Genomic DNA, 56,733 nt, shown 5'->3' with positions numbered 1-56,733 from the left:
CAGGTGATCTCGATCGACGACCGCGGAGTGCTCTCCGGCGGCAGCGATCCACGACAGGAGGGGGTGGCTCTGGGTGTCCTCTGATCCTGCAGCTGCTGTTGCACCGCGTCCGCAGGGTCGGTACGTCCCGGCCGTGCTGGCCGGCGACACCGTCCGCACAGCGGGCATGACACCGCGTCGAGACGGCGAACTGATCTTCACCGGACGGGTCGGTGCGGAGGTCACCGTCGAACAGGCCCGGGCCGCCGCGGTCGTCGCGGTGGGCAACGCGCTGGCGGCGATTCGCGCGACGCTGCCGGAGGGCACGTCGTTCCGGCCGGTCGAGATGGTCGTCTACGTCGCGAGCGCGCCCGGTTTCGTCGATCTGTCGGTGGTCGCGGACGGCGCGTCGGACGTGATCGAACGCGAACTCGGTGTGGACGCACTACCGGCCCGCACCGCCGTCGGCGTCCACACCCTGCCCGGTGGGGCACCGCTCGAGATCGCGCTGACCGCCGTCCGCGGATAGACGGAGGTCCACAACCGAGAAACGAGGCTCACAATCCTGGTGGTCGACCATCAGGGTTGTGAGCCTCATCTGTGGGTTGTGAACCTCGGGGACGAACGCTCAGCTCCTCGCGCCGATGTCCTCGAGTTCGGCTGCAAGATCGACACTCTCGGACGGTCGCTGCCACCGATACACTCCGCCACCCTGGGCGTAGGAGAGATGGCCTCCGAGGGCACCACCGACACCGACGGCGCCGAGACCGATCAAAGTCCATATCGTCCCCGCCCGGTCGTGACGGGCACGTCGCGCGCGATAGGACGTCGCCATGCAGATCACCCCGATCGCATTGGACACGGCGTGCACCGCGCCGACCCTGCGCTGAGGGGCATCCTCCAGGGTGGAGAAGTCGGTGTATCCGGTGACGATCGTCGGGACGGCCGCGCCCAGTCCCAACGCGACGAGTCGCCGGGACGCGGTGCGCTGCCCGGGCAGCGCGTCCAACGCCGCCGCGGACACCCACGACCCGATCGGGACGGTGACGAGGAGCGGATGGACGGGATGTCCGAGCCAGGAACCTCGGAGCAGGTCGTCGACGACGGAGCCGTCGAGGACTCGCCGTATGCGCTGCGCGATGCGCTCGGCGGGCCGATCCACAGCGTCGAAGGATTCGACGGCGCGCAGGAGTTCGTGCAGGTTCATGATGAGGCGATACCCGTCGGCAGCAGATACGAACCGCCGGGTGACCGCGATGCGACGGCACCCTTCGATTGCCGGCCATGACGAGGGCGGCATTCGTATTTCTGTCGTATCCCGAGGGCACCATGTGGCCGTGACCGAAAAGACCGTCGGGCTTCCCGAGGACTATCCGCAGTTCCTGGACGAACTCGAAGCACAGGTTCGTCGAGCGCGTCTACGGGCTACACGCGCCGCGAATACCGAACTGCTGATCCTGTATTGGACGCTCGGGCACTCCCTTCTCGAGCGTCAACGTGTACACGGCTGGGGATCGAAGGTCGTCGACCAACTGGCCAGGGACCTGCGCTCCGAGTTTCCACACATGCGCGGTCTCTCACGCCGCAATCTCTTCTACATGCGGTCCTTCGCGGACGCCTGGCCCCAGGAAATAGTGCAACAGCCTGTTGCACAATTGCCATGGGGACATGTGACGGTACTTCTGGACAAGCTCGACAACCGAGAGCTTCGCGACTGGTACGCCGCGCGCGCAGCAGAACACGGGTGGTCGCGTCACGTTCTGACCCATCAGATCGCCGGGCAGTTACATCGCCGTGTAGGTGCCGCGCCGTCGAATTTTCCGGACCAACTTCCTCCACAGGACTCCGACCTCGCACAGCAACTCGTCCGCGACCCGTACATCTTCGATTTCCTCGATCTCGACGAGCGGGCCGCGGAACGAGAACTCGAAGCGGCACTGATGACACGCCTCGAACAGGTACTCCTCGAACTGGGGCACGGGTTCGCGTTCGTCGGCCGCCAGTACCACTTCACCGTCGACCACGACGACTTCTACATCGACCTGCTCTTCTTCAACTGGATTCAGTCGCGCTTCGTGGTGGTCGAGCTCAAGATCGGCCGGTTCGAGCCCGAATACGCCGGCAAACTCGGTTTCTACGTCTCCTGGGTGGACGCAAACCTGCGAGTCGCGGATCGGCACGCACCGACCATCGGGATCCTGCTGTGCGCGGGGCGCAACGACAACGTCGTGCGCTATTCGCTCGCGGGCACGACCGCTCCCTTGGCGGTTGCGAACTACACCTACGACACCCTGCCCGAACCCATCCGCGAACTCGTGCCTACCGACAGCGAACTCGCCGACGCGGTCGATGCGACCTGGGACGAACTCACGACGGACCGCGCCGACGGAGACACCGCGCAGAGCTGACATCGCTCGTCGGCAACACCAGGGGCCCGGGACTACTTCTCGTCGAGCGGTTTCGCTCCCAGCACGTCCTTGAGCAGCTCGATCGCGACTTCCTCCGGATCGCGGCGCGTCGACGGGTCGCCGGGCGTGGCGGCCTCGGCGAACATCTCCTCGACGTCCGCCTCCGTCATCTGCGACGGGTCGGGCGGCGGCCCGTCGTAGCCGGGGCCCGGATCGTCGGGAAGATCGGGGGCCTCGGGCGGCGGGATGTCGTCGACGCTCTCCGCGGACGGACGCGTGAACGTCGGGGCAGCCGACGGTGCGGCAGCCGGTCGCTGCGGCGGGGCGGGGGTTTCGACGGGTGCGGGCGCAGCGGCGTTCTTCGCCTGGCTCGGCCGGGAGAAACGCGGTTGACCCGCCGGACGCGAATTCTTCTCGGGCGCCGGGGTTCTGGCAGGTGCCTCCGCAGCAGCGGACCCGTGGACGCAGGTGACCTCGAACTCTCCACCGAACACCGCCTTCAGCGCATCGGCGATGACCGTGGCGTTGCGCGCGTCGGCGAGTCGCTTCGCGAGCGGAGCGGAGTCGTGCACGAGCACGACCCGGGTGCCGTCGACCGACCGCACGGTGGCGCCCGAGAGCATCACCTCGACGGTGCGGCTGCGTTCGCGGACCTTCGCGCGCACCTCCGACCACACACCTCGCATCTGCGCTGCGTCGGGACCGCCTGTCGCGCGGGCGGGTTCGGGCTCGGGTTCGGGAGTGGCCGGTTCCTCGGGAGCGGGCGGCGGAACCTCCTGCGCGGCAACCTCGTCGGGCGCGCTCTGCGGCTGCGGCACCTCCGGGACGGCGGGAGGTTGCGTTGCTGCGGGAGGCGGTGTCGGGGCCGGTGCCGGCTGGGCCGGTTCGGGCTGCACCGGCGCCTGCTGGGCAGGGGGTTGCTGGACAGGGGCCTGCTGAGCAGGCACTTCCGGCTGCGGCTGAGCAGTCTCGCGAGGCTGAGCAGTCTCGTTGGACGGTGCGGCAGGCGCCGCCTCCGCTGCGCGGCGCTGGGAGGGACGCTGGAAACGTGCCGCGGGTTCGTCGGGCGAGATGGGCGGCGCGGCGGGTGCCGCTACCGGCTTCGGTGCGGCACCTCCCGCCGGGGCTGCGACGATGCCCTGCTCGAGTCGTTCGAGGCGTTGCAGGACAGCGGTTTCCGCGTCGGATGCCGCGGGGAGCAGCATGCGCGCGCACATCACCTCGAGCAGCAGACGCGGCGACGTCGCCCCGCGCATCTCACCGAGCCCGGCGTGCACGATCTCGGCGTAGCGGGTGAGGGTGGCCGGGCCCAGGCGGGTCGCTTCGTCGCGCATCCGCTCGAGGACGTCGCCGGGTGCGTCGACGAGTCCGCGCTCGGCGGCGTCGGGGACGGACTTCATGAGGATGAGGTCGCGGAGGCGTTCGAGGAGGTCGACGGCGAAGCGACGCGGGTCGTGCCCGGCGTCCATGACCTTCTCGACGGTGCCGAACAGCGCCGCGCCGTCGCCGGCCGCGAGCGAATCGACGGCCTCGTCGATGAGCGCGACATCGGTGACGCCGAGCAGCGACAGGGCGCGCTCGTAGGTGACGCCCTCGGGGCCGGCACCGGCGAGGAGTTGGTCCATCACCGACAGCGAGTCGCGGGGGGATCCACCGCCGGCACGGATGACCAGCGGATAGACCGCGTCCTCGACCGGCACGTTCTCCTGGCCGCAGATCTGCTCGAGCAGACCCCGCATCGCCGTGGGAGCGAGGAGCCGGAAGGGATAGTGGTGCGTGCGCGACCGGATGGTGGGCAGCACCTTCTCGGGCTCGGTGGTCGCGAAGACGAAGATGAGGTGCTCCGGCGGCTCCTCCACGATCTTGAGCAGGGCGTTGAAGCCCTGCGTGGTGACCATGTGCGCCTCGTCGATGATGAAGATGCGGTAGCGCGACTCGGCCGGAGCGTAGAACGCGCGGTCGCGGAGTTCGCGGGTGTCGTCGACACCGCCGTGGCTCGCGGCATCGAGTTCGGTGACGTCGAGGTTGCCTCCACCGCCCGGGCCGAGCGACACGCACGACCGGCACGTTCCGCACGGCGTGGACGTGGGGCCGGTCTCGCAGTTGAGCGAGCGGGCGAGAATTCGGGCCGAGGACGTCTTGCCGCATCCACGAGGACCCGAGAACAGGTAGGCGTGGTTGATGCGGCCCGTGTCGAGCGCCGTGCTGAGGGGCACGGTGACGTGCTCCTGCCCCACCACCTCCGCGAAGGTCGCAGGTCGATACTTCCGGTACAGAGCCACGCGCCGAGCGTACCGGCGGCTCCCGACATGCACGGAGGTCGGTCCGTCGACATTTGTGGCCGAGACCACTCTTGCGCTAACGATATATCGAGATCTATCGTGATCGTATCGACAAAGAAGGAGACGCACAGATGCGAACCCACGAACATCCCCGCGGCCGTCGCCGCGCCATGCACGATCGAAATCTCCCCGGTGGCCCGTTCCGCGCCGACGGACCCCGCCGTCGCGGACACCATCCGCACGACGACGAACCCGGCTTCCGCCCGCACCGCGATGGCGGCGGACGGGGACGCGGAGGCCCGCGGGGAGGACGACGCGGCCGAGCACAACGAGGCGACGTCCGCGCGGCAGTCCTGCGCCTGCTCGGCACCGAGCCGATGCACGGCTACCAGCTCATGGAAGCGATCGCAGAACGGACGGGCGGCGCCTGGCGCCCCAGCCCCGGCGCGATCTATCCGACGATCTCCCAGCTCGAGGACGAAGGACTCGTCACGGTCGAGAAGGAGGGCGGACGCAAGCTCGTCTCACTGACGGATGCGGGCCGCACGTACATCGACGATCCGGGGAACGAACTCATCGACCCCTTCGCCGGTCACGATCCCGATTCCGACGCCCCCGACCTGCGACTCGCACTGCGCGAACTGCAGGTCGCGACTCGGTCGGTCGCCATGAGCGGTTCCGACGCCGAGGTCGCCGCGGCACACGCGGTCCTCATCGAAGCCAAGAAATCCCTCTACCGGATCCTCGCCGGCGACGTCGACACGTCCGATCAGGAGTGAGGGCTCAGCCGCGGGCGAAGAGACGGATGCGCTGCTCGCGGCTGCGCTCGAGATGAGCACGCATGTGCTCGCGGGCCGCGGACTCGTTCCGCGCCCGCAACGCGTCGAGGATCTGCGCGTGCTCCCGGTTGAGCAGATCGGGCTCGCCGTAGTTGGACGGCGGCCCGGAGTCGTAGATCCGCAGCTGAGTGGTCAGCCGCACGAGCAACGCCATGATCGTCGAGTTGTGCGCGGCCTGCCACAACGCCTCGTGGAACCGGAAATTCCCGATGCGCACCGCGGCGTCGTCGGTGGCGGAGCAGCACGAATCGTGCAGCCGCTCGAGCCGGGCCATGTCGAGATCGGTGTGCCGGATCGCCGCGGCGCCGGCCGCCTCGGATTCGAGCGCGACGCGCGCCGCATAGATCTCGATGACGTCCTCGGGGGTGCCCGAACGCACCCGGAAGCCGCGACTCGCCCGCTCGAGCAGACCGTCGTGCGCGAGCCAGTTGAGCGCCTCACGGATCGGGGTGCGTGACGCCCCGTAGGTCTCGCTGAGCTGGGTCTCGTGCAGAGCGGCGCCGCGCGGGAACTTCCCCGCGAGGATGTCCGAGCGCAGGCGCAGGTACTGCTTGGAGGTCTGGTCGTCGCGCCCGGTGGGCGATTCGACGAGAAGAGAGCTCTCCAGCTCGGCCGTCGCGTCCTGCTCGGTCATCTACACCCTCCGTAGGCGTGCCGTTCACGTGCGCCGATTATGCCACCGTCAACGTACGAATACTTGCGTATACGTTATTCGTCGTTTAGCGTCGCTCCTCGAACACGACGAGAGGACCCAACGCGTGACCGAGGCGGCATTCCGGGACGAACAGGTGCTGATCAGCGCCGAAGAGCTCTCGAGCGACCCCGGCGCCCACACGGTCCTGCACGCCACGGTCACCTTTCCGAAGCCCCGTTTCGACGGCGACTACCGACCGGAATCCGGCTACGCGACCTGGCGCGCCGCGCACATCCCGGGATCCGTGCACGCCGACCTACTCGGCGGATTCAGCGCCCCCGACACCGACCTGCACTTCTCCCGCCCCACCCCCGACGCCCTCGCGGCGGCCCTGGCCGAACTCGGCGTGGCCCCCGAGACCGACCTCGTGATCTACGACGACGGCGGCATGACCTGGGCGTCCCGGCTGTGGTGGATGCTGCGCAACATCGGTGTCTCCGCCCGCGTCCTCGACGGCGGCTTCGCCCGCTGGACCGCGCTCGACCTACCCGTGGAGACCGGTGACGCCGCCGAGCGCCGCGCCACCACATCCCGGACCGGGTTGCCCGACCACGGCCTGTGGCGCGATCGCGACGACGTGCTCGCCGTGGTGTCCGGCGATGCACCGGGCACCCTCGTCTGCGCGCTCGACGCCGAGCAGTTCGCAGGCACCGCCACCACTCGTTACGCGCGCCGCGGGCACATCAGCGGGAGCCGGAACCTACCGGCCAAGAGCCTGCTCGCCGACGGCGTCCTGCGGAGCACCGAGCGGATCGCCGAGTCGGCCGACCAAGCCCTCGCCGATACCTCCCGGCCTCTGATCCTCTACTGCGGCGGCGGCGTCTCGGCGTGCCTGGTGGCGCTCGCACTGGTCCGGACGGGCCACGACGACATCGCCGTCTACGACGGATCCCTCGAGGAGTGGACGGCCGACCCCGCACTCCCCATGCGGACACTCGGAGAAGGGAAGGGCGACGCATGATGCGATGTCCGCGATCCTGACCCGTTTCGTCCCCTCCCCTCCTTCCCGACAGGATCTTCCGTGACCACGACCCCCACCGTCGACGATCTCGCCGTCACCCTCGACGCCCTGCGCGCGCAGACGCCGCTGGTGCACTCGCTGACCAACATCGTCTCGGCCAACTTCCTCACCAACGTGCTGCTCGCCGCGGGCGCCAGCAACGCGCACATCGACAACGCCCACGAGGCAGGTGATTTCGCGCGCATCGCCGGTGGAGTGCTCGTCAACCTCGGCACCCCCTTCGACGAGACCTCGGTGGCCTTCACCCGCGCGGCCGAGGCCGCGCACGACGCCGGCACCCCGTGGGTCCTCGACCCCGTGGGAGTGGGCGGACTGGCGTGGCGCACCTCGCTCGCCGCCGACCTGCTGAAGTTCCGTCCCACCGCGATCCGCGGCAACGCCTCCGAGATCATCGCGCTGGCCGGTCTGGGTGGTGACACGCGCGGCGTCGACAGCGCCGACGAGGCCGCAGCCGCCGTGCCCGCGGCGCTCGCGCTGCTCGACCGCGCCGACGCCGTATCGGCCTCCGGTCCCGTCGACTACCTCGTCGGACGCAACCGCGACGGCGGGATCGTCGGACTGCGCATCGCCGGTGGCAGCGCGATGCTGCCGCGCGTGACCTCCACCGGATGCTCCCTCGGCGGACTCGTCGCGGCCTATCTCGCGGTTGCGGAGACCCCTCTCGTCGGCCTCGCGGCGGCCCACGCGCACGTCGCCGTGGCGTCCGAGATCGCCGAGGAGAACTCCACCGGCCCCGGTTCGTTCGCCGTCGCCTATCTCGACGCCCTGTTCGCCGTGGACGCCGACATGCTGCGCGCCCGCGCCCGCGTCGAACCGTTCGAACTCCCCTCGAAGGACACGAAGTAATGCCCATCAAGACCTTCTGGTATCTCACCCAGGCCGACGGCGACTACCCCTGGAGCCCCGGCGGGTTGTACCCGGTGGACGGGCAGCGGCAGATCGAGCTCGCGAAGACCATCGACGACGGCGGCTTCGAAGGTGCGCTCGTCGCGACCTGGCCGAACGACCCCTTCATCTCGGCGACCTGGGCTGCGGCGCACACCAGCCGGATGAAGTTCCTCGTCGCGATCTACGCGAACATGACGCCCGCGCGACTGCTCGCCGAGAAGGCCCTCACCTTCGACGCGTTCAGCGGTGGTCGCCTGATGATCAACTCGGTCAACGGCCGGGAGAACATCCTCACCAAGTACGACATGAACGTCGAGCACGACCGCCGGTACGAGCTCGGCGAGAAGTACTGGGCGGAGTTCCGGCGTATCTATGCCGAGGGCACCGCGTCGAACTTCCCGAACACCCCGCTGCGCATCGATGCTCCTGCGGACCACTCGGTGCCGCTGTGGGGAACGGGCGACTCCCCCGCCGGTCTGCAGAACGCCGGCAAGGTGCTCGACGCCTACCTGATCATGCTGCGCGAGACCTCGTTCGTCGCGGAGAAGTTCACCGCCGCACGCGAATCCGCTGCAGCAGAGGGCCGCGAGTACACCGACTTCGGCGCCCTGTCCGGCGTCATCGTGCGTCCGAACCGGGAGGAGGCACTCGAGCGGTTCCGGTCGCTGTTCGAGAAGGCCGGCATCGAGCAGATCCAGGACGTGCTCGACAACGCGGTGCGGCGCCGCACGCACGGCAAGCAGGATCTGAAGACCTTCACCGCGCGCGACGCGCAGCGGCAGGGCTGGGTCGACACCATCAATGCCGGCAAGCTGCCCGAACCCGAGGACCTGTATCTCGGCGACGGCCTCTACGCGGGCATCACCGCGTGGTCACCGCTGGACATCTTCGCCACGGGATCGTCGGCCGTCTACTATGTCGGCGACCCGGACGAGATCACCGGCCACGTGCGCACCCTGCGCGACGCGACCGGACTGACCTCCCTCATCCTCGCCGGATGGCCGCTCATCGACGAGGCGAAGAACGTTGCCGAACATCTGATTCCGCGTTTCGACAAGCTCTGACGGTAACGCCGGCGGGATCGGTCAGGGGGTGTCGACGAGACGGAACCCCGAGCCGATCCCGTCGCGCGCGTCGATCTCGGCAAGGATCCGGTCGGCCCGCTGGTAGGCGGCGAACCTCGTGTCGGGAACCTGCCGGTCGTCGGAGACCGCGGTCTGCGGGAACCGATAGCCCACCGACAGTCCCATCCATTCGCCCGTCTCGGCACGCACGAGCGGCCCGCCGGAGTCGCCCGGCCGCATGAGCAGCGGCGACGACATCAGGTTCCCCTCCACCCGCACATCGCCGGTCGCGCAGGCCACCGACGTGCTTCGCCCTGCCGCGCACTGTGTTCCGACCGACACCTCGCCCTCGCCGAACGCCGCGACCGATTCGAGCACGACACGCTCTCCCCGATCGTTGGGTACCGACGTGTTCGATCCCCGCACGCGGGTCTCGTCGAGCAGGACCACCGCGTAGTCGGCGATCTCGTCGGTGGGGAATCCCAGCTGATCGACCGAACCCGTACTCGCGACGTCCGTTTCGGTTCCGACCGGCCCTCGGTGCTGCTCGTCGACCTTCCAGACGGGCGACGATCCCGTCCGGTAGCAGTGCCCCGCCGTGATCGCGACGAGACGACCCGCGTCGTCGTGCCCGACCGCCGCCACGGAACACCAACCCGGTGTCGGCTCCGCGGAGAACACGATCCCGTCGCCGGGCCGGAGGACGACCCGGTCGTCTCCCCCGCCGGCCGCGGCCACGCCCCCGGTTCCCGCGGCGAAGGCGACGGCGGCGCCGCACACTGCTACGACGCGTCTCATGACTTCTTCGCTGCCTTCATCGACTTCTTGAACTCGCGCACCTCGCGCAGCGACTGCTCGTCGACGACGTCGGCGATCGACCGGCGCGCATCCTCGTGCCCGTAATCGCCGGCGGCCTCCCGCCAGCCCTCGGGTCGCACCCCCATCTGCTTGCCGAGCAACGCCAGGAAGATACGTGCCTTCTGGTCACCGTAGCCCGGCAGCTTCTTCAGCCGCCGCAGCACTTCCTTGCCGTCCGGGTCGCCGGACGTCCACAGTGCGGAAGCATCGCCGTCGTAGTCCTCGACGATCGCCGCGCACAGCGCCTGGATCCGCTGTCCCATCGACTTGGGGAACCGGTGGACGGCCGGTTGCTGCGCGCACACCGCGACGAACTCGTCGGGGTCGGCCGACGCGATGCGGTACACGTCGAGACCGCCGAGACGGTCGGCAAGTTTCTTCGGTCCCGCGAACGCGACCTCCATCGCCACCTGCTGGTCGAGCAGCATGCCGATGAGAAGCGCCAGCGGGTTCTCGGCCAGCAGTGCGTCGGCGTCGGGATCTCCGACCAGATTCAGCGTCGATGACATGCAGACGATCATGCCCTGCACGTCAGGGGCGGCGCCACACGACCACCGCGATCACGATGCCCAGGGTGAGCGCGATCGACGTGGTCAGAGCATGCAGCCAGTGCGGGAAGAGCGTCGGTTGTGACGTTGCCGGAACGGCGGCCAGGGCGGCGAACAACGCCACGACGGCGATGACCGAGGCCGCCGCGGACCAGCCCTGGGCCAGGCGAGTGTGCCTCGCACCGCGCAACTCCGCACTGCGCAACAGGGCGTGCTCGACGACGTCCACGGCCTCGGACAGTTCCGCGTCGAGTTCGGCCAACTCGTCGGCGACCCGGCCGGCCATGAGTGCTCGCAGCTGTGTGGGTTGCGTCCACGAGTGGAACCGGTCGTCGTGGATCGATTCCTTGCGCAGCAGGGCCCGTTCCATCCGGCGCGCCTGCATGATCGCGATGTCGTCGAGGACCGTGGCCAGCCGATCGCCATCGAGCCCGTCGGGGTGGCGCAGATGCTCCATGGTCGTCCAGTAGTCGGCGGAGGCCCGTGCCCGCACCGCCACCCACGGGATGAGCCCGTAGATCATCTCGCGGGTGCCGTGCCCGACATAGTCGCTGCCGAGGGCGGTGGCCTCGAGGTCGAACAGCACCGCACCGGAGTCCTCCCGCACGGCGATGGCGGCCCCCGGCTGCACGGGCCGGTCCACCAGCGGAACCCGGTCCCACTTCCACAACACACCCCAGGACCGTGCCGCGGCGCGGGCCTCCGGTCCGATGCGCGGGCCGTCGACGAGCGAGCGGACGCGTTCGCCGCCGCTCGAGACCACCTCCACGACCATGCCCTCGGCGACCTCGCGATCGCCGACTCCCCGGTGGCGGTGGACGACGAGTTCGTGCAGGGGTCGATAGGTCGTCGGCGCGCACAACCGCCTGTTCAGTCCGGGGAAGACGTCGTTCAGGCAGGCGTCGGCGGTCAGTTCGAAGGGCGCGAGGAACTCACCGAGCACCGGGCGCAGACCGGCGCCCTCGCGGTCCTGCAGCGGGTCGCTGCGCCAGTCGACGAGCGGGGAACCGTGGTCCGACAGCGATTCCAGCGCCAGGACGAGACCGTGGCCGGGGACGTCCCACAGCGACACGCACGTCGCGGGGTGTCCCACATACGGTCTGGTCGCGTCCGGCGCCTCACGCAGCGACCCCGTCGACGCACCGAACGAGATCTCCGGTCGTGTCGGGTCGACGACGTGCCGGAACGCGAGCAGGCACGGCGGACGCACTCCGTGGTCCGTCTCGGGCTGCTCGGCGATGCGTGCCGGCAGGAAGGGCTCCACCTTCTCGACGGGTGGGACCCGCGGTGGCGTCTCGGGCGCCGCCTCGATGTCGAGCGCCAGGAGGAACACCTTCAGCACACCGAGACACCCCGTGACAGATCCGACGGCCGATGCGCCGACTCCGGAATTCACGAGAGCGCGGTTTTCCATCACACTCACCACTTCCGAACCCGCCGCACGGTATGCGGCGACCCTGACCAGCGAGTATGTCAGGTCGGTCGGGGAAAGCAAGTCGTGGTGACGGCGGACACCGATAATGCCCCGAACAGGGCCGATCCGAGTTGTCCACCGCCCGTCCACGTGTTGTGCACAACTTTATCCACAGGTTGGGAACAAACTCACACTCGGAGTGCACATTCTTGTCGGCGGAGGCACGCAACAAAGAAACGAGGCTCGCAACGCCGGCAGTGACTGCCGATGTTGCGAGCCTCGTCCTCGCGTTGCGTACCTACCTGCGCACTACTTGTTGGCGAGCGCCTTCTCCGCCGCGGCCAGCAGCACGCAGGTCGCGACACCGTCCATGGCCTTCTCGAGCTCGCCGAGCGAAGGGAAGCTCGGCGCGAGTCGGATGTTCTTGTCCTCGGGGTCCTTCTTGTACGGGAACGCCGAACCGGCACCCGTCAGCGCGATACCCGCTTCCTTCGCCAGGGCGATGACGCGGGCCGCCGTGCCCTCGACGACATCGAGGCTGATGAAGTAGCCGCCCTCGGGCTCGGTCCACGACGCGACCTTCGACGTGCCGAGACGCTCCTCGAGGATGCGACGCACGAGCGCGAACTTCGGCGCGAGGATCTCGCGGTGCTTGGCCATATGGGCACGAACACCCTCGGCGTCGCGGAAGAAACGCAGGTGACGCAGCTGGTTGACCTTGTCGGGGCCGATGGTCTTGATGCCCAGGTGCTTCTGGTACCAGGTGAGGTTCTCGGTGGAGCTGCCGAAGAAGCTCACGCCCGAACCGGCGAAGGTGATCTTCGAGGTGGACGCCAGCGCGAACACGCGGTTCGGGTGACCGGCCTGCGCGGCCAGACCGAGGATGTCGATCGCGGGCGCGAGGTGCTCGGTGAGCGGGTGCACCGCGTAGGCGTTGTCCCAGAAGATGCGGAAGTCGGGAGCGGCCGTCGGCATCGACACCAGCTCGCGGGCGACCTCCTCGGAGTACACCGCGCCGGTGGGGTTCGAGTAGGTCGGCACGGCCCACATGCCCTTGATCTGCGGGTCGTTCGCGACGAGATCGGCGATGAACCGCACGTCGGGTCCGTCCTCGCGCAGCGGCACGGGGATCATCTCGATGCCGAGCGACTCGGTGATCGCGAAGTGCCGGTCGTAGCCGGGCGCCGGGCACAGGAACTTGACGACCGACTCCTGCGACCACGGGCGCGGCGAGTCGACGGTGCCGTGCAGCAGCGACCAGACAACGAGATCGTGCATGATCTCGAGGCTCGCATTGTTGCCCGCGATGAGGTTCTCGACCGGGATGTTCAGCAGCTCGGCGAAGATCGCGCGCAGCTCGGGCAGGCCGGTGAGGCCGCCGTAGTTGCGGGTGTCGGTGCCGTTGCCGTCGCGGAAGTCGTCGGCACCCGGCAGCGACAGCAACTCCGCGGAGAGGTCGAGCTGCTCGGGCGAGGGCTTGCCGCGGGTCAGGTCCAGCGTCAGCTTCTCCGACTTCAACCGTTCGTAGTTGGCGGACTGGCGCTCGTGCTCTGCAACGAGTTCCTCATGGCTCATCAACCCGTACTGGGTCTGCGTAGGCATGCGGAGGGACCTTTCACCGTGCACGGCGACACGGGCATCGGCGGAAATTAAGAGGACCCCGCGCACCCGGCAGAGCCCGTTGACCCTTGCTGCCTTCCGGCCCTGGGGGAGTTCACAGGATGCGCGCCGCGCGGGATCCATCGGCAAGTGTAGAGGAACGAGCGCCCCGGCGGCGAACCACCCCCGCAGCACCCCCGGAATCAGGGTGCGACGTGCTCGTTTGGCAAGTTGGGGTCTCCATTCGGTATGCTTCCCCACGGAGGATTCGCCTAGTGGCCTATGGCGCTCGCCTGGAACGCGGGTTGGGTTAACGCCCTCAGGGGTTCAAATCCCCTATCCTCCGCCACGGAACCCCGTGGGGCGCACAGCGTCCCACGGGGTTTCTGCTTTTCCGGTTCCCCTGTTCGCGTACCGGGCCGATCTCGGGCACGATGCGTCTCGTGACCGCGGACGACAATTTCCCGCTCGCCGGCGACGCCGATCACGAGCAGGCTTCGGTCTGGGTGGAGATGCTGGACCGGGAGATCGACGAGGTGTCCGCAGCCATCGAGAAGACCGAACAGAAGGCCCTCGCCGAACACCGGGTGGGGGCCGTGGACCGGGCGCGCCGGTTCGACGCCGAGGTCGAGCGGCTGGGCGCCCAGCTTCGCGAGCTGCACCGCATGCGCCGCAATCTCACCGACCGCTTCAGCTGACCGGAAGATCGCGGCAGTGCGCTACTCGCAGACGCTGCGGTGCGCTACTCGCAGACGCTGCGGTGCGCTACTCGCAGACGCTGCGGCGCGCTACTCGCAGACGCTGCGGCGCGCTACTCGCAGACGCTGCGGCGCGCTACTCGCAGGCGACGCCGTCCCCGTCACCGTCCATCTTCGGCCGGTAGCCGGGCTCTCCCACATACAGCGGTGCAGCTCCCGCGGCCCCGGCCGCCGCGCAGTTCTCGTAATACACGTCCGCCGAAGCAGGGGCCGGTTCCGCGGGGGTGGGCGCAGGTGCCGGAGCCGGCGCGGGTGCGGGTGCGGGTGCGGGCGCAGGTGCGGGCGCCGGTCGCGTCGTCGTGGTGGGTGCGGGAGCGGGTGCAGCTGCGGGAGACCCACCTCCGCATTCGGTGAGGACGCGCGCCATCGCGTCGTGCTCGGCCTGCGTCACCCACAGGCCGTAGATCGCCTTGACCTCGATCTGCCGCGCGACGTACGTGCAGCGGTACGCGCGGTTCGGAGGCAGCCAGGTCGCGGCGTCGCCGTCGCTCTTCTGCTGATTGGTCGGCCCGTCCACGGCCTGGAGGTTGCGCGGGTCGTTCGCGAAATCGGCCCGGGTGCCCGCGTCGAGCTGCTGTGCACCCTTCTGCCACGCGTCCGACAACGCGACGACGTGGTCGATCTGCACCGCGGTCGAGGTGTCCTGTCCGCGGGTGAACGCGATCGTCGTGCCGGTGTACACATCGTTCAACGTTCCCGACGCCACGACACAATCGCGGGTACCGGGCCGGTAGACGATGTCGACCAGGTCGCGTCGCAGGATGTCGTTGCGGGTGTCGCAGCCGTTGCCCCCGAACTCCACCGACACGTCGTCACTCCACGCCTGGCCGAACAGGTCGCGGCTGTACCCGGTCTTGGGCGCGCGCCCCTTGACGGGCAGGGTCGCCAGCCGGGCCAGGGCCTCCGACGAATCCGCCGACGCTGCCGGGTTGGACGCAGCGGGACCCGGCGCGGTCGCCGAAGTGGGACGCGTCGTGGTGGGGGACGGTGTCGTCGTGGGGGTATCGGAGCTCGGTGCCGGGGACCGTTCGGAGGTCGCCGCCGGAGCGACGGAGGTGTCCTCGGTGGTCGAATCGCAACCGGTGAGGGTCAGACCCGCGACCGTCGCGACGACGAGCACGGACAGCCGGGACGACAAGCGGGGCAAGGACATCGAGGGAACTCCTGAGAACGACGGCGCCGGACGGCTCCCCTTGTTCATCGCGCCCACCACGCCCGGTCGTTACACCGCGTAAGTATCCGGGAGCCGACATCGTCGGCGTCCGGCAGGAACGGTTCCTACTATCGTCTGGTGGTCGGTTACGGCAGGCAGTTGCAGGGACTCGCGATCGCGCTGTCCTCTCTCGCGGGGTTCATCGATGCCCTCGGTTTCATCACCCTGGGCGGCGTCTTCGTGTCGTTCATGAGCGGCAACTCCACGCGCTTCGCGGTCGGGACGGCCGACGGTGCGTGGCAGACGGTCGCGCTCATCGGCGGCGTGCTCGCGCTGTTCGTGGTCGGGGTGATCCTCGGCAGTGTGGTGGCGGAACTGACCGACCGAGACCGGCGGACCCGCAAGACCGCGGTCCTCGCGACGGTGACGGTGTTGCTGACGATCGCCGCCGCGGCGGTCCTCGTGGACCGGACACCGGTCGCGGTGATCGCGATGACCTTGGCCATGGGAACGGAGAACTCGGTGTTCCGGCGGCACGGGGAGACGACCGTCGCCCTCACCTACATGACGGGTGCGCTGGTCAAGATCGGGCAGCGGATCGCGGCGGCCTTCTTCGGCGGTCCGCGCTGGAGCTGGCTGCCCTATCTGGGCCTGTGGGGCGGCTTGGTGACGGGTGCCGTTCTCGGCGCGCTCGCCCACCGGGTACTGGGTTTGCACGCCCTGTGGATCGCAGCGGCGTTCGCAGCCGCGCTGACGGTGGCGGTCCGTTTCCTCTCCGATCACGAGCTCACCGGCGGGGTGTGATTCCCACCTCCCCGTACGTTCGTACGGTGGAGAGCTCGGCTACGGTGCTCCCCATGCGCACGCGCCCCTACGTCACCACCAGCCCCACCAGGCTCGCTGCGGCCCTGCTCGACGTGGCCGCACGCAACGGTCTCGACGCGGCGAGCGTGCGGGAGGTGGCCAACGAGGCAGGGGTCTCGATCGGGGCGGTGCAGCACCATTTCCCGACCAAGGACGAGATGCTCGCGTACTCGTTCCGTACCCTCTCGGACCGGGTGCTGAACCGGCTGACGAACGTCGATCCCGACATCGATCCGGCGCGCACCCTGTTCTCCGCACTCAGCCAGCTGCTTCCCCTCGACGAGGAACGTGGCAGCGAGGTGCACGTGATGTCGGCGTTCGCCGTGCGGGCGGTCACCTCCCCCGCGCTGAGCGCCATCCGCACCGCCACCCTGTTCACGATCCGCACGGGCATAGCGCGCGTATTGATCCGCGCCGGTACACCCGACCCGGAGACCCGGGCCGCCCTGCTGCTCTCGGCCGCGAACGGGCTTGCGCTCGACGCGGCGGCCAGCCCCGAACTCTATCCGCGCGAGTATCTGACCCACGCTCTGCACGCCCAGGTCCAGCTCGTCCTCGACGGTGCCGACGCGCACTGACCCGCGCCCCGGAATCCGGGACGCGGGTCGGTGATTGCAGTCGGACCGTCCTGTCAGTGGGCCGACCAGCCGCCGTCCATCGTGTACGACGCGCCGGTGACCATCCCGGCCTCGTCGGAGGCCAGCCACGACACGAGCGAGGCCACCTCCTCCGGCTCGACCAGCCGGGTCACCGCCTGATCGGTGAGCAGCACATCCGAGAGCACGCGATCCTCCGGGATGTCGTGCGCGCGGGCCTGTTCCGAGATCTGCTTCTCCACCAGCGGGGTACGGACGTAACCCGGATTGACGCAGTTGCTTGTCACGCCGCGGGGGCCGCCCTCGAGCGCGACGACCTTGGAGAACCCCTCGAGGCCGTGCTTGGCGGTGACGTACCCGGCCTTGAACGCCGACGCCCGCAGCCCGTGGACCGACGAGATGTTCACGATCCGGCCGAAGCCCCGCTCGTACATGCCGGGCAGCGCGGCCTTCACGAGCAGGAAGGGCGCCTCGACCATGAGCGTCTGGATGCGGCGGAAGTCGGCGAGGGCGAAGTCCTCCACCGGCCGCACCACCTGGATGCCGGCGTTGTTGACGAGGATGTCGACGTCGAGGCGGAGACCGTCGAGGCCGTCGGTGTCGAGCAGGTCGACCCCCCACCCCTCTCCCCCGATCTCGTGGGCGAGCGTCTTCGCGGCGACCTCGTCGACATCGGCGACGGTCACGCGGACTCCCTGCCGAGCGAGAGCGCGGGCACAGGCCGCCCCGATCCCGCCGGCACCACCGGTCACGAGTGCGGTGCGGGCCCTCATGCCGAGACCCTGGCGTTCTCGGCGGCCTTCTCCTGGGCGACGGTTTCCGCGTCCGCGGCGTCGATGTCGCGCAGCGAGATGCCCTTCGTCTCCCGGGCCGCGATCACCGCGACGATCGTGATCAGCGACGAGCCGAGCAGATAGAAGGAGATCGGGACCGACGACTCGAAGCGGCTGAGCAGGCTCGCGGCGATGATCGGGGCGAGCGACCCGGCGACGATCGAGGTGACCTGATAGCCGAGCGAGACGCCCGAGTAGCGCATGCGGGTCGGGAACATCTCCGCCATGATCGCCGGCTGCCCCGCATACATGAACGAGTGGAAGACGAGTCCGATGACGATCGCCGAGACGATCCACGCACTGTTGCCGGTGTCCATCATCGGGAAGGCGAGGAAGCCCCAGGCACCGGCGGTGACGGCACCGATCATGTAGACGGGACGGCGTCCCAGCGTGTCCGACAGTCGTCCGACCATCGGGATGATCACGAAGTGCACGGCGTGCGCGGCGAGCATCCACCACAGGATGTGGCTGGTGTCGGCACCGACGACGATCTTCAGATAGGTGATCGAGAAGGTGACGACGAGGTAGTACATGACGTTCTCGGCGAACCGCAGGCCCATGGCCGTGAACACGCCGCGCGGGTAGCGCTTGAGCACCTCGAAGACGTTGAACGACGTTTCCTCGAGCTTGTCGGCCTCCTGCTGCGCCTCGAGGAAGATCGGGGCGTCGGTGACCTTGGTGCGGATGTAGTAGCCGATCAGCACGATGACGGCCGAGAGCCAGAACGCGACTCGCCAGCCCCACGACAGGAAGGCCGATTCGGGCAACGTGGTGGTGAGGACGAGCAGGACGATCGTCGCGAGGAGATTGCCCATCGGCACACCGGCCTGCGGCCACGACGACCAGAACCCGCGTGAGCGGTTGGGGCTGTGTTCGGCGACCAGCAGTACCGCGCCGCCCCACTCGCCGCCGACCGCGAAGCCCTGGATGAACCGGAGCGTCACGAGCAGCGCCGGCGCCCAGTACCCGATGGCACCGAAGCTCGGCAGGCAGCCCATCAGGAAGGTCGCGACGCCGACCATGATGATGCTGGTCTGCAGCAGTTGCTTGCGTCCGAACCGGTCACCGAAGTGGCCGAAGACGATCCCGCCGAGCGGCCGGGCGACGAAGCCCACGGCGTAGGTGACGAACGCCGCGATGATCGCGTCGAGTTCGTTGCCGCCGTCGGGGAAGAAGACCTTGGCGAAGACGAGGGTTGCGGCGGTGCCGTAGAGGAAGAACTCGTACCACTCGACGACGGTGCCCGCCATGGACGCACCGACGACCCTGCGCAATGCCGACGGTGAACTCTCCGGCCCATCCGTTCGTGCCTGTTCGACGCTCATGCCTGCACCCTCCCGGGACGCTGTGTGACGGGGAACACTTCCAAACGCATATGCCGAGTATCGGTACGCACATATGCATCCACAATGACGCGATTCGCAGATGCGATCTGCAAAACTGCACACATGAGCGTGCCCTCGGCCGATGACCTCCTCGTCCTGCTCGCCGTCGGGCGCAGCGGCAGGTTCACCAGCGCCGCCGACGACCTGGGCGTCAACCACACCACGATCTCCCGGCGGATCGCCTCGCTCGAGCGCAGCCTCGGTGGTCGCGTGCTCACGCGGTCGGCGGCGGGATGGGAACTGACCGACCTCGGTCGCGAGGCGCTCGAGGCCGCCGAACGCATCGAGGCCGCGGTCGGGACTCTGCGGAACCCCCGGGGTGAGCGCCGCCTCGAAGGCGTCGTGCGTATCTCCGCCACCGACGGCTTCAGCGCATACATCGCCGCCCCGGCCGGCGCGCTCGTGCGGCAACGCCATCCGGGTATCTCCGTCGAGATCGTCGCGACCACCCGTCGCGCCTCGCAGCAACGATCCGGCATGGACATCGAGGTGGTCGTGGGACGCCCGCAGGTGCATCGGGCCGAAGCGCACCGCCTCGCCGACTACAACCTGGGCCTCTACGCGTCGCGCGACTATCTCGCCATGCACGGCTCCCCGTCGTCGGTCCGCGACCTGCGTGAGCACACCCTCGTGTACTTCATCGATTCGATGCTGCAGGTCGACGATCTCGACGTCGCGCGGCGCATCGCCCCCGACATGCAGGATTCGATCAGCTCGACGAACGTGTTCGTGCACGTCGAGGCGACCCGTGCCGCCGGAGGCCTCGGTCTGCTGCCGTGCTTCATGGCCGATCGGCACCCCGATCTCGTCCGGGTCCTGCCCGGCGAGGTCGAGGCGCGTCTGGCCTACTGGCTCGTCGCGCGCTCGGAGACGCTGCGGCGGCCGGAGGTCGCGGCAGCGGTCGCGGCGATCCGGGAGGTCGTGCACGCCCAGCGAGCAGTGCTCCTGGGGGTCGCTCGATAGAGTGCACGGGTGTCACTTCCGGACGAGGACGAAGCAGGAGCGGGCCGCTTCGCACCGAGTCCCTCCGGCGACCTGCACTTGGGCAATCTGCGCACCGCCGTCCTGGCGTGGCTGTTCGCGCGGTCGACGAACCGTCGGTTCCTGGTCCGCGTCGAGGATCTCGACCGGGTGCGTCCCGGCGCGGAGCAACGCCAGCTCGCGGATCTCGCGGCCATCGGTCTCGACTGGGACGGCCGAGTGGTCCACCAGTCCCGCCGCCGGCGCCTGTACGACGAGGCGATCGCGCGGCTCGAGCAGGCCGGCCTGACCTACGAGTGCTACTGCACCCGACGCGAGATCCTCGAGGCCACCTCCGCACCCCACGCCCCTGCGGGCGCCTATCCGGGCACCTGCCGCAGCCTCACCGACGAGCAGCGGGCCGAGCGCCGGGCCTCCGGCCGCGCCCCCGCGATCCGATTGCGGGCGACCGAGGAGTGGTTCACCGTCCACGACCTGCTGCACGGAGATTTCACGGGCATCGTCGACGATCTCGTGTTGCGCCGCAACGACGGAACCCCCGCGTACAACCTCGCAGTGGTGGTGGACGACGCCGACCAGGGCATCGATCAGGTGGTGCGCGGAGACGACCTGCTCACCTCCGCGCCCCGGCAGGCCTATCTCGCACACCTTCTCGGACTGTCGGAACCCGTCTACGCGCACGTGCCGCTCGCGCTCAACAAGGAGGGCAAGCGACTGGCCAAACGGGACGGCGCGGTGACACTGGCCGATCAGCTCGCGCTCGGCCACACGGCCGCCGACGTGCTGGGCACGATCGCCGTGTCGCTGCGACTCGCCGACCCCGGCGAACCCGTGTCGCCGGAACTGTTGCTGGACCGCTGGAATCCCGTGAGACTCCCCCGGGATCCGTGGGTGTTCGCCCCGTCGGAGGAAGGCATCCGATAGGACACGATGCGGACATAGCGGATGCAGACCCGAGGTGATGTCCGTACTCTCTCGGAAGTGTCCGATCCCGGAGACGAGAGGCAGCCATGACCACCGGTGGTTACGACCCGAATCAGGATCCGAAGAACCCGGGTGGTTATCCGCCACCCGGAAACTACCCACCACCCGGAAACTATCCGCCGCCCTCGGGGAGTGGCACTCCCCCGCCGGGTGGGAACTATCCGCCGCCCGGCAACTACCCGCCTCCGGGGAACTATCCCCCTCCCTCGGGTGGCAACTACCCGCCTCCGGGTGGGTCCTACCCGCCGCCGGGGAACTATCCGCCTCCCCCGTCGGGTGGTGACTACCCGCCCCCGCCGGGCGCGTACGGCGCCGGGAGCTTCGGTGGTCCGCCCCCGAATCAGTTGAGTGTCGGCGACGCGATCTCCTACGGTTGGTCGAAGTTCAGCGGCAACGCCGGCGTGTGGATCGTCTTCATGCTCGCCGCGTTCGTCATCCAGGGCCTGATCAGCGGCATCTTCAACGGGTTCGACTTCACCGGTGAGGCGACGGACTTCACCCTCCTGAGCGCCATCGGCAGCATCGTCACGACGATCGTCGGATACCTGATCCAGGCCGCCTTCGTGCGCGGCGCACTGGCCGAAACCGACGGGCAGCGACCCGCTTTCGGGACGTTCCTCCAGATCGGCCCGATCGGCGCGGTCATCGTCGCAGGTCTGCTCGTGGGCATCGGCACGTCGATCGGTCTCGTGCTGTGCATCCTCCCGGGCCTGGTGTTCGCGTTCTTCGCGTGGTGGACGATGCAGTTCGTCATCGATCGCAATGAGGACGCCGTCACCGCGATCAAGTCGAGCTTCAATGCCGTCAAATCGAATGCGGGAACGCTGGTGCTGCTCGCCCTCGCACTGCTCGGCATCAACCTCCTCGGTGCCCTGTTGTGCCTGATCGGCCTGCTGGTCACCGTGCCGGTCTCGATCATCGCCGTCACGTACGCCTACCGGGTCACCACGGGTGGTCCCGTAGCGGCCTGACACAACCCCGGCGGGGACCCTCCCGTCGCATCCGGAGGCATCTACCGACGCGCCACGGCACGCTGTACCGTGGCGCGTTGCCATGCCGATCGCGACAAGGGAGACATAAGTGACCACTGGTGGCTATCCACCCCCTCAGCAGGATCCTCGGGCGACGGGCGGTCATCCCGGCGCCCCCTCGTACGGCGCCACCCCGCCCGACTACACCCAGCAGTTCCCTCAGTACGACGCTCCCCAGAACGGTGGCCCTCAGTACGGCGCTCCCCAGTACGGAACACCGCAGTACGGAACCCCACAGAACGGCGCTCCCCAGTACGGCGCTCCCCAGTACGGTGCACCTCAGTACGGTGCACCGCAGGACAGTGGGTTCGGAGGCCCGGGATTCCCCGGTCCGGATCCGAACTTCGGCACCGGCACCCCGGGGGAGCTGCTCCCGCGTCTCGGCGCCCGCATCATCGACGGTCTCATCGTCGGCATCCCCATGGGGATCCTGACCGCGATCATGCTCCTCGCGAGCGGCGGAAGCGGCTTCGTGAACTTCTTCACGACGGTCGTCAGCGGTGTCGTCGCCTTCGGCTACTGGACGTACATGGAGTCCGCTCGGGGCGCGACCGTCGGCAAGAAGCTCCTCGGCCTGTCGGTCGTCGGTCCCGCCGGTGGCAACCCCACCCTCGAGCAGGCCGCCAAGCGCAATGCCTTCGTCGCGCTGCAGATCCTCACCGGCGTCCCGCTACTGGGCTTCCTCGCCGGTCTGCTGTCGCTCGCCGCATACATCGGTATCGCGGTCACCATCGAGCAGGACGGCGACAAACAGGGCTTCCACGACAAGTTCGCCGGCGGCACCCGGGTACGCAAGTCCTGATCTCCCGCGCGTTCCGGGTCCCGTCCTCGTCAGGACGGGGCCCGTTCGTCGCATATGGGGTGTTCGCGCACGTACAGACCGTCCGCAACTTCGTGATCGCCCCATGGTGATGCTTGGATGTCCGGGTGACCGAGCACGGATCGAACACCTCCCCCGCCCTCTTCGACCACGCCGCCTTCGCGCGCGTGGGCCGCAGCCCGTACACGGGGATCGTCGTGCTGTTCACCGCGGTACTGATGATCTCCAACATCTCCGCGACGAAGGGCATCGCGTTCTTCACCGGCTCCGAACTCACCGCCGGTCCGCTGCAGATCCTGCCGATCATCACCGACGGCGGGTTCTTCCTGTTCCCCCTCGCCTACATCCTCGGTGACGTGCTCAGCGAGGTGTACGGCTTCGCGGCCACCCGCCGCGCCGTCTTCTACGGCTTCGGGGCGGTCGCGCTGTCCGCGCTGTGCTTCTGGATCACGCAGCAGCTACCTCCGGCCGACTTCTACGCCGGTCAGGAGTCCTTCGAGAACGTGCTCGGCGTGGTGCCCCGGATGCTCATCGCCGGGCTCGCCGGGTACGCGGTCGGGCAGCTGCTCAACTCGTACGTGCTCGTCCGCATCAAGGAACGCACCCGGGAGAAGCACCTGTGGGCGCGGCTGATCGGGTCGACCGTCGTCGGCGAGTTCGCCGACACCCTCATCTTCTGCTCGATCGCCGCAGGGGCCATCGGCATCACGACCTGGGCCGACTTCGTCAACTTCGTGATCGTCGGGTTCCTGTGGAAGACGCTGGTCGAGATCGTCGTGCTCCCGGTGACCTACCGCGTGATCGCGTACGTCAAGAAGCGCGAACCCTCCTACGCGTGACGACTCACGCCTGACGACTCAGGCCTGGCGCCGGCTCGCGTAGAACCGGCCGAGCGTCTCGGCCTTGAACTCGGCGAGCGTGCCGTTCTCCATGTTCGTCCGGATGTCGTCGACGAGGCGCACCGTGAACCGTTCGTTGTGGATCGTGCACAACGTCGAGGCGAGCATCTCCTTCGCCTTGAACAGGTGGTGGATGTACGCGCGCGTGTAGTTCCGGCAGGTGTAGCAGTCGCAGTTCTCGTCGATCGGCGTGAAGTCGCGCCGGTGACGGCTGGTGTTGATGTTGAACCGGCCGTCCGGGTGGTAGATCGCGGCGTTGCGCGCGACCCGCGACGGATTGACGCAGTCGAAGGTGTCGACGCCGTGCTCGACCGCGACGAAGATGTCGTCGGGTTCGCTGATGCCCAGCAGGTGCCGCGGCTTGTGCTCGGGCAGCTCCTCGGTGCACCACCGCACGATCGTGCCGAGATTGTGCTTCTCGAGCGCCCCGCCGATGCCGTAGCCGTCGAACCCGCGACCGGTCTCACCGACGATGGACTCGAGGCCGCGGCAGGCCTGTCGTCGCAGGTCCTCGTATTGCGCGCCCTGCACGACCCCGAACAACGCCTGGTAGGGGCGATGGGCACGTTCGGCGGTGAGCTTCTCGTGCTCGGCGATGCACCGCACCGCCCACGCCTGGGTCCGCTCGAGGGAGCGTTCCTGGTAGCCGCGGGTGTTCATGAGGGTCGTGAGCTCGTCGAAGGCGAACATGATGTCGGCACCGAGCTCGTGCTGGATACGCATCGACACCTCGGGGGTGAACCGGTGCCGCGACCCGTCGAGGTGCGATTTGAAGGTCACCCCGTCGTCGTCGACGTGGGCGAGCCGTTCCTTGCCCTTGGCGATGACGTCGTCGTTCTGGACGCCGACGGACTCCATCGCGATGACCTTCTTGAACCCGGCCCCGAGCGACATGACCTGGAATCCGCCGCTGTCGGTGAAGGTCGGGCCGGGCCAGTTCATGAACTTCCCGAGCCCGCCGGCCTCGTCGACGATGTCGGAGCCGGGCTGCAGGTAGAGGTGGTAGGCGTTGGCGAGCAGCGCCTGCGAGCCGAGCTCGGCCATCGTCTCGGGCAGCACCGCCTTGACGGTCGCCTTCGTACCCACCGGCACGAAGGCCGGGGTGCGGATGTCTCCGTGCGGGGTGTGGATCGTGCCCGTGCGGCCGAGTCCGTTGTCGAGACGCGCTCCGACCGTGAAGAAGGGATCGGGCGGGGTCGGAATGCTGGAATCGGTCACTTCCGTATCCAATCACGTCGGGAAGGTGCGGCCTTCTCACGGCGGCGAACGGAGATCGCGAACACGGCGACACCGGCGAGCGCCAGCAGCACACCGACCGCGGCGGGAGCGGTGTAGCCGAATCCGGCCGCGATCACGACCCCGCCGATCCACGCACCGAACGCGTTCGCCAGGTTGAACGCGGCGTGATGCAGCGACGCCGCGAGCGTCTGGGCGTCCTCCGCGACATCCATCAACCGCACCTGCAGAGCCGGGCCCACCGCGGCACATCCGACACCCAGACCGAAGACCATCACGAAGGCGGTCCACGGGTTGTGGGCCGCGGCGACGAACAGCGCGAGCAGCACCGCGAGCGAAGTGATCGACGCGTAGACGCCGGGGATCACACCGCGATCGGCGACGCGACCACCGATGGCATTGCCGACGACCATGCCCACGCCGAAGAGCATCAGCGCGACCGGCACGAGCGATCTCGACACTCCGGCGACGTCGGTCAGCGTGGTGCTGATGTAGGTGTACACCGCGAACACACCACCGAAGCCGATGACGGCCACGGCGAGCGTGAGCCAGACGGTGCTGCTCTTCAACGCCCCGAGTTCGACCCGCACGCTGGTCGTCGGTATCGACAGTGTCGGCACCCAGGCGGCGAGAGCGACGACGGTGGCCACTCCGATCACCGCGACCAGCACGAACGCCGCGCGCCAGCCCAACGCCATGCCGAGCCACGAGGCGGCGGGCACCCCGACGACGTTCGCCACCGACAACCCCATCATCACCAGCGACACCGCCCGCGCGCGCCGACCGGGTCCGGCGAGATGCGCCGCGACCAGCGCGGCGACCCCGAAGTACGCGCCGTGCGGCAGGCCGGCGACGAAACGGGAGACGACGAGCAGACCGTAGTTCGGGGCCAGCACCGTGGCGGCGTTGCCGAGGGTGAACGCGACCATCAGCGCGACCAGCAGTGTCTTGCGCGGCACGCGAGCGGCGATCGTCGCGATGAGCGGGGCACCGACGACGACACCGGCCGCGTAGGCGGAGACGACGTGGCCCGCGGTGGGTTCGGAGACCCCGATGCTCGTCGCGATCTCGGGGAGCAACCCCATGGCGACGAACTCGGTGGTTCCGATCCCGAACCCGCCGAGGGCGAGCGCCCACATCACGAGCGTGCGCGCGGGATGTCCGGAGTCGGTGTGGGCAGGATCGTCGAGTGGGCGGCCGGAAGCCGTGGTGGTCATCGGTGAGGAAACCTTCGATCTGTCGAGGGTCCCGGAGCCGGAGGTCGTGGGGCCGGGACGCGGGCGCGCTCGGGGGAGCAACGCGGGGCAGCCTCCATTCTGGGGTAGTCCGGCCTCGCACTTCTCCCCGCGGTGACGTGAGTTCCGCCATCTCCCGATCGTCAGGTGAGGAAGGTCGTATCCGCCCGCTCGGCCCTGCGCGCCTCGATCCTCCTGGCGACGAACTTGCCGATCTCGTCCACCCACAGCACGGACGAGCCGACTGCGACCGCGAGCAGCCACTGCTCGGAGGTGAGGGAGGTGGTGTCCATGAATCCCTGCAGGGCGCCGAGTTGCACGACGCAGATCTGCAGGACGACGACGGCGCCGATCGCGATCCAGATGGTGTGGTTGGTGAACGTCTGCGCCGAGAACACCGATCCGAGATCCGAGCGCACGTTGAACAGGTTGAACACCTGGTAGAAGACGAATGTCGTGAACGCGAGGGTGGTGGCGAACAACGGGTCGGATGCGCTGTCGGGGAACAGTTCCGGTCCGAAGTGCAGGACTGCGATCGTGCCCACCGTCATCACGATGCCGAGGCCGAGGATGCGCTGGACCCGGGAGCGTTCGAGCAGGGCCTCGTTCGCGGGCCGCGGTCGTCGCCTCATCGCGTCGGGGGCGGTCGGGTCGACACCGAGTGCGAGCGCCGGCGGTCCGTCCATGATGATGTTCACCCACAGGATCTGCAGTGCGCTGAAGGGCGCGCCACCCGCGAGTCCGAGCACACCGGCCGTCAGGAAGATGAGGACGAAGCCCCACGCCGTGGTGAGCTGGAACTTCACGAATTTGACGATGTTGTCGTAGATTCCGCGTCCCTCGGCCACGGCGGCGACGATGGTCGCGAAGTTGTCGTCGGTGAGGATCATGTCCGCGGCGCCCTTGGAGACGTCGGTTCCCGTGATCCCCATGGCCACACCGATGTCGGATTGTTCGAGCGCGGGAGCGTCGTTGACGCCGTCGCCCGTCATCGCGACGATCTGCCCGTCGGCCTGCAGCGCTTCGACGAACCTGATCTTGTGTTCGGGCGCCACGCGGGCGAGGACGCCGAATTCCTTTGCCCTCCTGCGCAGTTCGTCGTCGGTGAGTTTGTCGAGATCTGAACCGGAGGCAGCCGACCCGCGGATTCCGAGTTCCTCGGCGATCGCGGAAGCCGTCACCAGATGGTCGCCGGTGATCATGTGCACCGAGATGCCCGCCTCGTGGGCGACGGCGATCGCATCCTCGGCTTCGGCCCGCGGCGGGTCGACGATGCCGACGATCGCGTGGATCGTCAGGTCGGCCACCTTCTCCTGCAGAGCATCGGTGTCGCCGCGGGGAACGGCATCGAGGTCGCGACCGGCGATCATGAGGGTTCGCAGACCTTCCGACGCGAGCGCCTCCACGGCCCGCTGGATCCTCGCGCGACCGTCGTCGTCGAGCGGAATCGGGCCGTCGGGGCCGGCGATCGAGGTGGCACGGTCGAGGAGCACACCCGGCGCGCCCTTCACGAAACAGCGGTATCCGCCGTTCGGCAGGGTGTGGAAGGTGGCCATGTACTTGTAGTCCGAGTCGAACGGCACCTCCGAGATGCGGTTCAACGCGGCCCGCGCACCCTCGACGTCGATGCCGCCCTTCTCGGCGAGCACCACGAGGGCACCCTCGGTGGGATCGCCGACCAGCACTCCGTTGCGCACGGTCGCGTCGTTGCACAGTCCCATCCCGAGCAGTGCGTCCGTGAAGTCCGGTGCGGGCAGACCGTCACCGACGAGGATCTTGCCGTCGGTTCCGTACCCGGTGCCGGTGACGCGGAAGGCACGACCCGCGACGAGCAGTCGCTGCACCGTCATCTCGTTGAGGGTGAGGGTGCCGGTCTTGTCGGTGCAGATGTGGGTGGTGCTGCCGAGCGTCTCGACCGCGGCGAGTCGTTTGACGATCGCACCGCGGGCCGCGAGACGTGAGGCTCCCATCGCGAGGGTGAAGGCGACGACGGCCGTGAGCCCTTCGGGGATCGTCGCGACCGCCAGCGACACCGCGGTGACGAGGAGATCCGACCAGGTCTGTCCCCGCAGCAGACCGAGGACGAACACCAGCGCCACTGTCACGATCGCGACGATCGTCAGGGTCTGGGCGAGCTGGCCGATGCGCCGTTGCAGCGGCGTCTGTTCGCCACCGGCCGATCCGAGAAGGGTTGCGATGGCACCCATTTCGGTACGCATGCCCGTGCCGGTGACGATCATCGCGGCACGTCCGCGTGTGACCTCGGTGTTCATGAACAGCATGTCGGTGCGGTCGCCGAGCGGCGCGTCGGGATCGTCGACGACGTCGGCCTGTTTGTCGACGGGCTGGGATTCACCGGTGAGGGCGGCCTCCGCGACCTGCAGCCGGACGGCGGTGACGAGTCGGCCGTCGGCCGGGACGGTGTCGCCGGCCTCGAGGAGCACCACGTCTCCGGGGACGAGTTCGGCGCGGGGCACCTCCGTCCCCCTGCCGTCGCGCAGCACCCGGCTGGTCGACACCGACATCTTCTTCAACGCGGCGAGGCTGCTCTCGGCCCGGGATTCCTGCACGTAGTTCAGCACGGTGTTGAGCGCGATCACCGCGAAGATGACGACGGGGGTCTCCCACTCGCGGGAGACGGTGGCGCTGACCACCGCCGCCACGACCAGAACGAGGGTCATCCTGTCGGCCAGCAGCGAGAGCACGCGCCGCCAGGTCGGTACCTTCTTCGCCTCGCCGAGCAGGTTCGGGCCGTACTCGCCACGCCGTCGTTCGACCTCGTCCGCACTCAACCCTCGTTGCGGATCGACCTCGAACGCCTCGGCGACGTCGGTCGCGGCGCGGGTGTGCCAACTCGAGGTGGTCGCGGGAGCTTGTGCGGACATCGGCACTCCTCGTTCGGGCTGCTCTCGGCGGATCGGGCGAACACGGTCCTGACGGCCGGTTTCACCGTAACCGGCGGAGCGTTCCACTGCGCCGGAAGCCGGTTCGTGATGTGCTGGATACGGCAGCGGAACCGGAGGAGTGAACGCGATGAGCGACAACCCGAACACCGACGATCCTGTCGTCCAACTCGACGAGGACCAGTGCTGGGACCTGCTCGCGACGGGCAAGGTGGGCCGCCTCGTCACCGTCGTCGGCGGGCGACCGGAGATCTATCCCGTCAACTACGTCACCGACGATCGCACGGTGTACTTCCGCAGCGGTGAGGGCAGCAAGCTCTCCGAACTGGCGGTGCACCCGCAGGTGGCCTTCGAGGTGGACGAGATCCGCGAGGACTCCGCGTGGAGCGTCGTGCTGCACGGACACGCCCGGATCCTGCGGAGCTTCGACGACGCGGCGCGGATCGACGCCCTCGGACTGTCGCCGTGGGTTCCCACCCCGAAATACGACTACGTCGCGCTGACGGCCACCGACCTCACCGGGATGCAGCTCACGCTCGTCAAGCGCTGAACGGTGGCGCCCTCTGCGCAGCAGCACCGCCTGTTGATGCGGTTCATGCTGCTGTCGGTGGCGACCGCGCTCGCGACGATGCTGCTGAAGGCATCGGCGGCGTGGATCACCGGATCGGTGGGTCTGTTGTCGGACGCGCTCGAATCCGGGGTCAACCTCGTCGCGGCGCTCGTCGGTCTCGCGGCGCTACGTCTCGCCGCGAAGCCGGCCGACGCGAACCACGATTTCGGGCACGGGAAGGCCGAGTACCTCTCCGCCGCGGTCGAGGGCACCATGGTCTTCGCCGCCGCGACGGTGATCCTGTGGACCTCGGTCGAGCGCCTGATCTCCCCGCAGCCGGTGACCGAGGTCGGACTCGGTCTCGTCCTGTCGGCCGGATCGTCGGCGCTCAACCTCGTGGTCGGTCTGCTGCTCATCCGGCAAGGCCGCGCACATCGGTCGATCACGCTGGTCGCCGACGGGAAACACCTGCTGACGGACGTGTGGACGTCGGCGGGCGTGCTCGTCGGCGTCGCGCTGGTCGCGCTGTCCGGGTGGGACGTGCTCGACCCGATCGTGGCGATCCTCGTCGCCCTGAACATCCTGCGGATCGGCTTCGGGCTCGTGCGGCAGGCGGTCGTCGGCATGCTCGACGCGGTTCTTCCCCCGGAGGACGTGACGGCGGTGAACGCCGTCCTCGACCGCTATCGGGAACCGGGGGTGGTGACGATCCTGCCGCCGCGCACCCGCGAGTCGGGACGGCAGCGCTTCGTCTACCTCGTCGTGCGGGTGCCGGGCGACTGGACGGTGCGCGCCGGCCACGACCTGCTCGACCGCATCGAGGCCGATCTCGGCGAGGCACTGCCCGGCGTCGTGGTGTTCAGCCATCTCGAGCCCGACCGCGCCCCCACGGGACGCAGGTGAGGTGATCAGGCCGAGGCGACGAGCCCGGCACCGAGGCCGAGCATCAGGACCGCGACGCCGCCGTCGAGGATGCGCCACGAGGACGGCTTGGCGAACCAGGCACGCAGATAACGGGCGCCGTACCCGAGGGCGGCGAACCACACGACGCTCGCGGTGATCGCCCCCGCACCGAACCACCACCGGCCGGGGTTGCCGTAATGGTTGGCCACCGAACCGAGCATGAGCACGGTGTCGAGATAGGTGTGCGGGTTGAGCCAGGTCAGCGCCAGGCAGGTCAGCAGGGCCGCGCCGATGGTGACGGCACCGCCCGGGGCGGCGGACAGTGCCGACGGCTTCAGCGCGCGACGTGCCGCGAAGAGTCCGTAGCAGATGAGGAAAGCGGCACCTGCCCAACGGATCACGTCGATCGCGCCGGGAGCGCGGTCGAGGATCGTCGCGATCCCGGCGATGCCCGCGGTGATGAGCACGGCGTCGGAGATCACGCAGATCGCGATCACAGGCAGCACGAATCGTCGCGCGATCGCCATGCGCAGGACGAAGGCGTTCTGCGCACCGATGGCGACGATGAGGGACAGACCTGTGACGAATCCGGCGACGACGAGTGACATGGCATCGACGCTAGGAATCCTGCCGAGATAAGAACAGTTGATTGTGCTGTACCTGCATTAGAGTTTCTTAATATGGACCTGGACTTCGCTCAACTGCGCACTTTTGCAACGGTATTGGACGAGGGCACTTTCGAGGGTGCGGCGGCTGTTCTTCGCGTCACACCGTCCGCGGTGAGCCAACGCATCAAGTCGCTCGAACAACACGTCGGTCAGGTACTGCTGCGACGGACCAGGCCCGTCAGCGCGACCGCGGCCGGCGAAGTGGTGATGCGACTTGCCCGGCAGGTCGCGCGGCTGGAGCAGGACGCCTCCGAGGAACTCGGTCTCGGCGCCGACACCGGGAGTTACGCCACGATTCCGCTCGTCGTCAACGCCGACTCGATGTCCACCTGGATGCTGCGCGCCCTGGCCCGGATGCCCGTGCGCTACCGAGCCCTGTTCGAACTGCACCGCGAAGACGAGTTCCACTCCACGGATCTGTTGCGCGACGGCACCGCCATGGCGGCGGTCACCTCCGTCCCCGAACCCGTGCAGGGCTGCACGTCCGAGAAGCTCGGCGCCATGCGCTATCACGCGATGGCGAGCGTCGACTTCGCCGAACGCTGGTTCCCCGAGGGTATGACCCCCACCGAACTGCGGGAGGCCCCGATGCTCACCTTCGACCGCAAGGACGACATGCAGGATCGCTTCGTCCGCAAGCGGACCCGGCGGCGGCTGAATCCGCCGCGCAACTACGTTCCCGGCGCCCTCGAGTTCGTCGAGGCCGCGCGGCTGGGGTTGGGCTGGGCCATGCTCCCCGACGCGATGGTCGCCGACACGACCGATCTCGTGAGCCTGGCCCCGGACGACCCGATCGCCGTGCCGCTGTACTGGCAGCGGTGGCGGCTGGACTCTCCCGTTCTCGACGCGCTGACCGATGCGGTCCGTCGCACCGCGCGCGAAGTGCTGCATTGACCTCCCGAACCCGACCTTCCGAAATGAGAACGGCCCGAACCGGATTGCTCCGGTTCGGGCCGCTCTCGTCGTGATGCGGATCAGTAGTTGAACGCCTCTGCCCAGTGCTGCGAGTACTCGGCCTGACGTTCCACCTCGGTCAGCGGCATACGCCAGACCTTGTCGGAGTCGAGCGGCGGGAGTTCACGGCCGAGCGCGGTCGGCGGTGCGACGTCGGGTCGTACGCTGTAGTCGCCCAGCTCGGTGAACAGCTCCTGGCCGCGCTTCGAGAAGTTGTAGTTCATGAACACCTCGGCCGCTTCCGCGTTCTCGGCGGTGGCGGTCCTGCCCAGGTAGTAGTCGAAGGTCACGAAGCCTTCCTCGGGCACGACGAAGTCGATGGGCGCCTTGTCCTCGGTGGCGGTGACGTTCACCGACGCCGAACCCGTGGTCGCGATCGGCACCTCACCGCGGGCGAAGGCCGTCAGCTTCTGGCCGGCACCGTCGTAGATCGTCGGCTGCAGCGCCGCGAGCTTCTCCCAGTAGCCGTCCTCGAGCTTCTCCTCGACGAACCAGTTGAGTGCGACGTTGGAACCGCCCGTCGCACCCTGCGAGATGCCGATCTTGCCGCGCCACTTCTCGTCGAGCAGGTCGGCCCACGAGGTGGGTGCCTCCTCCTCGGTGACGGCGCGGGTGTTGTAACCGAAGGTCTGCACCACGTTGGTGACCCGGGAGAAGTTGCCGTCCTGGATCACGACCTCCTCGAGTTCCTCGGTGCCGGGCACGACGTACGGATTCCACACGTCGGCGTCGGTGAAGCTGTCGACGATGTCGTAGTCGGAGGTGCGGATCACGTCGGCGTTCAGACGGCCTGCGCCCTGCTCGGAGAGCACGCGCTCGGCCAAGCGGGCCGGGACGAGGCGCATCAGGTCGACCTTGATGCCGGTGTCGCGGGTGAACGCCTCGATGAAGGCCTGCTCGTTGGATTCCTGGTAGCTCGAGTACAGACTCAGCGTCTGCGACTTCGCTACCTCGTAGGTCTCCTTGTCGGCGATCGTCTCGCCGTCGATGACCAGACCCTCCGAGGTGTCGACCTCGGCCTGGGAGGTGACGCCGTCGGAATCTCCGCCACCGCACGCCGCGAGTGTCGTGGCGAGGACGACCGACAGAGCGGTGAGCGCTACTTTGCGCGTTTTCATGGTGAGGCCCTTCGTTTCTCGAAAAGTCCGGTCAGAGCGAATTGGTTCCGGAGTCCGACGCTTCGGCGAGCTGCTTCTTCTCCCGGTTGCCGGCGAGCTGGGCGAGGACGGCCAGCACGGCGATCACCAGGACGAACAGCACGCTGATGGAGGCCGCGACCGCCGTCTGCCCGTTCTCGAAGTTGTCGAAGACCAGGATCGACAGGATCCGGGTGTCGGAGGTGAACAGGAACAGCGAGGCCGACAGTTCGCGCATCGCCAGCATGAGCAGGAGCAGGAAGGTCGACACGATACCGACGCGCATCAGCGGCACGGTGACGTTGACGATGGCGCGCGACCGGCGGGCGCCGAGCATCACGGCACTGTCCTCGAGGTCGCTGTGCAGCTGCAGCATCGACGACGAGATCGAGCGGTAGCCCTGCGGCAGTGCCACGGCGACACAGGCGACGGCGAGGATGATCAGCGTGCCGTAGATCGGGATCGGCAGGCTGAGCCAGGTCCAGAGGATGCCCATGCCGAGCACGATCGACGGGATGGCGAGCGGTGCGGTGGCGATCTGCTCGAGCAGGGCGCCGAGGCGGCTCTTGGTCCGGTAGCGGATGTACGAGGCGGAGAAGCTGATCGTCGTACCGGCGAAGGCGGCGACGACGGCCACGACCACCGAGTTCACGAGCGCCTTCTGGAAGTCGGCCGCCGAGGCCACCTCCACGATGTTGTCGAACGACATTCCGCCCTGGAACATCTGGGACATGCTGTACAGGTACGGCGAGTCCTGGGTGGCGGCGAGGAAGAGCGCGCCCATCGGCAGTGCGATCGCGAGCAGGAAGTACACGAGCGCGAAGATCGTTGCCGGCCAACGCCAGCCGCGCAGCGGCACCTGACGGGGACGGGCACCCTTGCCGGTCATCGTCGTGAACTTGCGGCGGTTGACGATCCACTGCTGGCCCATGGTGACGAAGACCAGGCCGAGCGTGAGCAGGATGGCGATACCGGCGGCGGCGTTCGCCTGGGCCGGGGCTGCACCCATGAGCCGGAAGATGTAGGTGGGCAGGGTCTCGATCCCCGCGGGGTTACCGAGCACCGCCGCGACCGGGAAGTTCTCCATGCTCAGCGCGAAGACGAGGATGCCCGAACCGAGCAGGGCCGGCATGGCGAGCGGCAGGGTCACCGTCCGGAACATCGTCTTCAGGGAGGCGCCGTGCACGGTCGCGGCCTCTTCGAGGTCGGCGTTCATCATCGACAGCGAACTGTGCACCAGCATGAACACGTACGGCGCGTAGAACAGGCCGAGAACGAAGATCAGGCCCGGGATGCTGTAGATGTTGATCGTCATGCCCAGGCCCAGGTCGGCAAGCAGGATGTTGACGAATCCGGCACTGGGAGAAGCGAGCAGCGACCAGGCGAGCGCACCCACGAGAGCCGGCACGAACACCGGCGCCATGCCGATGAAGAAGATGAACCGGCGCCAGGGCGCATCGGTGCGAGCACAGATGAAGGCGAGCGACGCACCGATCACGAGCGCGATGACCGTCGCCCCGAGGCCGAGCATGAGGGAGTTCACCAGACCCTTGACGGCGTCGGGACTCGTGAGCACCTTGAGGTTGTCGAGTGTGAGGGCACCGAGACCGCTGTTGCCCGGCCGCGGCACCTCGGTGGCGATCGCGGCGACGAGCACCAGGATCATCGGCATGATCACCAGGACGGCCAGGACGGCGAGGACCACCAGTGCCGCGCCGTTCTTGCGGAGGATTCCCCTGCGCCACAACGGCGCCGATACCGGGGTCTCCGGCTCGAGGTCGTCGACCGGATGTGTTTCGGGGGGTGTGGCCAGCTGGGTCATGCCGCGACCTCCTGCAGTCGTGCCTGTCGTGCCACATCGGCCGGCAGGACCTGGACGTTCTCCGGTGAGACCGAAGCGAACACGCGATCGCCGATCTCGAAGCGCTCGGCGCCCTTCGTCGGGGCGAAGATGTCGAGCTCACCTCCGTTGTCGAGGGTGACGGCGTAGCGGACGCTCGAGCCCTGGAAGCTCGTGACGGCGACGCGACCCGAGAACTCGTTGGTGCCACCGCCGGACACAGTCGACAGCATCAGGTCCTCGGACCGGATGCACGCCTTGAAGTCGTCGGCTGCGGCGAGGCCGCGTTGCTCGGTGCGGATCACCTCTCCCCCGTCGCGAACGGCCGTGACGTAACCGTCGGTGCCGACGGTGGCGGTGCAGTCGAAGATGTTGGACACACCGAGGAAGTGCGCGATCGACGCGCTCGCCGGCTCGTTGTAGATCGCGGTGGGGCCGCCGATCTGCACGATCCGTCCGCCCTGCATGAGCGCGATGCGGTCGGCGAGTGCGAATGCCTCCTGCTGGTCGTGCGTGACGTAGACCGTGGTCAGGCCGAGGCTCAGCTGGATCTCCCGCAGTTCCACCCGCAGGCGGTCGCGCAGGCGGGCGTCGAGGTTCGACAGCGGCTCGTCGAGCATGAGCACCGAGGGGCGCATCACGAGCGAGCGCGCGAGTGCCACACGCTGCATCTGTCCACCGGAGAGCAGGCTCGCGCCACGCTGCGCGAAGTCCGACAGACCGACGAGCTCGAGCACCTCCGCGACACGCGACTTGATCTCCGCCGCAGGGAGTTTCTGCAGCTTCAGCGAGTACGCGACGTTCTGGAAGACGGTCATGTGCGGCCAGACCGCGTACGACTGGAAGACCATGCCGACGTTGCGCTTGTTGGGCGGCAGGTTGATGCCCTTCGCCGCGTCGAAGACGACCGTGTCGCCGATGGTGATGCGACCGGCGGTGGGTTCCTCGAGGCCGGCGATGCACCGCATGGTGCTGGTCTTGCCGCAGCCCGACTTCCCGAGGAGCACAACCGATTCGCCCTCGTCGATCTCGAGGTTGAGGTTCTCGATGGCCGTGAACTTCCCGTAGCGGAGCTGCAGGTTCTCGATCGTGATCTTCATAGTGGTTCCTCAGGTTGTCTTTCCGGCGGGTGTCGGGTCCTACTCGAAGTACGTGACGGCTTCGATCAGCACCGGGGAGGTGCCTTCGAAAGCTCGGTGCAGGGCCGCCTTCAGTTCCTCGGCACCGGTGACCCGTTCGCCCTTCACGCCGTAGCCTTCCGCGATCTTGACGAAGTCGATGTCGGGCACGTCGAGTCCCGGGGTGTCGCCGGTGTCCAGAGCGCGGGTGAACCGGCGCAGCGCGCCGTACGTACCGTTGTTGAGGATGACGAACACCACCGGCACGTCGCGGCGGGCCGCGGTCCACAGTGCGGTGATCCCGAAATTGGCGGATCCGTCACCGATGGTCGCGACCACGCGACGCTCCGGATGGGCGAGCTGGACGCCGACGGCAGCGGGCAGGCCGAAGCCCAGGCCGCCGGAGGCCGGCGAGTAGAACGAACCCGGTTCGACGAGTTGGGTGTGCCGCCAGAAGGCGTCCGCTGTGGAGGTGGATTCGTTGACGTAGACCACGTCGCGGGGAGCGATCTCGGCGATGGTGGCGAACACCGTGTCGGGGTGCATGGCCTCGGTGCGATCGGCTCCGCGTGCGAACGCCTCCCGTGCCGGCTCGGCCGGAAGGTCGCGGCTGCGGACCCGCTCGGCGAGGATGCGCAGCGTCGCGCCGACCGGCGCGAGGTAGGCCTCGCCGAAGGGCGCACGGGCGACCTCGCCGGTGTCCTCGGACAGGTGCAGCACACGCGTGCCCTCCGCCAGGAAGGGACCCGGACGGTAGTGGTGGTAGCGGAAGACCGGGGCACCGGCGACGAGCACCACGTCATGGTCGGCCAGTGCCTCGTGGATGGACATGACGTTGGCGGGCAGCACCCCCCGGAACAGCGGATGGGTGTTGGGGAAGGGGCACCGCGACGGCGACGGTGCGATCCACACCGCGGCTCCGAGCGATTCCGCGAGCTGCACCGCGAAGCCGTTCGCGCGCTCCGCGTCGACGTCCGGTCCGAGGACCAGGGCGGGACGGACCGCACCGTCGAGGGCGGCGAGCAGTTCGACCGTCATCGCCTCGGACGGTTCGGTCGTCGTGGTGACGCGCCGCTCGGCGAGGTAGGAGGTGTTGGCCGGGGCCTCGTGCTCCCAGTCGTCGTAGGGCACCGAGACGTAGACCGGGCCGGGGGCGGGCAGGGTCGCCATGTGGACGGCCTGGCTGATGGTGCGGGGCACGTCCTCGGGGCAGGTCGGTTCGGCGCTCCACTTGGTGAGCGGTCGGGTCAGGCTCGCCGCATCGACGTTGGCCAGCATGACTTCCTGGCCGATGGTGTCGCGCACCTGCTGCCCCGCGGTGATCACCAGCGGCGAGTGCGAGTACACCGAGTTGGTGAGCACCCCCATGCCGTTGCCGGTGCCGGCTGCGGCGTGCAGGTTCACGAAGACCGGCTGTCCGCTCGCCTGCGCGTAACCGTCCGCCATCGCCACCACGGCGCCCTCGTGGAGACCGAGGACGTACTCGAAGTCCTCGGGGAAATCCTTGAGAAACAGAAGTTCGTTCGAGCCGGGGTTGCCGAAGATCGTGGTCATACCGTGCCGGCGCAGCAGCTCGAAGGTCACTTCGCGAATCGTGGGCATGCAGAGGTCCCCTTACAGCAGGACGAGAAGAGAATTCATAGGGTCGGGACGACCACTTATCAGCACACTATGTTAGAGCGGTCACATAGATCCAATAGATTCTGCCGATCGCATTATTCAATGCATCTATAGTCGACCGAATGGCGAACAACTACGACCTCAGTATGCTGCGGGTGTTCGTATCCGTCTACAAGACCAGAAGCGTCACGCTCGCCGCCGAGAACCTCTTCGTGGCCCAGCCGACCGTGAGCTACGCACTTGGCAAGCTGCGCAAGCGATTCGGCGACGAGTTGTTCGTCCGCCGCCACCAGCAACTCGTACCCACACGACTGGCCGACGAACTCTACCCCCGCCTGCGGGAGGTGCTCGAGCGTCTCGATGCCGTCATGAACGCCGCCGAGGCGTTCGACCCGGCCGCCACGACCCGGACCTTCCGGTTGGTGCTGTCCGATGTGGGCATTACGGGGCTTCTGCCCAAAATCATGGCTGCCCTGTCCGTTCGGGCTCCCCTCGCGAGCGTCGACGTGGTTCCCCTCGCCCTCTCGCACGCAGGCGAGGCGCTGTGGCTCGGGGACGCCGACGCGGTGGTGTGCACACCGGTTCTGAACGGGCAGGATCTCGACCGCACGCCGCTGTTCACGCAGCCCTACATCGGAGTGCGCCGACCCGACCATCCACGCATCGGACCGACACCGAACCTCGCGGAATTCGAGGCGGAACGGCACGTGTCGGTTGCCGTCGAAACCGGACATACTGCAGTGGATCTGCGCATCCGGGAACTCGGAATCCACCGCGACGTCGCGGTCACCCTCCCGAGCTTCACCGGCATCGCCGGCGTGTTGGCCTCGACCACCTATCTGGGATTCGCCCCGCGCGTCTACGCCGAACGCTCCGCCCGTCTCGGCGAGGTCGGCCTGTACGAACTGCCTTTCGAGGTACCGGAATCGGTGGTATCGCTGTACACGATCCGGCGCGACCTGCCGTCCCCCGAGATCGACTGGCTACGCGAGCTCGTCGTCGAGATCCTCGGCGACGGTTCGACGCTCGACCCGGCGTAGCTATCCGCTCGAATGCGGGATACGGCCGGTCAGAACCCGCCGGTCGCCGCGAGATCACGGGAAATCGCACGTGCCGTAGCGATCACGCGCGGCACGATCTGCTGGGGTTGCGGAATCCGGGACTCGGGGAAGGCCACCGTCACGCTGGCGACGATGCCGCCCTGCGAATCGAGCACGGCGGCCGCGACGGAGGTGCGGCCGGGGAGGCCGTCGTTGCGGGCGATCCCCACACCCGTGCGGCGGATCTCCGCGAGCTGCGCACGCAGTTCCGGTATCCGTGCCGCCATCTCCGGATCCGACTCCGCATCGGCGACGAGCTCGTCCCAGGCCTCGGGGCTGTAGGCGAGCAGGACCCGCCCACCTCCGGTGCGGTGCAACGGAAGTCTGCGGGTCGCCCGGGAGGAATTGGCGGTGGGTTTGACGCGCGTGATGCGGTCGGAGAAGATCCCGTCCGATCCGTCCCGCACACCCAGGTAGACGGTGCCGCGTGTGGCGACGTGCAGGTCGACGAGATAGGGCTGCGCGAGCTCCCGGAGGCGACGCACCTGCGGCGCACCGATTCCCAGGCTCCAGATCCGCCGTCCGAGACGGTAGCGACCGTGGGACAGGCGTTCGACGCCCTCCCACCGCACCAGCGCCGCAAGCATCCGATGCACCGTGGCCGGTGGGAGCCCCGTGCGGTCGCAGATCCCCGCGACCGTCATCTCGGCGCCCCCTGCGAAACAGTCGAGGATCTCGAAGGCACGACCCAGGACCGACCGCTTGCCGTCGTCGTTGTTGCTCATGGCTCGTCCTGAGGTGGTGCGGGATGTGTACGACAACATCGAATCACATCCCGCACGCACCGTCCCGGACAGCCGTGCCGCGCACCGTCGATCGTTCTCAGAACGGATACGGCGCGATCTCCGACCGCACTGTGACCCACTGGGTTTCGGTGAAGGCCTCGAAGTTCGCCGCCGGACCACCGAAGCGGGAACCCGTTCCCGACGCCCCGGTGCCCCCCATCGGCGCGTACGCCTCGTCGCCGACGGTCTGCTCGTTGATGTGCAGCTTGCCGCAGTCGATGCGATCGGCCAGCTGCATCGCGAGCCCCACTTCGCCGAGGATGCCGACCGACAGTCCGTACTCGCTCGCGTTCACCAGGGCAGCGGCCTCGTCGAGGTCGTCGAACGGCACGACCGGGGCGACCGGCCCGAAGATCTCGTCCGTCCACGCCCGCATCGACAGGTCGAGGTCGGCGAGCACGGTGGGCCGGTAGTACTGGCCGTCGTTGGTGCCACCGGCACACACCCGGGCACCGGCGTCCACGGCGTCGCGCACGATCGCGTCGATCGACTTCAGCTGTCGCTCGTCGATGATCGGGCCGAGATCGACGTCGTCGGTGAACGGATCGCCGACCCGCAGCGCGTCGGCCTTCGCGGCCAACTTCGCCACGTACTCGTCGTAGATGTCGCAGTGGACGATGTGGCGGCCGGTCGCCATGCAGATCTGCCCCTGGTGCAGGAACGATCCGAAGGCTCCGGCGGAGGCGGCGCGGTCGAGGTCCGCTCCGGGCAGCACGATCAGCGCGTTGTTGCCTCCGAGCTCGAGGTGGGCCCGCTTGAGCAGGCGCGATGCGGCCTCCCCGACCCGGCGCCCGGCTGCGGTGGAACCGGTGAACGAGATGACGGCGACCTCCGGTGCGGAGACCACGGCCTCCCCGACGTCGGCGCCACCGGTGAGCACGTGGAGCACACCCTCGGGGAGACCGGCCTCCTCGAAGATCCGCGCGAGAACGACCCCACCGCTCACGGACGTACGCGGATCGGGCTTGAGCAGCACGCTGTTGCCGAGCGCGAGCGCCGGTGCGACGGAACGGATCGACAGCGTCAGCGGGAAGTTGAACGGAGCGATCACCGACACCACGCCCGCGGGACGGCGACGCGAGAACGACCAGCGGTCACTGTCGGTGGCCAGCACCTCTCCCGACGGATGCGTCGGAAGACCGGCCGCCTCATAGCATTCCGCTCGCGCTGCCGCGAGCTCCCGGCCGGCCTTGAGCCGGGTGCCACCCGACTCGCGGACCAGCCACTCCTCGATCTCCCCGGCGTGCTCGGCGAACAGGTCGCCGGCGCGACGCAGCACGGCAGCCCGGTCGGCAGGCTTCGTCGTGGCCCACGCCCCTTGCGCACGGGCTGCAGCGGTCGCCGCAGCCCGGACCTGGCCGGCGTCGGCGACACCGATCCGGCCGAGCTCCGTGCCGGTGGCGGCCTCGAGCGCCGGCTGGTCGCCCGCCGCTCCGGGGATCCAGCCACCGCTGTGGATGTTGCCGGCCCAACGGCCGGGGTCGAGAAGGTTCATCATGCTCCTTGCAGGCGCCGCGGCGTCGGTTCGGTCAGCGGTTCTTCCACACGGGTGCGCGCTTCTCGAGGAAGGCACGGACACCTTCGACGCGGTCCTCGCTCAGGTACGGATTGGGGCCGACGTTCAGGCGCAGGGCGCTCGGCAGCGGCAGACCCCAGCTCTTGGTGGCCATCTCCTTGTAGCGGCGCAACGTCACCGGCGAGTTCGCGAGGATGTCGTCGACGTACTTCTGGACCTCGGCCTCGAAGTCCTCGCGCGGGACGACGCGGTTGATCAGGCCCATCTCCTTGGCCTCCTCGACCGGGATGGTCCGCGCGGTGTAGAGCAGGTCCATCGCGACGGCGCGGGGCACCAGACGCGGCAGCAGCACCGAGCCGAGGTTGGCGCCCATGCCGCGGCGTGCCTCGGTCAGGCCGATCGTGGCACCCTCGACGGCGATGCGGACGTCGCTGGAGAGCACGATCTCGCAGCCACCTGCGATGGCGTGGCCGTTGATCGCGGCGATGACGGGCTTGTACGTCTCGAGCATCACCTCGAACAGCGCGCGGTACAGGCCGGTCATCGGGACGTGGACCTGACGCCCCGAGCGGGCGATGTCGTCCATCTCCTTCATGTCGCCGCCGGCGCAGAACGCCTTGTCCCCGGCACCGGTGATGACGACGGCGAAGACGTCCGGGTCCTCCCCCGCCTCGACGAACGCTTCGGTGAGCTGGTTGACTGTGCGACGCGCCATCGCGTTGCGGCGATGCGGACGGTTGATCGTGATCCACGCGGCGTTGCCGCGTACCTCGTAGAGGACCTCGTCGGAGTAATCCGGCTCGGCGTTGTCGACGGAACCGACTTCGGTGGTGGTCATGCTCTTTCGTTCCTTTCGCGGTCTCGTCAGGCCGGAGCCTGCTCGGTGGCGGCTCGCACCACACCGTCGGCGATCAGTGCGCGGATCTCGTCCTCGCTGCGTCCGAGCGCCGCGAGCACCTCGACGGTGTCCTCACCGAGGGCGGGCGGGCACTTGGTCAGCGGCGGGTACTGCCCGTCGAAGGTGACCGGGAGGTTGACGACCTCGAGATCCTCGACGACGGGATGAGGCAGCGGCTGCAGCATGCCGGTCGCCTTGACCTGCTCGTCGCGGTACACCATGTCGACCGTGTTCACCGGTGAGTGCGGCACGTTGGCGGCCTTCAACCGGACGAGCAGTTCGTCGAGGGTGAACTGCGAGGTGCGCTCGCCGAGGACGTCCTGGACGAGCTTGCGGTTCTCGACGCGCACGGGGTTGCTGGTGAAGCCTTCGCGCTCCCCCAGGTCCTGCGCGTCGATGGCCTCGAGCAGGCGACGGAAGATGTCGTCGTTACCGGCCGAGATGAAGATGTGGCCGTCGGCGGTCGGGAAGGCGCCGTAGGGCACCACGCCGCGGAAGCCGGAGCCCAGACGACGCGGGGCGGGGTTGCCGGCCGCGATCCCGATGAGCGGCGAGGTGATCCAGGTCAGCGCCGTCTGCAGCAGCGAGTTCTGCACGTGGCAGCCGTTGCCCGTCATATCGCGGCGGCGCAGCGCCTCGAGCACCGACATCGCCATCCACATGCCGGTGCCCATGTCGAGCAGCGAGACGGGCACGCGGGCGGGTTCGCCGCCGTCCTCACCGGTCATCGACACGATGCCCGAGAACGCCTGCAGCAGCGGGTCGTAGGCGGGCTGCATGGCGCGGGGGCCGGTGTGGCCGTAGCCGGACATCTCGCAGTAGATCAGCCGCGGGTTGAGTTCGTGCAGGTACTCCCACGTGAATCCCGCCTTGGCGAGTGCGCCGGGGCGCAGGTTCTGGACGAGCACGTCGGCGTCGCGCAACAGGTCGACGAGGATCTTCTTGCCCTCGTCGGTCTTGTAGTCCAGCACGACGGACTTCTTGTTGCGGTTGAACGACATGAACGCGATCGACTCGCCGTTCCATGCGGGCGGCGCCCACTTGCGGGTGTCGTCCCCGGCCTGTCGCTCGATCTTGATGACCTCGGCGCCGAGATCCCCGAGGATCTGCCCGCCGAACGGCGCGGCGACCGAGGTGCTGATCTCGATCACCCGCAGGCCGGTGAGGGAACCGGGTGTGGGCTCCTGGATGGGAGTGCTCATGCGGAATCTCCTGTTCGGGACGACGCACCGGTGAGCAGCGTGCGTTCGAAGTCGTCGCGGGCGGCCGAGCGGATCTCGGTCTTCCAGGGCGAGAGTGCGCCCTCGTAGACCTGCGGTCCGAGCCGGAAATGCTGTGCCTGTTCGAAGGTTTCGATGAACGGCATGTCCATCGCGTAGACGTCGCTGCCGTAGGGTCGCGGACCCGCCTTCGAGACGTGACCCCACAGTTCGTGCCCGACGATCTCCTCGGCGAGCACCACGGCCTCGATGAGAGCCGCGAGATCGACACCGGTGTCGATGCCTTCGCTCTCGAGGAAGTGCACGAAGTCCTCGGTGGGGATCATGCGGGTGAGCCGGCCGTTGCCGCAGTAGGGGCAGCCGCCGAGTCCGCCGATGGCGGTGTCGACGACGAGGGTGTGGCGCTCGTCGAGTTCGCAGAAGGCGGCGTAGGCGCTCAGCGGCGCCATGCCGCGCGCGTTGTGCAGGTGCACCTGGAAGTGCCAGATCTCGGGCCAGGTCGCAAGAATCCGGCGGATCTGGGAACGCATGGCGGCGGGGGTGTTCCAGCTCATCGGATCACCGAGGTGGACGCGCGTGACGGGAACGCCTGCGGCGGTCCACTTGTCGATCTGCAACTGCAGGATCTCCATGCGGCGGTCCTCGCCGATCTCACCGGTCCAGTTCGATCCCCAGCACGCGTTGACGGAGACCTGGGCCTCCTGCGCACCGCGTTCGACAGCGCGGGCGATGACACCGTCGAGCGCGTCGATCTCGTCCTGCATCGACCGTGCGGTGTTGCGCTGGACGAAGACGTCGTCGAGGTGGATCTTGGACTGTCCGATGCGCGGGTCCGGCGGGGTGATCTTCGGAGCGAACGACGCGCGCCGCTCGACACCCTTCTGGTTGAGTGCCAGGGCGGTGTAGCGCACTCCGTCGACCGGGGTGAATCCCTCGACGATCTTCTCGATCTCCGCCATCTGCGGCACCCACTTGGGTGAGACGAACGAGCCGACCACGATGGTCTTCAGGCCCGTGGCCGAGAGTGCGTCCAGCAGCCGGATCTTGTCCTCGACCGGGATGTTCGCACTCTCGATCTGCATGCCCTCGCGCATGCCTTCCTCGATGATCTCCACCCTCGGGTGCGAGCGCTGTGTGGCGGTCATGCCAGTCGTCCTTCCGTACGGTATTCCGGCGCCAGGGCCGCGGCGACCTGCTGCAGGGCTCCGCCGCGCGCCGATGCGACGAGCGCGGAGTGCAGGGTCGATGCCGCTTCGGCGGTGAGTCCGCCGGTGGCGCAGCAGTCGTCGAACTTGTCTCGTAGTTCCTCGTCGCTCAGCGGGTTGCGTCCGTCGCCGCGGGTGATGTCGACGCGTTCGGCGTGTCGTGCACCGTCCTGCGTGAGCACCTCGACCACCGAGTACCCACCCGAGAAGGTCGGTGCGCCGGCGGGAGGTTCGGCGCTCTCGGTGATGCTCACCGCGTTCATCAGGCGGATGGTCTCGGGTTCGGCGAACGCGTCCTCGGTGAAGTCGGCCAGGACGACGGCTCCGCGCTGCAGTGCGACCGAGACGGCGTACTCGGCGCTGAACTTCGCGGCCGTGGCCGAGACCGGAGGGAAGGCCACGAGCGCGCGGGTTCCCCTCGGATGCACGGTGATCCGGACCTCGCGGATCGGGGCGCCGGCGATGCGCTCGCGCAGTGCCAGGCTTGCGTCGATGCTGCGGTGCGTGCCGTAGCAGGCGGGATACCTCTTGATGCCCCAGTCGCTGGGCCACGCGTCCAGCCAGTACTCGAGGCGTTCGGCGAGGGTCTCGTCCGGATCACCGAGCGGTGCCAGTTCGGGATCGCCGTAGCGGTCGAAGAATCCGGCGTCCGCTTCGAGTTCACGCGGATTGGCGGTGAAGCCCGCCTCGGCGAGATCGACGGCCGTGACGGCGTCGCGGGCGGCGAGGCCGGCGTGAAGCGGCTTGGTCATCGATCCGAAATTGGGACGCGAGCCCGCGGCCATCGAGGCCACGATGCCCAGGGCGTGCGCCGCGTGCTCGGACGACATCTCCACCAGGCGCGCAACGGCCGCGACGGCGGCGAGCCGGCCCACCGTGGAGGTGGTGTGCCAGCCCCGGGCGTAGTGGACGTGCTGCGGGAGCAGGTCCGCCACCGCGCGGAAGACGGCGGCACCGACGTCGTACGCCTGCACCAGCCGGCGGGTGTCGGCCCCGTGCTGCTCGGCGACGGCGAGCAGCGCGGGAACGATCACCGTGCTGGGGTGGATGGGCATGCTCGGCGAGATGTCGTCGTAGTCGAGCTGGTGCCCGGCGGTGCCGTTGAGCAGCGCTGCGGTGGCAGCGCTCGCCGTGCGGCCCGTCGTCCATACCGTTGCCCGGCCCGAGGTTCCCTCGGCCGCGGCCCAGTTCTGCAGGATCCGTTCGGCGGGCTCGTGCGCGGAGGCGAGAGCCGAGCCGACGGTGTCGACCAGGATGCGGCCGAGAAGTTCCTCGTGTTCGTCGCGGGCGATCTCGCCGCCCGCGGCGAAGGCGGCCAGCACCGACGTCAGTCCGTCGGTGTCGGTCCGCAGCGGCATGGGTGCACCCATCGTGCTTCTCCTAGTACGACTTCGGCAGGCCGAGCGTGGCGTGCGCGATGCCGGCGAGGACGATGTTGTTGGAGATCGGCGCGGTGGAGGGGAGGCGGGCCTCGCGCCACTTGCGCTCGATGCCGTACTCCTCGGCCGCGGCGTATCCGCCGAAGGTGTCGAAGGCGGCCTGTGCTGCCTGCCAGAGTGCCTGCGAGGCGAGCAGTTTCGCGCCGTTGACCTCGAAGCGGGGGTTCTCGCCGGCGGCGTACATCTCGGCGGCGCGCCAGCGCATGAGCGAGGCGGCCTGCAGGTTCGCGTAGGCCTGGGCGATGGGGAACTGGACGCCCTGGTTCATGCCGATAGGGCGGCCGAAGACGTGCCGCTCGTTGGCGTACTGGACGGCGCGGTCGATGAGGTGGAAGCCGGCACCGATGTACTCCGAGGTGACGATGATGCGCTCGGAGTTCATGCCGGACAGGATGACCTTGAAGCCCTTGTGCTCCTCGCCGATCCGGTTCTCGACCGGCACGCGCAGGTTCTCGATGGCGAGCTCGTTGGTCTCGTGGTTGACCATGGTCTTGATCGGGGTGGCCCGGATGGTGCCGTCCTCGATCGCCTTGCGCAGGTCGACGAGCAGCACGGTGAAGCCGTCGGACGGCTTGGAGGCATCCTCGCGCTTCTTGGTCCGGGTGAGCAGAAGCAGCAGGTCGGAGTGCTGGATGCGGGAGATGAAGATCTTGTTGCCGTTGACGACGTACTCGTCGCCCTCGCGCTGGGCGAAGGTGCGGATGCGAGTGGTGTCGGAGCCGGCGTCGGGCTCGGTGATGCCGAAGGACTGCAGACGCAGTTCGCCGGAGGCGATCTTCGGCAGGAAGCGCTGCTTCTGCTCGTCGTTGCCGTGACGGAGCAGGGCGCCCATGGTGTACATGCCGGCGCGCGCCGCACCGGCGTGGCAGCCGTTGCGTTCGAGCTGCTCGAGAACGACTGCGGCATCGCGGATGTCGGCTCCGCCTCCGCCGTACTCCTCGGGGACGAGCATGCCCATCCAGCCGGTCTCGTAGAGCGTGTCGACGAACTTCTCCGGGTATTCACCGGCGGCGTCGCAGGCACGCCAGTAGTCGTTGTCGAACGGCTCGCACAGCTCGTCGATGGCGCTACGGATGGCGCGCTGTTCTTCCGTGAGACTGAAGGCGGACGATTCGATTGCGGTCACGGCGACCTCTCCTGCATGTCGTGGGTGTGATGACAGCCAATCCGACGTCCAGGAGACGCAGAAGCCCATCTATCACCCAGTGAAATGGTTCGTGGAAATCGGTGGTCGGGAACTCCCGACGGACGGTAGCCGTGAGAGTAGGGCCGTCCGGAGCGGCCGAACAACGCCGACTGTCACTCAGTGATAGATCGTTTTCGGAATCGCAGGAATCGAGCGGTCGAGGGTTGACCAGCCATTCCCGCGAACCTAATCTGTCATGCAGAATTGAATTCCTCGATACAGAACATCTCTGTGATCACCGGAAAGGTTGCCCTATGAGCACCTCGGCAGAAATCATCGACGTCCCCCTGCTCATCGTCGGCGGCGGCATCGCAGGCCTCGCCACGGCCCTCGGCCTCGCCCGCAAGGGCCGCCCGGCGCACGTGATCGAGCGCGCCCCCGAGTTCGGCGAGGTCGGCGCCGGCATCCAGCTGGCCCCGAACGCCATGGCCGTCCTCGACAGCCTCGGCGTGATGGACGCGATCATGAAGGACGCCGTCCTCCCGCAGAAGAAGCGGTACATGGACGCCGTGACGGGCGAGGAGATCGGCACCGTCGATCTCGGACCCGAGTTCGTCGAACACTACGGCTACCCCTACGTCGTCACGCACCGGGCCGACCTGCACGGCGCGCTCCTCGAAGGCTGCCGCGCGAGCGATCTCGTCACCCTGGAGACGAACCGCGAGGTCCTCCGCGCCGAGAACCTGCCCGACGGCCGCGCGAAGGTGGTCTGCGCCGACGGCACCGAGTACATCGCCGACGCCGTGGTCGGCGCCGACGGACTGCGCTCGTCGATCCGCCCGCTGATCGTCGAGGACGAGCCCGTTCCCTCCGAGTACGTCGCCTACCGCGGCACCGTGCCGATCGAGATGGTGCCGGCCGACGCCGTGGAGACCCCGATGGTGCTGTGCTGGCTGGGCCCGCACATGCACCTGATCCAGTACCCGCTGCGCGGTGGCAAGCTCTACAACAACGTCGCCGTCTTCCGCTCGGACTTCTACTCCCCCGACCACGAGAACTGGGGAACCGAGGAGGAGCTCGACGCCCGCTTCGGCCTGTGCTGCGACAAGGTCCGTGAGGCCGGGAAGTACCTCAACCGCGAGATCCGCTGGCCGATGTACGACCGGGAGCCGGTCACCACCTGGACCTCGGGCGCGGTGAGCCTCATCGGCGACGCCGCCCACCCGATGCTCCAGTACCTCGCCCAGGGTGGCGCCCAGTCACTGGACGACTCGCTCGCGATGGTCGATGCGCTCGTGACCGAGCCGAACGTCGAGGCTGCGTTCAAGACCTTCGAGGCACGACGGGTGCCGCACACCGGCAACATCCAGCGCCTCGCCCGGGTCGCCGGCGAGCTGTTCCACATCGACGGGGTCGGGCGCGCGCTGCGCAACTACTCCTTCAAGGACCACAACCCCACGGACTACGAGAACCTCGACTGGATGTTCATGCCGCTGTCGGTGGCCGGCGACACCCGCAACTACCCGTACTGACCTGCATCGTCGCCGGCCGGGCGTCCATCCGGCCGGCGACGGGGCTACCGCCCGGAACCGGCCAGGGCGTCGGCGAGTTCGTCGGCCGCCTTCCGGGCTGCGGCGAGCACCTCGCCCCAGCGGTCGACGCCGATCCGCCCGGTCGGGAAGGTGATACCGATGGCGAAGCCGGAGGTGCTTGCACCGGAGAACCCGGCGGCAGGGGTGCTTGCACCGGAGAACCCGGCGGCAGGGGTGCCCGCACCGGAGATCCCGGCGGAGGCGGCACCCACCGAGACGGCCACCGCGCTGACACCCGACTCGACCTCGCCGTCCTGTGCGGCGTAACCCCGCTCCCGGATCACCTCGAGCTGGGACAGCAGGGTCTGCCGTTCGGACTGTTGCAGGCCGTTCGGCAGATGAGGCTCGATGTCCCCGCCCATCCCGGCGAGCAGCGCCTTACCCATGGCGCTCGAATACGCCGGCTGCGAATGACCCGACCGGTCACCCACGCGCAGCAGATGGGGGCTCTCCACCGAGAGCAGCGTCAGAGCCCGATCCCCGTCGAGGGTGGCGAGGTGCACCGTCTCCTGGGTGAGGGCCACGAGCCGCTCCAGGATCGGCCGGGCCAGGTCGATGACCCGGCCGCGGAAGTTCGACAGCCGCTCCATGGTGGGACCGGCCCGGTACATCTTGGACTCGGGATCCTGTTCGGCGAAGCCGTAGTGCGCCAGCATCTGCAGCAAGCGGTGCGCGGTGGACGGGGCGATACCCAGCAGGGCGGCGGCATCGCCCACCCGCAGTCCGTCGGGTCGCTCGGCGACCACGAGGAGCAGTCGGAGAGCCTTGTCGACCGAACCGACAGGATATGCCGGTGCGTCTCGACGCGCAGAGTCAGTGGCCATGATTCTTTATAACAGAACGATTCGCAGTTATTCCTTGACCAACCACCCCAAATCCCGTATTAATTCTGTATCGAGGAATCAATCTCCGCATTGCAGAACAGAGAGGATCGTGCGATGAGTGTCGACACCACCCGGTCCGACGAGACGGTGCACGACGACTTCTACGCCGAACTCGCGGACAACCACTACTCCCCGCTCTGGCAGCTCATGGGCAATCTGGGCCCGGAAGCGAAAACCACTCTGGTGCCGCACATCTGGCGCTACGAGCAGGCGCGGCGGTTGATGGTCGAGGCCGGCGAGATCGTCCCGCTCGAGGACGCACTCCGCCGCGTCCTCGGTTTCCGCAACCCCGGCTGCCTCCCGCACCAGCGCACCGGAGCCACCGACACCCTCTGGTCCGCACTGCAATTGGTGCTGCCGGGGGAGATCGCCCCGGCACACCGCCACACGCCGTCCGCACTGCGCTTCATCGTCGAGGGCGACGGCGCCTACACCGTCGTCAACGGCCAGCGCGTCCCGATGGACGAGGGCGACTTCCTGCTGACCCCCAACGGGCACTGGCACGAGCACGGCCACACGGGCGAGGGCCCGATGATCTGGCTCGACGGGCTCGACTCCCCGCTGATGTCGCGGCTGAACCAGTACATCATCGAAGAGGACCCCGAATGCCAGGAGGTGGACGCACCGCTCCCCGCCGCCTACGGCAACGGACTGTTCGCCAAGCCCTGGGGCGAACCCGAAAAGGTCGAGCAGCCACTGGTGTACAAGCTCGCCGATGCACTCGAGACCATCGAGTACCTGCGTACGCGCGAAGGTGATCCCTTCGACGACATCATCGTCGAGTACCGCAACCCGATCACGGGCGGACCGGTGATGACCACCATCGGCGCCTACCTCCAGCTGATCCGCCCGGGCGTCGACACCCGTGCCCATCGGCACACCCACTCGACCGTCTACCACGTGGTCCGCGGATCCGGATACTCGATCGTCGACGGCCGGCGTATCGACTGGACCAAGGGCGACACCATCGCAATTCCGTTGTGGTACGAGCACTCCCACCACAATCCGACCGGCGAGGACGCAATCCTGTTCTCGTACACCGACAAGCCCGCCATCGATGCGCTCGGAATCGGCCGCATCCGACCCAGCGAGTAGGAATCATGAAGCTCTACGTCTACAACGACTACCGACTCGGCGTCGAGGCCACCGACGGCACCCTCGTCGACATCACCGATCTCGTCCCCGAGCACACCGAACCGCGTGAGCGCACGAACGCGCTCATCCGCGCCTGGTCGACCGTCTCCGCCGACGTCTCGTCCCGCGTCGCCTCCGGCGGCGGGCAGACACTCGACTCGGTGACCGTCCGCGCACCGCAGCCCCAGCCGCGCAACCTGTTCGCCGCGCCGGTCAACTACCACAAGCACCAGCAGGAGATGGGTGGGGACAAGGGCGTCTACACCGATCGCAAGATCCTCGACGTCTCGGTCCGCAAGGGCTTCCTCAAAGCCGTCACGTCCATCGTCGGACCGGACGGCGCGATCGAACTCCCCTACGAGGACCGGCGTTTCGACCACGAGGCCGAGGTCGGCATCATCATCTCGAAGGAGGCGAAGCGGGTCTCCGTCGAGGAGGCACTCGACTACGTCTTCGGGTACACCCCGCTGCTCGACATCACGCTGCGCGGCGACGAGGACCGGTCGTGGCGCAAGTCCATGGACACCTTCACCCCGATCGGCCCCTACATCCTCACCGCCGACGAGGTGGAGGACCCGGAGAACCTCGACTTCTGGCTCACCGTGAACGGCGAGATGCGGCAGAAGTCCAACACGTCCTTCCTCATCTGGGGCATCGCCAAGCTGATCTCGGAGTACTCGCAGGTGATCACCCTGCAGCCCGGTGACATCATCGCCACCGGCACCCCCGAGGGCGTCGCACAGATCGTCCCCGGCGACACCGTCGTGCTCACCATCCCGGCGATCGGCGAGCTGACCATGCCGGTCGTCGCGCGTCCCTAGAGTTCGACCGCAGTAAACCTCGCGTCGGTGGCCCGTTCGGGATATCGAGCGCCTGTCGATCGGACCACGTATCCGACTCGAACGGGTCACCGACGCTCTCGTCTCACCGCGCCTGCATCGCGCCGATCGGGTCGACGTACATCACCCGCGACGCCGCACCGAGCGCCGCCGCCGACCGCAGATCGTCGTCGGGTTCCGAGAACCGCAGCGGCACATCGTTGTACGACGACCGCTGCCGATAACCGTCGGACACGTCCTCACGATCCGGTCCGTGCCCGGTGAGCGCCTCACCACCGACGGTCACCACATCGGGATTCACGACGTCGCGCACCAGCGCGACCGCACGGCCGAGGAGCACCGCCCGCTTCGGCGACGGGTCGGTGCCATCGGCGCTCCCCGGTTCGAGTACAGCACAGAACGATTCGATGTCGTCGGCCGAGGACCGTGCGAGGCCGTCCACGAGCCACGCCATCGAGATCGATTCCTCCGCACACAGATACAGCCAGCTCTCGGGTCGTCGCCGGAAGGCACTCTCGAACCGGCGGTATTCGACCTCCGCGACCGCCTCCACGTACGGAACGACCGTGTACGGCGTGGGCACGATCGCCCGGAACAACACGTCCACGGGCGCTTCGCACCAGCCCAGCCGCGGGTGGTCGAGCGCCCCTCGGTGCTCGTCGTACAGACCACCCACCGCGAGGCCGGCCCACAGCGGCTGCCTGCCGTGCAGCTGCGACTCGTGCACCCGCAGCGCCGCACCGATCGCGGCGAAGACATCGAACGCCGACGCCGGGGTCGCGAAGGTCGTCCGGTGCAGCTCCCGTCCGAGCAGGTCGCCGGAGACCACCCGGGTCTCCCGCTCCCCCAGATGGATACCGGCGAGGAAGCCCCGTTCGGTGTCCACCTCCACCGGCACGTGCGGCCGTCCCACCCGCCCCCGCGGAGCGAGATCGGGACGGTCGCGCAGCAACCCGTGATCGAGCAACGACGTCACCGCCCGGTTGACCGTCGACGCCGACAGGCCCGTGAAGTCGGCGAGCATCGTGCGCGTCGCCGGTCCCCCACGTCGTAGGTGCTGCATGATCCACCCCGCCGGTGTGGTCTCGTCGACCTGGAAGACCCCCGGTCGCGCAGAACGCACGAGATCGAGAGTCGACCGTACCGCCGTTGTCCGCACCCCCGTCATGGCCAGAAGTGTCCCGCCCCGCCCGCGAGGACGGAATGGTTTGTATCAGGCCGCGCCGAAGTCTCCCGTGTTCACTCCACGAGTGCCTTGAACTGCGCGTCGTACAGCCTCGCGTACGCACCGGCCGCCTCGAGCAGCCCCTCGTGCGTGCCCTGTTCGACGATCCGTCCGTCCTCCATCACCACGATGCGGTCGGCGTTGCGGATGGTCGACAGGCGGTGGGCGATGACGAAGCTGGTGCGGTCGTCGCGCAACCGCGCGGTGGCCTGCTGGACGAGCAGTTCGGTGCGGGTGTCGACCGAACTCGTCGCCTCGTCGAGGATGAGGATCGACGGCTTGGACACGAACGCCCGCGCGATCGTGATGAGCTGACGCTCGCCGGCGCTGAGGTTGCCGTCGTTCTCCTCGTCGATGATCGTGTCGTAGCCGTCGGGCAGGGCCCGCACGAAACGATCGACGTAGCTCATCCTGGCCGCGGACATGATCTGGTTCTCGGTCGCGTACGGATTGCCGTAGGCGATGTTCTCGCGGATGGTGCCGCCGAACAGCCAGGTGTCCTGCAGGACGATGCCGATGCGCGAGCGCAGTTCGTCGCGGGACATCGAACGGATGTCCACACCGTCGACGAGGATCCGGCCCGCGTCGACCTCGTAGAAGCGCAGGATCAGGTTGATGAGGGTGGTCTTGCCGGCGCCCGTGGGTCCGACGATCGCGATCATCTGGCCCGGTTCGGCCCGCAGCGACAGGTTCTCGATGAGCGGCCGGTCGGGGGTGTACGAGAAGGCGACGTTCTCGAACTCGACGAGTCCGTGCCGGCTCCACGGCATCGTCGGCGCCGCGACCTCCGGTTCTTCCTCCGGTTCGTCGAGCACCGCGAACACTCGCTCGGCCGACGCCGACGCCGACTGCAGCAGGTTGACCATCGCGCCGATCTGCGCGAGCGGCTGCACGAGCTGACGCGAGTACTGGATCATCGCCTGGATCTCGCCGAGCGTCGCGGTGCCCGACGCGATCCGCAGACCACCGAGCACCGCGATGACGACGTAGCCGACGTTGCCGAGGAAGGTCACGAACGGCATCACCAGGCCGGACACGAACTGTGCACGGTAGGAGGCCTGGTACAGCGACTCGTTGGTGTCGGTGAAGCGTCGCTGCACCTCCGCGGTCCGGCCGTAGGCGGTGATGAGTTCGTGCCCGGTGAAGGCCTCCTCGATCTGCCCGTTGAGCTTGCCGGTCGTCTCCCACTGCGCGAGGAAGTGCTTGCGCGAGCGTCGCGCGATCACCGCCGTCGCCACGACCGACGCCGGGACGGTCAGGATCGCGACGAGCGCGAGCATCGGCGAGATGAACAGCATCATCACCACGAGACCGAGCAGGGTCAGCACCGCGAGGACGAGCTGGGAGATGGACTCCTGCATGCCCGCCGCGACGTTGTCGATGTCGTTGGTGACGCGGCTGAGCAGGTCGCCGCGCGAATGCGTGTCGAAGTACCGCAGCGGCAACCGGTGGATCTTGCGTTCGATCCGCGACCGCATGTCGCGCACGACGCGCTGCACGATCTCGTTGAGGCCGTAGGCGGCGACCCAGATCAGACCGGACGAGAGCAGGTACAGCGCGAGGACGATGACGAGGATCCGGCCGAGGGCCGAGAAGTCGATACCGAGGCCGGGGACCACGTCCATCCCCGAGACCATGTCGGCGAACTGATCGCGGCCCTCGGCGCGCAGACCGGCGACGGCTTCGTCCTTGGTCTGTCCGGCGGGGAGCTGCATGCCCACCACCCCGTCGAAGATGACGTCGGTGCCGCGACCGAGCACGAAGGGCGCCACCGACATGCTCACGACGCCGAGGAAGGCGGAGAGCAGCACCGAGTAGACGGCGTAGCGGTGCGGGTGGAGCAGGCCGAGCACCCGGCGGATGGTGCGCAGACGCGACGGTGCCGCGGCTTCCGGAGTCGTCATACCGTGGCCATCCTCTGCGACTCGACGATCTCCGAGTACGTCCGGCACCGGCCGAGCAGTCCGAGATGCGTCCCGGAATCGACCATGACGCCGTTGTCGAGGACGACGATGCGGTCGGCGTCCTGCACGGTGGAGACCCGCTGCGCGACGATGAGCACGCACGCGTCGCGCGTCTCGGGTTCGAGCGCCGCGCGCAGACGGGAGTCGGTCGCCGGGTCGAGTGCGGAGAAGGCGTCGTCGAACAGGTAGATGGCGGGCCGGCGGACGAGGGCGCGGGCGATCGCGAGTCGCTGCCGCTGTCCGCCGGAGACGGTCGTGCCGCCCTGGGAGAGGACGGTGTTCAGTCCGTCCTCGGTCTTGTGGACGAAGTCGGCGGCCTGCGCGACCTCGAGGGCGTGCCACAGTTCGTCGTCGGTGGCGTCGGCGCGTCCGTACCGGAGGTTGTCGGCGATGGTGCCGGAGAACAGGTAGGCCTTCTGCGGCACGACGGCGATGCGCGAGCGCAGCACATCGGTGTCGAGTGCCCGGACGTCGATACCCGCGACGAGCACCTGCCCGGCGGTGACGTCGATCAGCCGCGGTACGAGTCGCATCAGGGTGCTCTTGCCCGATCCGGTGCCGCCGATGATCGCGGTGGTGGAACCGGGGTCGGCGCGGAACGACACCCCGCTGAGCACGGGAGCGTCGGCGCCGGGATAGGAGAATCCGGCATTGCGCAGTTCGAGAGTGACGCGGGGCGGCAGTTCGCGGACGGGTTCGGCGGGCGAGGACACCGTCGGTTCGGTGTCGAGCACGTCGAGGATGCGCTCGGCACAGACCGCGGCGCGCGGAGCCATGATCGCGACGAACGACGTCATGAGCACAGCCATGAGGATCTGGGCGATGTAGGTGATCATCGCGGTGATGGAGCCGACCTGCATCGCACCGGAGTCGATGCGGTGGGCGCCCACCCACAGGACGCCGACGGTGCTCACGTTCGAGATCAGCAGCACCGCCGGGTACAGCACGGAGTTCACGCGGCCGACGCGCAGGGCGGTGGCGGTGAGGTCGTCGTTGGCGCCGTCGAAGCGGGCCTTCTCGGTCTCGTCGCGCACGAATGCCCTGATCACGCGGATGCCGGTGATCTGCTCGCGCAGCACCCGGTTCACAGAGTCGATGCGCTTCTGCATGACCCGGAAGCCGGGCAGCATGAGCGCGATGAGCGTGACCATGGTGAAGATCAGGACCGGGACGGCGACGACCAGCACGAGCGAGGTGCCGGGGTCCTGGCGGATCGCCATGATGACGCCACCGATCCCCATGATCGGGGAGGTCACGACGATGGTGCAGGTCATCAGCACGAGCATCTGGACCTGCTGCACGTCGTTGGTGTTGCGGGTGATCAGCGACGGGGCACCGAACGTCCCGAACTCGCGCGCCGAGAACCGCCCCACATTCCGGACGAGCTCGAGCCGCACGTCGCGGCCGAAGCCCATCGCGGCACGCGCCGCGAAGTAGACGGCACCGGTCGCGGCGCCGACCTCGACGGCGCTGATGACGAGCATCAGCAGACCGGTCCGGATGATGTAGTCGATGTCCCCGGTCGCCACGCCGTTGTCGATGATGTCGGCGTTGAGACTCGGGAGCAGCAACATGCCCCCGGTCGCGACCAGCTGCAGGAGTACGACCCCCGCGAGGGCACCCCGATAGGGCGCCGTGAAGCGGCGCAACAGCCGTAGCAACATGGGCATTACGCTACCTGCGACTCCTTGCAGCAATCTTCACGAACCACTTCGGCACCGCCGACCGTCTCACCCCGGGCGGCC

51 protein-coding genes, 1 tRNA gene and 1 other RNA gene (1 of these 53 running past the window's edge) are annotated in these 56,733 nt (G+C 68.3%); 23 read left to right on the top strand and 30 right to left on the bottom strand.

The window, feature by feature from the left end:
- Together ACNJ7K_RS17945 and ACNJ7K_RS17940 are read left to right on the top strand one after the other, a co-directional pair.
- Window positions 1-84, top strand: the 3' end of a protein-coding gene (locus ACNJ7K_RS17945) for a gamma-glutamyltransferase family protein (protein ID WP_487042018.1). The gene continues 1,515 nt to the left of window position 1, outside the view; only the last 84 of its 1,599 coding nucleotides appear in the window; its start codon lies beyond the left edge, outside the window; its stop codon occupies window positions 82-84.
- Window positions 74-508 (top strand): RidA family protein, encoded by a 435-nt coding sequence (locus tag ACNJ7K_RS17940; RefSeq protein WP_487042017.1) that lies wholly within the window; start codon window positions 74-76, stop codon window positions 506-508. The genes ACNJ7K_RS17945 and ACNJ7K_RS17940 overlap by 11 nt, the downstream gene beginning before the upstream one ends.
- A 99-nt stretch (window positions 509-607) precedes the next feature.
- Here ACNJ7K_RS17940 and ACNJ7K_RS17935 read toward each other — a convergent pair whose 3' ends face one another.
- Complete coding sequence (locus ACNJ7K_RS17935; RefSeq protein WP_120281160.1) at window positions 608-1,186, bottom strand: DUF2231 domain-containing protein; 579 nt, start codon at window positions 1,184-1,186, stop codon at window positions 608-610.
- 130 nt (window positions 1,187-1,316) lie between these two features.
- Here ACNJ7K_RS17935 and ACNJ7K_RS17930 point away from each other — a divergent pair, with 130 nt between their 5' ends.
- Window positions 1,317-2,387, top strand: coding sequence for a PDDEXK nuclease domain-containing protein (locus ACNJ7K_RS17930; RefSeq protein ID WP_230792090.1), 1,071 nt, complete (start codon window positions 1,317-1,319; stop codon window positions 2,385-2,387).
- A gap of 32 nt (window positions 2,388-2,419) precedes the next feature.
- Here the strand turns inward: ACNJ7K_RS17930 and ACNJ7K_RS17925 are convergent, their stop codons facing one another.
- A complete protein-coding gene (locus ACNJ7K_RS17925) occupies window positions 2,420-4,669 on the bottom strand; it encodes a DNA polymerase III subunit gamma and tau (RefSeq protein ID WP_230792088.1) in 2,250 nt (749 codons plus the stop codon).
- A 131-nt stretch (window positions 4,670-4,800) separates the two neighbouring features.
- On the opposite strand from ACNJ7K_RS17925, the gene ACNJ7K_RS17920 reads away from it, so the two are divergent.
- Window positions 4,801-5,448, top strand: coding sequence for a PadR family transcriptional regulator (locus ACNJ7K_RS17920; RefSeq protein ID WP_230792086.1), 648 nt, complete (start codon window positions 4,801-4,803; stop codon window positions 5,446-5,448).
- 4 nt (window positions 5,449-5,452) lie between these two features.
- Here the strand turns inward: ACNJ7K_RS17920 and ACNJ7K_RS17915 are convergent, their stop codons facing one another.
- Entirely contained in the window at window positions 5,453-6,142 is a 690-nt protein-coding gene (locus ACNJ7K_RS17915; RefSeq protein WP_060653963.1) for a GntR family transcriptional regulator, read from the bottom strand.
- A 124-nt stretch (window positions 6,143-6,266) separates the two neighbouring features.
- Here ACNJ7K_RS17915 and ACNJ7K_RS17910 point away from each other — a divergent pair, with 124 nt between their 5' ends.
- From ACNJ7K_RS17910 to ACNJ7K_RS17900, 3 genes are read left to right on the top strand one after another with little or no spacing between them, the layout of a single operon-like run.
- Window positions 6,267-7,163, top strand: coding sequence for a sulfurtransferase (locus ACNJ7K_RS17910; protein ID WP_120281158.1), 897 nt, complete (start codon window positions 6,267-6,269; stop codon window positions 7,161-7,163).
- Window positions 7,164-7,223: 60 nt separating this feature from the next.
- Window positions 7,224-8,069 (top strand): hydroxyethylthiazole kinase, encoded by an 846-nt coding sequence (thiM, locus tag ACNJ7K_RS17905; RefSeq protein WP_120281157.1) that lies wholly within the window; start codon window positions 7,224-7,226, stop codon window positions 8,067-8,069.
- On the top strand, window positions 8,069-9,175 hold the full coding sequence (locus ACNJ7K_RS17900; protein WP_120281156.1) for an LLM class flavin-dependent oxidoreductase: 1,107 nt from the start codon (window positions 8,069-8,071) through the stop codon (window positions 9,173-9,175). Before thiM ends, ACNJ7K_RS17900 begins: the two co-directional genes overlap by 1 nt.
- 21 nt (window positions 9,176-9,196) lie before the next feature.
- Here the strand turns inward: ACNJ7K_RS17900 and ACNJ7K_RS17895 are convergent, their stop codons facing one another.
- The 5 genes from ACNJ7K_RS17895 to ffs form a co-directional block, all read right to left on the bottom strand.
- Window positions 9,197-9,973, bottom strand: coding sequence for a trypsin-like peptidase domain-containing protein (locus ACNJ7K_RS17895; protein WP_230792084.1), 777 nt, complete (start codon window positions 9,971-9,973; stop codon window positions 9,197-9,199).
- Entirely contained in the window at window positions 9,970-10,542 is a 573-nt protein-coding gene (locus tag ACNJ7K_RS17890) for an HhH-GPD-type base excision DNA repair protein (protein WP_120283876.1), read from the bottom strand. Before ACNJ7K_RS17890 ends, ACNJ7K_RS17895 begins: the two co-directional genes overlap by 4 nt.
- A gap of 22 nt (window positions 10,543-10,564) precedes the next feature.
- A complete protein-coding gene (locus ACNJ7K_RS17885; RefSeq protein ID WP_230792083.1) occupies window positions 10,565-11,923 on the bottom strand; it encodes a hypothetical protein in 1,359 nt (452 codons plus the stop codon).
- A gap of 381 nt (window positions 11,924-12,304) precedes the next feature.
- The gene (locus tag ACNJ7K_RS17880) at window positions 12,305-13,597 is read right to left on the bottom strand and encodes an aspartate aminotransferase type Ic (protein ID WP_120281153.1); all 1,293 of its coding nucleotides are present in this window, start codon (window positions 13,595-13,597) and stop codon (window positions 12,305-12,307) included.
- 47 nt (window positions 13,598-13,644) lie between these two features.
- Window positions 13,645-13,739: signal recognition particle sRNA small type (ffs, locus tag ACNJ7K_RS17875), an RNA gene on the bottom strand.
- Window positions 13,740-13,855: 116 nt separating this feature from the next.
- On the opposite strand from ffs, the gene ACNJ7K_RS17870 reads away from it, so the two are divergent.
- Together ACNJ7K_RS17870 and ACNJ7K_RS17865 are read left to right on the top strand one after the other, a co-directional pair.
- Window positions 13,856-13,943: transfer RNA gene (locus tag ACNJ7K_RS17870), tRNA-Ser, on the top strand.
- 85 nt (window positions 13,944-14,028) lie between these two features.
- On the top strand, window positions 14,029-14,292 hold the full coding sequence (locus tag ACNJ7K_RS17865) for a hypothetical protein (RefSeq protein ID WP_016691009.1): 264 nt from the start codon (window positions 14,029-14,031) through the stop codon (window positions 14,290-14,292).
- Window positions 14,293-14,428: 136 nt separating this feature from the next.
- Here ACNJ7K_RS17865 and ACNJ7K_RS17860 read toward each other — a convergent pair whose 3' ends face one another.
- Window positions 14,429-15,505, bottom strand: coding sequence for a GmrSD restriction endonuclease domain-containing protein (locus ACNJ7K_RS17860; RefSeq protein WP_487042016.1), 1,077 nt, complete (start codon window positions 15,503-15,505; stop codon window positions 14,429-14,431).
- Window positions 15,506-15,643: 138 nt separating this feature from the next.
- Between ACNJ7K_RS17860 and ACNJ7K_RS17855 the strand changes: the two genes are divergently transcribed.
- The gene (locus tag ACNJ7K_RS17855) at window positions 15,644-16,309 is read left to right on the top strand and encodes a YoaK family protein (RefSeq protein WP_159416933.1); all 666 of its coding nucleotides are present in this window, start codon (window positions 15,644-15,646) and stop codon (window positions 16,307-16,309) included.
- A gap of 53 nt (window positions 16,310-16,362) precedes the next feature.
- Window positions 16,363-16,947 (top strand): TetR/AcrR family transcriptional regulator, encoded by a 585-nt coding sequence (locus ACNJ7K_RS17850; protein WP_088899132.1) that lies wholly within the window; start codon window positions 16,363-16,365, stop codon window positions 16,945-16,947.
- 53 nt (window positions 16,948-17,000) lie between these two features.
- Here the strand turns inward: ACNJ7K_RS17850 and ACNJ7K_RS17845 are convergent, their stop codons facing one another.
- Together ACNJ7K_RS17845 and ACNJ7K_RS17840 are read right to left on the bottom strand one after the other, a co-directional pair.
- A complete protein-coding gene (locus ACNJ7K_RS17845) occupies window positions 17,001-17,738 on the bottom strand; it encodes a 3-hydroxybutyrate dehydrogenase (protein WP_120281150.1) in 738 nt (245 codons plus the stop codon).
- On the bottom strand, window positions 17,735-19,123 hold the full coding sequence (locus ACNJ7K_RS17840; protein ID WP_487042015.1) for an MFS transporter: 1,389 nt from the start codon (window positions 19,121-19,123) through the stop codon (window positions 17,735-17,737). Before ACNJ7K_RS17840 ends, ACNJ7K_RS17845 begins: the two co-directional genes overlap by 4 nt.
- Window positions 19,124-19,246: 123 nt before the next feature.
- On the opposite strand from ACNJ7K_RS17840, the gene ACNJ7K_RS17835 reads away from it, so the two are divergent.
- The 5 genes from ACNJ7K_RS17835 (at window position 19,247) to ACNJ7K_RS17815 (ending at window position 23,838) form a co-directional block, all read left to right on the top strand.
- Window positions 19,247-20,146, top strand: coding sequence for a LysR family transcriptional regulator (locus ACNJ7K_RS17835; RefSeq protein WP_487042014.1), 900 nt, complete (start codon window positions 19,247-19,249; stop codon window positions 20,144-20,146).
- Window positions 20,147-20,155: 9 nt separating this feature from the next.
- Window positions 20,156-21,088, top strand: coding sequence for a tRNA glutamyl-Q(34) synthetase GluQRS (gene gluQRS, locus ACNJ7K_RS17830; RefSeq protein WP_230792081.1), 933 nt, complete (start codon window positions 20,156-20,158; stop codon window positions 21,086-21,088).
- An 86-nt stretch (window positions 21,089-21,174) separates the two neighbouring features.
- Entirely contained in the window at window positions 21,175-22,119 is a 945-nt protein-coding gene (locus ACNJ7K_RS17825) for a DUF2189 domain-containing protein (protein WP_487042013.1), read from the top strand.
- Between the two features lie 109 nt (window positions 22,120-22,228).
- Entirely contained in the window at window positions 22,229-22,981 is a 753-nt protein-coding gene (locus tag ACNJ7K_RS17820) for an RDD family protein (protein WP_487042012.1), read from the top strand.
- Between the two features lie 125 nt (window positions 22,982-23,106).
- Window positions 23,107-23,838 carry a queuosine precursor transporter gene (locus tag ACNJ7K_RS17815; RefSeq protein ID WP_120281144.1) on the top strand — a complete coding sequence of 244 codons (732 nt, stop codon included), beginning with the start codon at window positions 23,107-23,109 and terminating at the stop codon, window positions 23,836-23,838.
- Between the two features lie 18 nt (window positions 23,839-23,856).
- Here ACNJ7K_RS17815 and tgt read toward each other — a convergent pair whose 3' ends face one another.
- From tgt to ACNJ7K_RS17800, 3 genes are all read right to left on the bottom strand, one after another.
- Window positions 23,857-25,116 carry a tRNA guanosine(34) transglycosylase Tgt gene (tgt, locus tag ACNJ7K_RS17810; RefSeq protein ID WP_016690997.1) on the bottom strand — a complete coding sequence of 420 codons (1,260 nt, stop codon included), beginning with the start codon at window positions 25,114-25,116 and terminating at the stop codon, window positions 23,857-23,859.
- Window positions 25,113-26,351 carry an MFS transporter gene (locus ACNJ7K_RS17805; RefSeq protein ID WP_060653995.1) on the bottom strand — a complete coding sequence of 413 codons (1,239 nt, stop codon included), beginning with the start codon at window positions 26,349-26,351 and terminating at the stop codon, window positions 25,113-25,115. The genes tgt and ACNJ7K_RS17805 overlap by 4 nt, the downstream gene beginning before the upstream one ends.
- Before the next feature lie 161 nt (window positions 26,352-26,512).
- A complete protein-coding gene (locus tag ACNJ7K_RS17800; RefSeq protein ID WP_487042011.1) occupies window positions 26,513-29,254 on the bottom strand; it encodes a calcium-translocating P-type ATPase, PMCA-type in 2,742 nt (913 codons plus the stop codon).
- A 148-nt stretch (window positions 29,255-29,402) separates the two neighbouring features.
- Between ACNJ7K_RS17800 and ACNJ7K_RS17795 the strand changes: the two genes are divergently transcribed.
- Both ACNJ7K_RS17795 and ACNJ7K_RS17790 read left to right on the top strand, forming a co-directional pair.
- Complete coding sequence (locus ACNJ7K_RS17795; RefSeq protein ID WP_145691020.1) at window positions 29,403-29,822, top strand: pyridoxamine 5'-phosphate oxidase family protein; 420 nt, start codon at window positions 29,403-29,405, stop codon at window positions 29,820-29,822.
- Between the two features lie 36 nt (window positions 29,823-29,858).
- Window positions 29,859-30,725: a cation diffusion facilitator family transporter gene (locus ACNJ7K_RS17790; protein ID WP_183070781.1), complete on the top strand. Its 867-nt coding sequence runs from the start codon at window positions 29,859-29,861 to the stop codon at window positions 30,723-30,725.
- A 5-nt stretch (window positions 30,726-30,730) separates the two neighbouring features.
- On the opposite strand, the gene ACNJ7K_RS17785 is transcribed toward ACNJ7K_RS17790, so the two are convergent.
- The gene (locus ACNJ7K_RS17785) at window positions 30,731-31,333 is read right to left on the bottom strand and encodes a LysE/ArgO family amino acid transporter (protein WP_016690991.1); all 603 of its coding nucleotides are present in this window, start codon (window positions 31,331-31,333) and stop codon (window positions 30,731-30,733) included.
- 72 nt (window positions 31,334-31,405) lie between these two features.
- Between ACNJ7K_RS17785 and ACNJ7K_RS17780 the strand changes: the two genes are divergently transcribed.
- A complete protein-coding gene (locus tag ACNJ7K_RS17780) occupies window positions 31,406-32,287 on the top strand; it encodes a LysR family transcriptional regulator ArgP (protein WP_024102747.1) in 882 nt (293 codons plus the stop codon).
- A gap of 80 nt (window positions 32,288-32,367) precedes the next feature.
- Here ACNJ7K_RS17780 and ACNJ7K_RS17775 read toward each other — a convergent pair whose 3' ends face one another.
- The 4 genes from ACNJ7K_RS17775 to mdlC are packed head-to-tail and all read right to left on the bottom strand — an operon-like array spanning window position 32,368 to window position 38,043.
- On the bottom strand, window positions 32,368-33,465 hold the full coding sequence (locus ACNJ7K_RS17775; protein WP_120281141.1) for an ABC transporter substrate-binding protein: 1,098 nt from the start codon (window positions 33,463-33,465) through the stop codon (window positions 32,368-32,370).
- Window positions 33,466-33,496: 31 nt separating this feature from the next.
- Entirely contained in the window at window positions 33,497-35,305 is a 1,809-nt protein-coding gene (locus ACNJ7K_RS17770; RefSeq protein ID WP_016690988.1) for an ABC transporter permease, read from the bottom strand.
- Entirely contained in the window at window positions 35,302-36,423 is a 1,122-nt protein-coding gene (locus tag ACNJ7K_RS17765) for an ABC transporter ATP-binding protein (RefSeq protein ID WP_016690987.1), read from the bottom strand. The genes ACNJ7K_RS17770 and ACNJ7K_RS17765 overlap by 4 nt, the downstream gene beginning before the upstream one ends.
- Window positions 36,424-36,462: 39 nt before the next feature.
- Window positions 36,463-38,043 carry a benzoylformate decarboxylase gene (mdlC, locus tag ACNJ7K_RS17760; RefSeq protein WP_159416939.1) on the bottom strand — a complete coding sequence of 527 codons (1,581 nt, stop codon included), beginning with the start codon at window positions 38,041-38,043 and terminating at the stop codon, window positions 36,463-36,465.
- A gap of 140 nt (window positions 38,044-38,183) precedes the next feature.
- On the opposite strand from mdlC, the gene ACNJ7K_RS17755 reads away from it, so the two are divergent.
- On the top strand, window positions 38,184-39,101 hold the full coding sequence (locus ACNJ7K_RS17755) for a LysR family transcriptional regulator (RefSeq protein WP_120281139.1): 918 nt from the start codon (window positions 38,184-38,186) through the stop codon (window positions 39,099-39,101).
- A gap of 29 nt (window positions 39,102-39,130) precedes the next feature.
- On the opposite strand, the gene ACNJ7K_RS17750 is transcribed toward ACNJ7K_RS17755, so the two are convergent.
- The 7 genes from ACNJ7K_RS17750 to ACNJ7K_RS17720 form a co-directional block, all read right to left on the bottom strand.
- Window positions 39,131-39,886 (bottom strand): IclR family transcriptional regulator, encoded by a 756-nt coding sequence (locus ACNJ7K_RS17750; RefSeq protein ID WP_487042010.1) that lies wholly within the window; start codon window positions 39,884-39,886, stop codon window positions 39,131-39,133.
- Between the two features lie 97 nt (window positions 39,887-39,983).
- Window positions 39,984-41,441, bottom strand: coding sequence for an aldehyde dehydrogenase family protein (locus ACNJ7K_RS17745; protein ID WP_487042009.1), 1,458 nt, complete (start codon window positions 41,439-41,441; stop codon window positions 39,984-39,986).
- Between the two features lie 34 nt (window positions 41,442-41,475).
- Window positions 41,476-42,300, bottom strand: a complete 825-nt coding sequence (locus ACNJ7K_RS17740) for an enoyl-CoA hydratase/isomerase family protein (RefSeq protein WP_016690982.1) — start codon at window positions 42,298-42,300, stop codon at window positions 41,476-41,478.
- 26 nt (window positions 42,301-42,326) lie between these two features.
- Entirely contained in the window at window positions 42,327-43,562 is a 1,236-nt protein-coding gene (locus tag ACNJ7K_RS17735) for a CaiB/BaiF CoA transferase family protein (protein ID WP_016690981.1), read from the bottom strand.
- Window positions 43,559-44,725 (bottom strand): beta/alpha barrel domain-containing protein, encoded by a 1,167-nt coding sequence (locus ACNJ7K_RS17730; RefSeq protein WP_016690980.1) that lies wholly within the window; start codon window positions 44,723-44,725, stop codon window positions 43,559-43,561. Before ACNJ7K_RS17730 ends, ACNJ7K_RS17735 begins: the two co-directional genes overlap by 4 nt.
- The gene (locus ACNJ7K_RS17725; RefSeq protein ID WP_016690979.1) at window positions 44,722-46,155 is read right to left on the bottom strand and encodes an MmgE/PrpD family protein; all 1,434 of its coding nucleotides are present in this window, start codon (window positions 46,153-46,155) and stop codon (window positions 44,722-44,724) included. The genes ACNJ7K_RS17730 and ACNJ7K_RS17725 overlap by 4 nt, the downstream gene beginning before the upstream one ends.
- A 10-nt stretch (window positions 46,156-46,165) precedes the next feature.
- Window positions 46,166-47,350, bottom strand: coding sequence for an acyl-CoA dehydrogenase family protein (locus tag ACNJ7K_RS17720; RefSeq protein WP_016690978.1), 1,185 nt, complete (start codon window positions 47,348-47,350; stop codon window positions 46,166-46,168).
- Between the two features lie 314 nt (window positions 47,351-47,664).
- On the opposite strand from ACNJ7K_RS17720, the gene ACNJ7K_RS17715 reads away from it, so the two are divergent.
- On the top strand, window positions 47,665-48,882 hold the full coding sequence (locus tag ACNJ7K_RS17715; RefSeq protein ID WP_016690977.1) for an FAD-dependent monooxygenase: 1,218 nt from the start codon (window positions 47,665-47,667) through the stop codon (window positions 48,880-48,882).
- A 44-nt stretch (window positions 48,883-48,926) separates the two neighbouring features.
- Here the strand turns inward: ACNJ7K_RS17715 and ACNJ7K_RS17710 are convergent, their stop codons facing one another.
- Entirely contained in the window at window positions 48,927-49,766 is an 840-nt protein-coding gene (locus ACNJ7K_RS17710) for an IclR family transcriptional regulator (protein ID WP_016690976.1), read from the bottom strand.
- Window positions 49,767-49,880: 114 nt separating this feature from the next.
- Between ACNJ7K_RS17710 and ACNJ7K_RS17705 the strand changes: the two genes are divergently transcribed.
- Together ACNJ7K_RS17705 and ACNJ7K_RS17700 are read left to right on the top strand one after the other, a co-directional pair.
- Entirely contained in the window at window positions 49,881-50,921 is a 1,041-nt protein-coding gene (locus ACNJ7K_RS17705; protein ID WP_016690975.1) for a cupin domain-containing protein, read from the top strand.
- 5 nt (window positions 50,922-50,926) lie between these two features.
- Window positions 50,927-51,781, top strand: a complete 855-nt coding sequence (locus ACNJ7K_RS17700) for a fumarylacetoacetate hydrolase family protein (RefSeq protein WP_016690974.1) — start codon at window positions 50,927-50,929, stop codon at window positions 51,779-51,781.
- A gap of 103 nt (window positions 51,782-51,884) precedes the next feature.
- On the opposite strand, the gene ACNJ7K_RS17695 is transcribed toward ACNJ7K_RS17700, so the two are convergent.
- The 3 genes from ACNJ7K_RS17695 to ACNJ7K_RS17685 all read right to left on the bottom strand — a co-directional run bounded on the left by ACNJ7K_RS17695 (window position 51,885) and on the right by ACNJ7K_RS17685 (window position 56,652).
- Window positions 51,885-52,922, bottom strand: coding sequence for a MarR family transcriptional regulator (locus tag ACNJ7K_RS17695; protein WP_016690973.1), 1,038 nt, complete (start codon window positions 52,920-52,922; stop codon window positions 51,885-51,887).
- 116 nt (window positions 52,923-53,038) lie between these two features.
- Window positions 53,039-54,928 (bottom strand): ABC transporter ATP-binding protein, encoded by a 1,890-nt coding sequence (locus ACNJ7K_RS17690; RefSeq protein ID WP_016690972.1) that lies wholly within the window; start codon window positions 54,926-54,928, stop codon window positions 53,039-53,041.
- Window positions 54,925-56,652 (bottom strand): ABC transporter ATP-binding protein, encoded by a 1,728-nt coding sequence (locus tag ACNJ7K_RS17685; protein WP_159416941.1) that lies wholly within the window; start codon window positions 56,650-56,652, stop codon window positions 54,925-54,927. The genes ACNJ7K_RS17690 and ACNJ7K_RS17685 overlap by 4 nt, the downstream gene beginning before the upstream one ends.
- Between the last annotated feature and the right edge of the window lie 81 nt (window positions 56,653-56,733).

Origin of the sequence: Rhodococcus shunpengi (assembly GCF_048381395.1) — a bacterium.
Classification (GTDB): Bacteria; Actinomycetota; Actinomycetes; order Mycobacteriales; family Mycobacteriaceae; genus Rhodococcus.
Note: the sequence above shows the minus strand (reverse complement) of the source record. Positions and strands in the feature narration are given on the sequence as shown.

Bases quoted from the DNA above. Each gene is read 5' to 3' on its own strand.
- ACNJ7K_RS17935 (WP_120281160.1), bottom strand. From the start codon at position 1,186: ATGAACCTGCACGAACTCCTGCGCGCCGTCGAATCCTTCGACGCTGTG.
- ACNJ7K_RS17920 (WP_230792086.1), top strand. From the start codon at position 4,801: ATGCGAACCCACGAACATCCCCGCGGCCGTCGCCGCGCCATGCACGAT.
- ACNJ7K_RS17915 (WP_060653963.1), bottom strand. From the start codon at position 6,142: ATGACCGAGCAGGACGCGACGGCCGAGCTGGAGAGCTCTCTTCTCGTC.
- ACNJ7K_RS17900 (WP_120281156.1), top strand. From the start codon at position 8,069: ATGCCCATCAAGACCTTCTGGTATCTCACCCAGGCCGACGGCGACTAC.
- ACNJ7K_RS17895 (WP_230792084.1), bottom strand. From the start codon at position 9,973: ATGAGACGCGTCGTAGCAGTGTGCGGCGCCGCCGTCGCCTTCGCCGCG.
- ACNJ7K_RS17890 (WP_120283876.1), bottom strand. From the start codon at position 10,542: ATGTCATCGACGCTGAATCTGGTCGGAGATCCCGACGCCGACGCACTG.
- ACNJ7K_RS17880 (WP_120281153.1), bottom strand. From the start codon at position 13,597: ATGCCTACGCAGACCCAGTACGGGTTGATGAGCCATGAGGAACTCGTT.
- ACNJ7K_RS17865 (WP_016691009.1), top strand. From the start codon at position 14,029: ATGCGTCTCGTGACCGCGGACGACAATTTCCCGCTCGCCGGCGACGCC.
- ACNJ7K_RS17860 (WP_487042016.1), bottom strand. From the start codon at position 15,505: ATGTCCTTGCCCCGCTTGTCGTCCCGGCTGTCCGTGCTCGTCGTCGCG.
- ACNJ7K_RS17850 (WP_088899132.1), top strand. From the start codon at position 16,363: ATGCGCACGCGCCCCTACGTCACCACCAGCCCCACCAGGCTCGCTGCG.
- ACNJ7K_RS17845 (WP_120281150.1), bottom strand. From the start codon at position 17,738: ATGAGGGCCCGCACCGCACTCGTGACCGGTGGTGCCGGCGGGATCGGG.
- ACNJ7K_RS17840 (WP_487042015.1), bottom strand. From the start codon at position 19,123: ATGAGCGTCGAACAGGCACGAACGGATGGGCCGGAGAGTTCACCGTCG.
- ACNJ7K_RS17835 (WP_487042014.1), top strand. From the start codon at position 19,247: ATGAGCGTGCCCTCGGCCGATGACCTCCTCGTCCTGCTCGCCGTCGGG.
- ACNJ7K_RS17825 (WP_487042013.1), top strand. From the start codon at position 21,175: ATGACCACCGGTGGTTACGACCCGAATCAGGATCCGAAGAACCCGGGT.
- ACNJ7K_RS17805 (WP_060653995.1), bottom strand. From the start codon at position 26,351: ATGACCACCACGGCTTCCGGCCGCCCACTCGACGATCCTGCCCACACC.
- ACNJ7K_RS17800 (WP_487042011.1), bottom strand. From the start codon at position 29,254: ATGTCCGCACAAGCTCCCGCGACCACCTCGAGTTGGCACACCCGCGCC.
- ACNJ7K_RS17795 (WP_145691020.1), top strand. From the start codon at position 29,403: ATGAGCGACAACCCGAACACCGACGATCCTGTCGTCCAACTCGACGAG.
- ACNJ7K_RS17790 (WP_183070781.1), top strand. From the start codon at position 29,859: ATGCGGTTCATGCTGCTGTCGGTGGCGACCGCGCTCGCGACGATGCTG.
- ACNJ7K_RS17785 (WP_016690991.1), bottom strand. From the start codon at position 31,333: ATGTCACTCGTCGTCGCCGGATTCGTCACAGGTCTGTCCCTCATCGTC.
- ACNJ7K_RS17780 (WP_024102747.1), top strand. From the start codon at position 31,406: ATGGACCTGGACTTCGCTCAACTGCGCACTTTTGCAACGGTATTGGAC.
- ACNJ7K_RS17775 (WP_120281141.1), bottom strand. From the start codon at position 33,465: ATGAAAACGCGCAAAGTAGCGCTCACCGCTCTGTCGGTCGTCCTCGCC.
- ACNJ7K_RS17770 (WP_016690988.1), bottom strand. From the start codon at position 35,305: ATGACCCAGCTGGCCACACCCCCCGAAACACATCCGGTCGACGACCTC.
- ACNJ7K_RS17765 (WP_016690987.1), bottom strand. From the start codon at position 36,423: ATGAAGATCACGATCGAGAACCTGCAGCTCCGCTACGGGAAGTTCACG.
- mdlC (WP_159416939.1), bottom strand. From the start codon at position 38,043: ATGCCCACGATTCGCGAAGTGACCTTCGAGCTGCTGCGCCGGCACGGT.
- ACNJ7K_RS17755 (WP_120281139.1), top strand. From the start codon at position 38,184: ATGGCGAACAACTACGACCTCAGTATGCTGCGGGTGTTCGTATCCGTC.
- ACNJ7K_RS17750 (WP_487042010.1), bottom strand. From the start codon at position 39,886: ATGAGCAACAACGACGACGGCAAGCGGTCGGTCCTGGGTCGTGCCTTC.
- ACNJ7K_RS17745 (WP_487042009.1), bottom strand. From the start codon at position 41,441: ATGAACCTTCTCGACCCCGGCCGTTGGGCCGGCAACATCCACAGCGGT.
- ACNJ7K_RS17740 (WP_016690982.1), bottom strand. From the start codon at position 42,300: ATGACCACCACCGAAGTCGGTTCCGTCGACAACGCCGAGCCGGATTAC.
- ACNJ7K_RS17735 (WP_016690981.1), bottom strand. From the start codon at position 43,562: ATGAGCACTCCCATCCAGGAGCCCACACCCGGTTCCCTCACCGGCCTG.
- ACNJ7K_RS17730 (WP_016690980.1), bottom strand. From the start codon at position 44,725: ATGACCGCCACACAGCGCTCGCACCCGAGGGTGGAGATCATCGAGGAA.
- ACNJ7K_RS17725 (WP_016690979.1), bottom strand. From the start codon at position 46,155: ATGGGTGCACCCATGCCGCTGCGGACCGACACCGACGGACTGACGTCG.
- ACNJ7K_RS17715 (WP_016690977.1), top strand. From the start codon at position 47,665: ATGAGCACCTCGGCAGAAATCATCGACGTCCCCCTGCTCATCGTCGGC.
- ACNJ7K_RS17710 (WP_016690976.1), bottom strand. From the start codon at position 49,766: ATGGCCACTGACTCTGCGCGTCGAGACGCACCGGCATATCCTGTCGGT.
- ACNJ7K_RS17705 (WP_016690975.1), top strand. From the start codon at position 49,881: ATGAGTGTCGACACCACCCGGTCCGACGAGACGGTGCACGACGACTTC.
- ACNJ7K_RS17700 (WP_016690974.1), top strand. From the start codon at position 50,927: ATGAAGCTCTACGTCTACAACGACTACCGACTCGGCGTCGAGGCCACC.
- ACNJ7K_RS17690 (WP_016690972.1), bottom strand. From the start codon at position 54,928: ATGACGACTCCGGAAGCCGCGGCACCGTCGCGTCTGCGCACCATCCGC.
- ACNJ7K_RS17685 (WP_159416941.1), bottom strand. From the start codon at position 56,652: ATGTTGCTACGGCTGTTGCGCCGCTTCACGGCGCCCTATCGGGGTGCC.